The sequence below is a fragment of the Micromonospora sp. MW-13 genome, from assembly GCF_003434305.1.
Taxonomy (GTDB): Bacteria; Actinomycetota; Actinomycetes; order Mycobacteriales; family Micromonosporaceae; genus Micromonospora.
Window position 1 is genome coordinate 1 of sequence record NZ_QKKX01000032.1, and the last position, 57,671, is coordinate 57,671.

At 75.9% G+C, this 57,671-nt stretch carries 45 protein-coding genes and 1 riboswitch (1 of these 46 running past the window's edge); of the genes, 10 read left to right on the top strand and 35 right to left on the bottom strand.

What is annotated here, in order from left to right; translation table 11 throughout:
* The first annotated feature begins 102 nt into the window (after window positions 1-102).
* On the top strand, window positions 103-1,377 hold the full coding sequence (locus tag C5N14_RS17030; protein WP_117669156.1) for an ROK family transcriptional regulator: 1,275 nt from the start codon (window positions 103-105) through the stop codon (window positions 1,375-1,377).
* Between the two features lie 27 nt (window positions 1,378-1,404).
* Here the strand turns inward: C5N14_RS17030 and C5N14_RS17035 are convergent, their stop codons facing one another.
* From C5N14_RS17035 to C5N14_RS17045, 3 genes are all read right to left on the bottom strand, one after another.
* Window positions 1,405-1,986: a GerMN domain-containing protein gene (locus C5N14_RS17035; protein ID WP_117669157.1), complete on the bottom strand. Its 582-nt coding sequence runs from the start codon at window positions 1,984-1,986 to the stop codon at window positions 1,405-1,407.
* A 74-nt stretch (window positions 1,987-2,060) separates the two neighbouring features.
* The gene (locus tag C5N14_RS17040) at window positions 2,061-3,440 is read right to left on the bottom strand and encodes a HAMP domain-containing sensor histidine kinase (RefSeq protein WP_117669087.1); all 1,380 of its coding nucleotides are present in this window, start codon (window positions 3,438-3,440) and stop codon (window positions 2,061-2,063) included.
* Window positions 3,437-4,123, bottom strand: coding sequence for a response regulator transcription factor (locus C5N14_RS17045; protein WP_117669088.1), 687 nt, complete (start codon window positions 4,121-4,123; stop codon window positions 3,437-3,439). Before C5N14_RS17045 ends, C5N14_RS17040 begins: the two co-directional genes overlap by 4 nt.
* Window positions 4,124-4,275: 152 nt before the next feature.
* Here C5N14_RS17045 and C5N14_RS17050 point away from each other — a divergent pair, with 152 nt between their 5' ends.
* From C5N14_RS17050 to C5N14_RS17060, 3 genes are read left to right on the top strand one after another with little or no spacing between them, the layout of a single operon-like run.
* Entirely contained in the window at window positions 4,276-4,722 is a 447-nt protein-coding gene (locus tag C5N14_RS17050; RefSeq protein ID WP_243639692.1) for an STAS domain-containing protein, read from the top strand.
* Window positions 4,723-4,753: 31 nt separating this feature from the next.
* A complete protein-coding gene (locus C5N14_RS17055) occupies window positions 4,754-5,023 on the top strand; it encodes a GlsB/YeaQ/YmgE family stress response membrane protein (RefSeq protein ID WP_117669090.1) in 270 nt (89 codons plus the stop codon).
* 38 nt (window positions 5,024-5,061) lie between these two features.
* On the top strand, window positions 5,062-5,361 hold the full coding sequence (locus tag C5N14_RS17060; RefSeq protein ID WP_117669091.1) for a BON domain-containing protein: 300 nt from the start codon (window positions 5,062-5,064) through the stop codon (window positions 5,359-5,361).
* A gap of 126 nt (window positions 5,362-5,487) precedes the next feature.
* On the opposite strand, the gene C5N14_RS17065 is transcribed toward C5N14_RS17060, so the two are convergent.
* Both C5N14_RS17065 and C5N14_RS17070 read right to left on the bottom strand, forming a co-directional pair.
* Window positions 5,488-6,828, bottom strand: a complete 1,341-nt coding sequence (locus C5N14_RS17065) for an RNA polymerase sigma factor (protein ID WP_117669092.1) — start codon at window positions 6,826-6,828, stop codon at window positions 5,488-5,490.
* Window positions 6,825-7,160 (bottom strand): YciI family protein, encoded by a 336-nt coding sequence (locus C5N14_RS17070; RefSeq protein WP_117669093.1) that lies wholly within the window; start codon window positions 7,158-7,160, stop codon window positions 6,825-6,827. Before C5N14_RS17070 ends, C5N14_RS17065 begins: the two co-directional genes overlap by 4 nt.
* Before the next feature lie 478 nt (window positions 7,161-7,638).
* On the opposite strand from C5N14_RS17070, the gene C5N14_RS17075 reads away from it, so the two are divergent.
* From C5N14_RS17075 to C5N14_RS17100, 6 genes are read left to right on the top strand one after another with little or no spacing between them, the layout of a single operon-like run.
* Window positions 7,639-8,706: an ABC transporter substrate-binding protein gene (locus tag C5N14_RS17075; RefSeq protein WP_117669094.1), complete on the top strand. Its 1,068-nt coding sequence runs from the start codon at window positions 7,639-7,641 to the stop codon at window positions 8,704-8,706.
* Between the two features lies 1 nt (window position 8,707).
* On the top strand, window positions 8,708-9,748 hold the full coding sequence (locus C5N14_RS17080) for an ABC transporter substrate-binding protein (protein WP_117669095.1): 1,041 nt from the start codon (window positions 8,708-8,710) through the stop codon (window positions 9,746-9,748).
* A gap of 2 nt (window positions 9,749-9,750) precedes the next feature.
* The gene (locus C5N14_RS17085) at window positions 9,751-10,659 is read left to right on the top strand and encodes an ABC transporter permease (RefSeq protein WP_207892767.1); all 909 of its coding nucleotides are present in this window, start codon (window positions 9,751-9,753) and stop codon (window positions 10,657-10,659) included.
* On the top strand, window positions 10,656-11,441 hold the full coding sequence (locus tag C5N14_RS17090) for an ABC transporter ATP-binding protein (RefSeq protein ID WP_243639694.1): 786 nt from the start codon (window positions 10,656-10,658) through the stop codon (window positions 11,439-11,441). Before C5N14_RS17085 ends, C5N14_RS17090 begins: the two co-directional genes overlap by 4 nt.
* A 1-nt stretch (window position 11,442) precedes the next feature.
* Window positions 11,443-12,363 (top strand): ABC transporter substrate-binding protein, encoded by a 921-nt coding sequence (locus C5N14_RS17095; protein ID WP_117669096.1) that lies wholly within the window; start codon window positions 11,443-11,445, stop codon window positions 12,361-12,363.
* Window positions 12,360-13,451, top strand: coding sequence for an LLM class flavin-dependent oxidoreductase (locus C5N14_RS17100; RefSeq protein ID WP_117669097.1), 1,092 nt, complete (start codon window positions 12,360-12,362; stop codon window positions 13,449-13,451). The genes C5N14_RS17095 and C5N14_RS17100 overlap by 4 nt, the downstream gene beginning before the upstream one ends.
* A gap of 128 nt (window positions 13,452-13,579) precedes the next feature.
* Here the strand turns inward: C5N14_RS17100 and C5N14_RS17105 are convergent, their stop codons facing one another.
* The 30 genes from C5N14_RS17105 to C5N14_RS17240 all read right to left on the bottom strand — a co-directional run.
* Window positions 13,580-14,116, bottom strand: a complete 537-nt coding sequence (locus C5N14_RS17105; protein WP_117669098.1) for a flavin reductase family protein — start codon at window positions 14,114-14,116, stop codon at window positions 13,580-13,582.
* 705 nt (window positions 14,117-14,821) lie between these two features.
* On the bottom strand, window positions 14,822-15,061 hold the full coding sequence (locus C5N14_RS17110) for a hypothetical protein (RefSeq protein ID WP_117669099.1): 240 nt from the start codon (window positions 15,059-15,061) through the stop codon (window positions 14,822-14,824).
* Window positions 15,058-16,254 carry a helix-turn-helix domain-containing protein gene (locus C5N14_RS33980; RefSeq protein ID WP_117669100.1) on the bottom strand — a complete coding sequence of 399 codons (1,197 nt, stop codon included), beginning with the start codon at window positions 16,252-16,254 and terminating at the stop codon, window positions 15,058-15,060. Before C5N14_RS33980 ends, C5N14_RS17110 begins: the two co-directional genes overlap by 4 nt.
* The gene (locus tag C5N14_RS32225) at window positions 16,241-16,411 is read right to left on the bottom strand and encodes a hypothetical protein (protein ID WP_165878138.1); all 171 of its coding nucleotides are present in this window, start codon (window positions 16,409-16,411) and stop codon (window positions 16,241-16,243) included. Before C5N14_RS32225 ends, C5N14_RS33980 begins: the two co-directional genes overlap by 14 nt.
* A 191-nt stretch (window positions 16,412-16,602) precedes the next feature.
* Window positions 16,603-17,841 (bottom strand): helix-turn-helix domain-containing protein, encoded by a 1,239-nt coding sequence (locus tag C5N14_RS17120; RefSeq protein WP_117669101.1) that lies wholly within the window; start codon window positions 17,839-17,841, stop codon window positions 16,603-16,605.
* 327 nt (window positions 17,842-18,168) lie between these two features.
* Window positions 18,169-19,101: a diacylglycerol kinase family protein gene (locus C5N14_RS17125; protein ID WP_117669102.1), complete on the bottom strand. Its 933-nt coding sequence runs from the start codon at window positions 19,099-19,101 to the stop codon at window positions 18,169-18,171.
* Between the two features lie 97 nt (window positions 19,102-19,198).
* Window positions 19,199-22,549 (bottom strand): hypothetical protein, encoded by a 3,351-nt coding sequence (locus C5N14_RS17130; protein WP_117669103.1) that lies wholly within the window; start codon window positions 22,547-22,549, stop codon window positions 19,199-19,201.
* A 200-nt stretch (window positions 22,550-22,749) separates the two neighbouring features.
* The gene (locus tag C5N14_RS17135) at window positions 22,750-23,412 is read right to left on the bottom strand and encodes a transglycosylase family protein (RefSeq protein WP_117669104.1); all 663 of its coding nucleotides are present in this window, start codon (window positions 23,410-23,412) and stop codon (window positions 22,750-22,752) included.
* Window positions 23,410-23,583: riboswitch (cyclic di-AMP (ydaO/yuaA leader) on the bottom strand. It overlaps the preceding gene by 3 nt.
* A gap of 325 nt (window positions 23,584-23,908) precedes the next feature.
* The gene (gene htpG / locus C5N14_RS17140) at window positions 23,909-25,822 is read right to left on the bottom strand and encodes a molecular chaperone HtpG (protein ID WP_117669105.1); all 1,914 of its coding nucleotides are present in this window, start codon (window positions 25,820-25,822) and stop codon (window positions 23,909-23,911) included.
* Window positions 25,823-25,951: 129 nt separating this feature from the next.
* A complete protein-coding gene (locus C5N14_RS17145) occupies window positions 25,952-26,191 on the bottom strand; it encodes a hypothetical protein (RefSeq protein ID WP_117669106.1) in 240 nt (79 codons plus the stop codon).
* 2 nt (window positions 26,192-26,193) lie between these two features.
* Entirely contained in the window at window positions 26,194-27,393 is a 1,200-nt protein-coding gene (locus C5N14_RS17150; protein WP_243639696.1) for a helix-turn-helix domain-containing protein, read from the bottom strand.
* A complete protein-coding gene (locus C5N14_RS32230) occupies window positions 27,383-27,544 on the bottom strand; it encodes a hypothetical protein (protein ID WP_165878139.1) in 162 nt (53 codons plus the stop codon). Before C5N14_RS32230 ends, C5N14_RS17150 begins: the two co-directional genes overlap by 11 nt.
* Window positions 27,545-27,716: 172 nt before the next feature.
* Window positions 27,717-29,006, bottom strand: coding sequence for a helix-turn-helix transcriptional regulator (locus tag C5N14_RS17155; protein ID WP_165878140.1), 1,290 nt, complete (start codon window positions 29,004-29,006; stop codon window positions 27,717-27,719).
* A gap of 464 nt (window positions 29,007-29,470) precedes the next feature.
* Complete coding sequence (pip, locus tag C5N14_RS17160) at window positions 29,471-30,451, bottom strand: prolyl aminopeptidase (RefSeq protein WP_117669108.1); 981 nt, start codon at window positions 30,449-30,451, stop codon at window positions 29,471-29,473.
* A 133-nt stretch (window positions 30,452-30,584) separates the two neighbouring features.
* Window positions 30,585-31,757, bottom strand: coding sequence for a PLP-dependent aspartate aminotransferase family protein (locus C5N14_RS17165; RefSeq protein ID WP_117669109.1), 1,173 nt, complete (start codon window positions 31,755-31,757; stop codon window positions 30,585-30,587).
* 31 nt (window positions 31,758-31,788) lie between these two features.
* A complete protein-coding gene (locus C5N14_RS17170; protein WP_117669110.1) occupies window positions 31,789-31,986 on the bottom strand; it encodes a hypothetical protein in 198 nt (65 codons plus the stop codon).
* Window positions 31,983-32,312, bottom strand: a complete 330-nt coding sequence (locus tag C5N14_RS17175) for an AzlD domain-containing protein (protein WP_128763597.1) — start codon at window positions 32,310-32,312, stop codon at window positions 31,983-31,985. Before C5N14_RS17175 ends, C5N14_RS17170 begins: the two co-directional genes overlap by 4 nt.
* Window positions 32,313-32,317: 5 nt before the next feature.
* Entirely contained in the window at window positions 32,318-33,253 is a 936-nt protein-coding gene (locus C5N14_RS17180; protein WP_117669112.1) for an AzlC family ABC transporter permease, read from the bottom strand.
* Window positions 33,246-38,297, bottom strand: a complete 5,052-nt coding sequence (locus C5N14_RS17185; RefSeq protein ID WP_117669113.1) for a non-ribosomal peptide synthetase — start codon at window positions 38,295-38,297, stop codon at window positions 33,246-33,248. Before C5N14_RS17185 ends, C5N14_RS17180 begins: the two co-directional genes overlap by 8 nt.
* A 16-nt stretch (window positions 38,298-38,313) precedes the next feature.
* A complete protein-coding gene (locus C5N14_RS17190) occupies window positions 38,314-40,119 on the bottom strand; it encodes a condensation domain-containing protein (RefSeq protein WP_117669114.1) in 1,806 nt (601 codons plus the stop codon).
* Window positions 40,116-42,905 carry a non-ribosomal peptide synthetase gene (locus tag C5N14_RS17195; RefSeq protein ID WP_117669115.1) on the bottom strand — a complete coding sequence of 930 codons (2,790 nt, stop codon included), beginning with the start codon at window positions 42,903-42,905 and terminating at the stop codon, window positions 40,116-40,118. The genes C5N14_RS17190 and C5N14_RS17195 overlap by 4 nt, the downstream gene beginning before the upstream one ends.
* Complete coding sequence (locus tag C5N14_RS17200) at window positions 42,902-43,768, bottom strand: SDR family oxidoreductase (RefSeq protein ID WP_117669116.1); 867 nt, start codon at window positions 43,766-43,768, stop codon at window positions 42,902-42,904. The genes C5N14_RS17195 and C5N14_RS17200 overlap by 4 nt, the downstream gene beginning before the upstream one ends.
* On the bottom strand, window positions 43,765-44,466 hold the full coding sequence (locus C5N14_RS17205) for a thioesterase II family protein (RefSeq protein ID WP_117669117.1): 702 nt from the start codon (window positions 44,464-44,466) through the stop codon (window positions 43,765-43,767). The genes C5N14_RS17200 and C5N14_RS17205 overlap by 4 nt, the downstream gene beginning before the upstream one ends.
* On the bottom strand, window positions 44,463-45,218 hold the full coding sequence (locus C5N14_RS17210; protein ID WP_117669118.1) for a thioesterase II family protein: 756 nt from the start codon (window positions 45,216-45,218) through the stop codon (window positions 44,463-44,465). The genes C5N14_RS17205 and C5N14_RS17210 overlap by 4 nt, the downstream gene beginning before the upstream one ends.
* Window positions 45,211-50,550 (bottom strand): non-ribosomal peptide synthetase, encoded by a 5,340-nt coding sequence (locus tag C5N14_RS17215; RefSeq protein ID WP_165878141.1) that lies wholly within the window; start codon window positions 50,548-50,550, stop codon window positions 45,211-45,213. The genes C5N14_RS17210 and C5N14_RS17215 overlap by 8 nt, the downstream gene beginning before the upstream one ends.
* Window positions 50,547-51,566 carry a TauD/TfdA family dioxygenase gene (locus tag C5N14_RS17220; protein WP_117669120.1) on the bottom strand — a complete coding sequence of 340 codons (1,020 nt, stop codon included), beginning with the start codon at window positions 51,564-51,566 and terminating at the stop codon, window positions 50,547-50,549. Before C5N14_RS17220 ends, C5N14_RS17215 begins: the two co-directional genes overlap by 4 nt.
* Window positions 51,563-52,666: a TauD/TfdA family dioxygenase gene (locus tag C5N14_RS17225; protein ID WP_117669121.1), complete on the bottom strand. Its 1,104-nt coding sequence runs from the start codon at window positions 52,664-52,666 to the stop codon at window positions 51,563-51,565. The genes C5N14_RS17220 and C5N14_RS17225 overlap by 4 nt, the downstream gene beginning before the upstream one ends.
* On the bottom strand, window positions 52,663-56,001 hold the full coding sequence (locus C5N14_RS17230; protein WP_117669122.1) for a non-ribosomal peptide synthetase: 3,339 nt from the start codon (window positions 55,999-56,001) through the stop codon (window positions 52,663-52,665). The genes C5N14_RS17225 and C5N14_RS17230 overlap by 4 nt, the downstream gene beginning before the upstream one ends.
* 536 nt (window positions 56,002-56,537) lie before the next feature.
* Entirely contained in the window at window positions 56,538-57,113 is a 576-nt protein-coding gene (locus C5N14_RS17235) for a GNAT family N-acetyltransferase (RefSeq protein WP_117669161.1), read from the bottom strand.
* Between the two features lie 234 nt (window positions 57,114-57,347).
* On the bottom strand, window positions 57,348-57,671 hold the 3' portion of the coding sequence (locus C5N14_RS17240; RefSeq protein WP_117669123.1) for a type II toxin-antitoxin system Phd/YefM family antitoxin. It continues 90 nt past the right edge of the window; 324 of the gene's 414 nt are visible here — the last part of the coding sequence; its start codon lies off the right edge, out of view; its stop codon occupies window positions 57,348-57,350.

A 57,671-nucleotide genomic window follows, 5' to 3' on the forward strand; every position in this document is an offset into this window, starting at 1 on the left:
TAGCGAACAAACTGATCGACGGTGATCCGACCCACAAGGGAGCGGCGCCCGCCCCACCGGCGCGGCGCGGGGCGCTCCGGCGGGGCTCCGCGGTGCGCGATGATGGACGCGCGGACCGACCGGGATCGCACCGGCAGCGCAGGGAGCGGGCAGAAGTTGATCAGCGTGCAGAACGACCCGCAGCCGACCGACCTCGGCGACGTGCGGGTCGCCAACCGGGCCGTGGTGCTGCGGCACGTGCGGGTGCACGCTCCCTGCTCCCGGGCCGACATCGCGGCGCGCACCGGGCTCAACAAGGCCACCGTCTCCAGCCTGGTCACCGAGCTGATCGACCGCCGGCTGCTGCGCGAGACCGGCCTGACCGAGCACCGGGTCGGCCGGCCGGCAACCATGCTCGTGCTCGACGGCGAGCCGTACGCCGCCCTGGGTCTACAGATCGGCGCCGACGAACTGGTGGCGGTCGCGGTCGACCTCGGCGGCAACCGGCTGCTCACCTGGCGTCGCGCCTTCGCCGCCCCCCTGTCGCCGCCGGACGAGGCGGTCCGCGCCCTGGCCGCGCTGGCCCGCCGGGCCGTCGCCCGGATCACCGGCCAGGGGCGGGTCGTACTCGGCCTCACCGTCGGCGTGCCCGGCCTGGTCGACACGGCCGGCTGCGTGCCGCTGTCGCCCGCGCTCGGCTGGCGCGAGGTCCCCCTCGCCGCCGCGCTGCGCGCCGCGCTGCGCGACCCGGAGTTCGCCGTCACGGCGGACAACGAGGCGAACCTCGCCGCCCTGGCCGAGCAGCGGCACGGCGCCCACGCCGGGGCGGCCAACCTGGTCCACCTCACCGGCGGCGCCGGGATCGGCGCCGGAGTGATCGCCGACGGGCGACTGCTGCGCGGCGGGCGGGGCTTCGCCGGCGAGGTCGGGCACCTGACCCTCGACCCGGCCGGCCCCGCCTGCACCTGCGGGCAGGCCGGCTGCCTGGAGGCACTGACCGGGCTGCCCGCGGTGGTACGCCGGCTGCTGCCCGACACCGCCGGGGACGGGCCGGTCACCGACTTCCTGCCGGAGCTCGACCGGATCCGGGCGCTGGCCGGGCAGGACGACCCGACCGTGCGGGCCGGCCTGGCCGAGATCGGCCGCCACCTCGGGCACGGGGTGGCCCTGCTGGCCAACGTGGTCAACCCCGAGGCGGTGCTGGTCGGCGGCCACTACGCGGCGCTGGGGCCGTGGCTGCTGCCCGCGGCCCAGGTCGAACTCGCCGCCCGGACCCTCGCGCCGGAGGCCGGCGGGTGCCGGCTGGAGGCGTCCACCCTGGGCGGCGCGGCGGCGGCGCTCGGCGGCGCGACCGCCGCGCTGAGCACCGTCGAGAGTGGCCGGTTGCCCACCCACTGAGCAGGTCGAACCCGGACGGCCGGCCCGTCAGCGGACGGCGGTCAGGGAGAGGTAGTCGGCGGCCGTCAGCGGCTGGGCGGAGAGCGAGCCGTCCGCCCGGGGCACCCCGAGGGGTCGGCCGCCGCGCAGGAACGACACGGTGGTGACGTCGTCGCGGGCGGCGAGGGTGCAGACGATCTGCCCGAACGCCAGGACCTCGTCGCTGCGGCCGGTGTCGTCGCCGGTCTGGCCGACCGTCACCCGGGCCAGGCCGCCCACGACGTCCGCGACGGCGGCGCTCATCGCCCCCGGCAACGCGCTGGTCAGCCCGACGTCCCGCTCGACAGCGGTGGGGCCGGCGAGCAGGTCGCGCAGTTGGGCGTCGGCGCCGGGCGCGCGGTCGACGCGGCGGAGCACCGGCACCAGCCGGTCGTCCCGGACGAAGCACAGCGTCTGGGTGACCCGGCCGGTCGGGGCGGTACTGCCGGCGGTCGCCGGGGACGGGAACGGCCCGGGCGGGACCTCGACCGCCCGGGGCCGATCCTCGGCGGGCACCCCGCAGGCGGACGCCAGGACGAGCAGCCCGGCCAGGAGGGCCGGGACGACGCCACGCCGGGCGAGCCCCGGCAGCCCGGCGCGGCCGGTTCCCCCGCCCCGGTCGCCGCCCACGGCGGGCGCTCCGGCGCGGGCTCCGGCGAGGCGGGTCACGGCAGGCTCCCGGGCAGGGTGACGTGGAACCGGGCACCCCCGCCGGGGCGGTCACCCACGCCGGCCCGCCCGCCGTGGGCGGTGGCGTGCTGGGCGACCAGGGCCAGGCCGAGGCCGGTGCCGTCGCCGGTGCCTCGGGCGTGGGCGGCCCGGCCCCGGACGAAACGGTCGAAGATGGCCTCCCGATCCTCCATTCGCACCCCCGGGCCGTCGTCGTCCACCTCGATCACGCCGGCGTCGCCGTCGCGCGACAGCCGCAGCGCGACCGGACCGGCCCCGTAGCGGGCCGCGTTGTCGAGCAGGTTCACCAGCACCTGCGCGACGCGCCGCTGCTCCACCTGCCACGTCCGTGGCGTGCCCGCCGTCAGTCGCACCAGCGAGGCCGGCAGGTCCCGCTCGACGCAGGCCCGCCGGGCCAACTCCGCCACGTCGACCGGGGCACGGTGGGCGGGCTGGTCGCTACGGGCCAGGTCGATCAGGTCGTTGACCAGCCGCTGAAAGCGCTCGATCTCGTCGGCGACGAGACCGGCGGCGGTGGCGGTGCGCTCGTCGTGGTGCTCCCGCCGCCGTTGCAGGACGCTGGCCGCCGCGGCGAGGGTCTGCAACGGCGAGCGCAGTTCGTGGCTGACGTCGGCGGCGAACCGGCGGTCCCGGTCGATCCGGCGGGCCAACTGGTCGACCATGTGGTTGAACGAGGTGGACAGCCGGGTGAGGTCGGGGTCGGTGGCCGGGTCGAGGCGGGCGGTCAGCTCACCGGCGGCGATCTTCTCCGCGGCGTTGGCGACCGCGGTCAGCGGACGCAGGCCGTGCCGGGTGGCGTACCAGCCCAGCGCCGCGCCGGAGCCGGCCACCATGATGGCCACGGCGGTCAGGGTCAGGGCCAGCGCCTGGAACGTCCGTTCCAGCTCGCCCAGCGAGTTGACCTCGTAGTACGTCGCCGAGCCGGACAGCGGCACCCCGACCAGCAGGGCGGCCTGACCGTCGACGCGGACCCGCTGCACGGCCGGCTCCCCGGCGCCGACGAGCCGTTGCAGCGCCTCGGGGACGGCGGCGGTGAGCCCGACGTCGGCGGTGCGGGCGTGCCAGTCGCCGTCGAGGTTCAGCAGCGCCCGGCGGCTGCCGCCGGTGTCCAGCGAGCGCAGCACCTCCACCACGTCCGGCTCGTCGGTGTCCAGGCCGTTGCGCACCACGGCGGCGTCGAAGTACGCGGCCCGCACGGCGGTGTGCTCCCGTTCGTCCAGCAGGGACCGGCGGGTCAGCTCGTACGAGACCAGCGCCATCGAGGCGGCCAGCAGCAGGGCCCCGGCGGCGAACGCCGCGGTGACCCGGGCACGCAGGCCGAGGCGACGCCGCGCGGGCGGGCGGGGGCCGGTCATCGTTGCAGCTTGTAGCCGAGCCCGCGCAGGGTCACCAGGTGCTCGGGGTTGGCCGGGTCCGGTTCGATCTTCTGCCGCAGCCGGCCGACGTGCACGTCGACCAGCCGCTCGTCGCCGGTGTCGTACCCCCAGACCCGTTGCAGCAGTTGCTGGCGGGACAGCACCCGGCCGGCGTGCTCGGCCAGCTCGCACAACAGCCGGAACTCGGTGCGGGTCACCGGCACCCGGTGCCCGGCCCGGCGCACCTCCCCCGCCTCGGGGCTGACCTCCAGGTCGCCGAAGGTCAGCACCAGCACCGGTTCGGCCACCGCCGGGACGACGGCGCGGGCGCGCCGGCGCAGGGCGCGCAGCCGGGCGGTCAACTCCTTGATCGCCACGGGCTTGACGACGTAGTCGTCGGCGCCGGCCTCCAGGGCGGCCACGATGTCGTGGGTGTCGTCGCGGGCGCTGACCACCACGATCGGCACGTCGTCGTCGCGGCGCAGGTGGCGGATGCACTCGAAGCCGTCCAGGCCCGGCAGCATCAGGTCGACCAGGACGTAGTCGGCCGGGTCCCGGCGCTGGGCGCGCAACCCCTCCTCGGCCGTGGCCGCGCCGTGGGCGTCGTAGCCCTCGTCCTCCAACGCGAGCAGCAGCGCCAGCCGGATCCGGTCGTCGTCCTCGATCACCAGTACGGACGTCATACCGGAATCATCCCCAAGGCCGTACGCCGGCGGCCAACCGTGTCCTGCGGATGGCGGATTTGTCACGCAACTGTCACACGTCCGCGTGGTGCCCGCCAACCCCGGCCGGCACGGTGGTGGGCGTTCGGGTCCGCGACGGAAGGGGTACGGCCGTGACGACGCCGCTGGCACGCCGGGAGTGCACGATTCCCCTGGTCGAGGTGGCCGTGACCGAGTTCGACCTGGCCTGCCTGCCGGAGACCGGCGCCGTGTTCGACCGGCTGCTCGCCCTGCGCCCCGCCCAGGTCGTGGTCGACCTGTCCGGCTGCCGGCACATCGACGCCGCCGCGATCGGGCTGCTGCTCGACGTGCACCGGCGACTCACCCGCGCCGACGCGGTGCTCACCGTACGTGACCCGAACCCGCGCATCTGGCGCATCCTGCAGTCCGCCCGCCTGGACCAGGTCCTGCCGATCGTCGCCGGCCGCACGCCGGGCGCCGACCGGTCCGACGGGTCCCCCGCGCCGGGGCCCGACCGGGCGGGGTCGACGCCCGCCGGCCGGGCGGCCGTGCCGGTGCGGGGACTGCCCGGCGCGGCGTCGGCCGGAGGGCCGCGTTGAGCCACCGCACCCTCCACGCCCAGGAGCAACCGTGACCGTCACCGGGCTCGTCAGCGCCCTTCTCGTCGGACTCGTCGTCGGGGCCCTCGGCCGGCTCGTCGTCCCCGGACGGCAGACCGCGCCGTGCTGGCTCACCCTGGTCGTCGGCGTGGTCGCCGCCCTGCTCGGCACCATCCTCGCCCGCCTCGTCGGCGTGGCCGGGACCGGCTTCCGGTTCCAGGACCTGCTCGTGCAGGTCGGGCTGGCCGGGGTCGGCGTCGTCCTGGTGGCGGCCACCGCCGGCCGCTCCGGCTCCGCCTAGGCACCCCGACACCGCGCACCGAGAAGGGACCATCCCCCGTGGTCATTCCCTGGCCGTCCCCCGACGACCACTTCTGGACCGCCGACCCCGACGGGCCCGAGCCACCGCAGGAGGACACCCGGCTCGCCGCCGCCGTCGCCCGACGGCTCGGCGGCGACCCGGCCGTCCGCCACGAGCCGGTCACCGTCAGCGTGCAGAACCGGGTCGTCATCCTCACCGGGATCGTCGCCGATCCGCGGGCCCGCCGCATCGCCGGGGAGCTGGCCTGGACGGTCACCGACGTCGTCGACGTCTGCAACGCCCTGCGGCTGGCCGAGCCGCGTCGCCCACGCCGGTGACCACGAGCCCCCGCGCCGCCGCCCGCCCGACCGCGGCGGCCCGGCCGGGCGTCACACGCGGGGCCCGCAGCGCCGGCGCCAGCGCTGCGGGCCCCGCGGCGGCGGCGCGCCGCCGGGCCGGCCAGGTCAGCCGCCCGGGTGGGCCGCCGAGTCCGAACCGGCGCGGGGATCCGGCGGGTCGGGTGCCGGGTCCGACCGCCCGGGGACGCCGGCCGGTGTCCCCCGGCCGGGCGCAGGGGCCAGCGCCGTGGCGCGGTCGAGCAGGGCCCGGCGCTGGGGCCCGGGGCGGGACATCGCGGCGGCCCGCCGGAACAGGCCGGCGGCCCGGCCGGCGTCGCCACGCCGGGCGGTGAGGTCGGCCTCCGCGGCCACGGCGAGCGGGTGGTCGTCCAGCGCCCCGCCGGTGCGGGCCTCGACGAGCAGCGCCAGCCCGGCGGCCGGCCCGTGCGCGTAGCCGTGCGCGACGGCCCGGTTCAGCGCCACCACCGGCGAGGGGTGCAGGCCGGCGAGCCGGTCGTACGCCGCGGCGATCGCCGGCCAGTCGGTGGCCGCCGCGGACGCGGCGGTGGCGTGGCAGGCGGCGATGCGGGCCTGCGCCGCGTACGGGCCGTCCCCGTCGACCCGGGCCAGCACCGCGACCCCCTCGGCGATCGCCGCGTGGTCCCAGCGGCGGCGGTCCTGCTCGGCCAGGGGGACCAGGTTGCCGTCGACGTCCCGGCGGGCCTCGCGCCGGGAGTTCTGGAACAGGAACAGGGCCAGCAGGCCGGCGACCTCGCAGCGGCCGGGCATCAGCCGCTCCAGCAGCCGGGCCAGCCGGATCGCCTCGTCGGCGAAGGCGGGCTCGCCGTCGGCGTCGTACCCCCGGGTGAACAGCAGGTAGAGCACGGCCAGGACGCCCGGCAGCCGCTCGGCGAGGGCCGGCCCGGTCGGCACCCGGTACGGGATGCCGGCCGCGGCGATCCGGGCCTTGGCCCGGGTCAGCCGCCGGGTCATGGTCGACTCGCCGACCAGGAACGCCCGGGCGATGTCGGCGGTCGGCACCCCGCAGACCGTGCGCAGCGTCAACGCCACCCGCGCCTCGATCGCCAGCGCCGGGTGGCAGCAGGTGAACACCAGCCGCAGCCGGTCGTCCACGACCTCCTCCTCGCCGCCCGACCCGCCGGCCCGACCCTCGTCGGCGAGCTGGAGCAACGCCAGCTCGCGCAGCTTGCGGCGCTCGACGGCCGCGCGGCGCAGCACGTCGACCGCCCGGTTGCGGGCCACGGTCATCAGCCAGCCGCCCGGGTTGGCCGGCACCCCCTCGGCGGGCCAGCGGTGCAGGGCGAGCGCCAGCGCCTCCTGGGCGCAGTCCTCGGCCAGGGTCCAGTCGCCGGTGACCCGGATCAGCGCGGCGACGATCCGGGCGTACGAGTCGGCGCACGCGGCCGAGGCGGCCCGGGCCACCTCGGCCGGGTGCGCGTGGGTCACTGCTCGCCGTCGGCGAACGGCCGCAGCTCGATCCGCCCGGCGCGCGCCATCGGGTGGGTGCGGGCGACCTCGACCGCCTCGTCCAGGTCGGCGCAGTCGAGCAGGTCGTAACCCACGATCACCTCCTTGGTCTCGGCGAACGGGCCGTCGGAGAGCAGCAGCTCGCCGTTGCGGACCCGGACCGTGGTGGCCGCCGACGTCGGGGCCAGCACGTTGCCCCGCACCCGCCGGCCCCGGCCGTCGTTCTCGGCGACCCACGCGTCGATGTCGGGTTGGGCGGTCGGGTCGGTGTCGGGCTCGGCGTCGGTGCAGACGAACATCATGAACTTCACGGCTGTGCTCCTCGGTGTCGGGCTGTCACCAGGGTGACGAACGGCTGACCCGGATCCGGACCGGGACCCGCCCACGAATTATCGGGCCGCACCAGCCACGACGTGAGCTACCGCATGGTGGAAGCGTCTTGCCTTCCGGCCGCACCCGTGCCACGCTACTCCACAGGAATTCCTACAAGACACGTAGGGTTGATAGGGAAAGCCGGAAGGGGTGCCGCCGATGACATGTGAGCCGACGGCCACGGCCGCCGTCCCCGCCGCCCTGCGTGGGCCCGCGCTGACCGCCCGGCGGTACGTCGACCACGGGCTGTTCGGCAGCTGTCGCTGACGCCGGCACCCGCCCCGCCCGCACCACCCCCCGCGCGCACCCCGACCCGGCCCGCCGTCGGCCCGCGCGTTCCCGCCGCGCGCCCCGGCCGCCGACCGGTGGCCGCCCCGCGCCGGATCCCCGCCTGCCTGCCAGAACCGGAGAACAACCATGTCCACTGCCCCGGCCGCCGTCCGCCTCGACGAGCTGTGGTTCACCCGCTGCCCGGTGCCCACCGCCACCGGGATCGCCGCCGACCGGGGCACCCTCGGCGCCGAGTTCGCCGCCGACGGGATCCGGGTGCGTTCCTACCAGGACGGCCGCGGGAAGGGGCTCGACGAGCGGCACTTCACCCACGAGCACCGCACCCTGATCCGGGAGGGCGGCAACATCCCGGCGCTGTGGGCCCGCTCGCGCGGCGCGGACACCCGGCTGATCGGCCTGACCTGGATCGAGGAGCGCCAGGTGATCCTGGTCCGGCCCGGCGACGGTCCCCGCTCCCCCGCCGAGCTGCGCGGCCGGCGGCTCGCGGTGCCCCGGCACCCGATCGCCGTCGACTTCTGGGCGGCGATGGCGCTGCGCGGATTCGCCGGGATGCTCGGCGTCGCCGGGCTGCGGCTGGCCGACGCGCTCCCGGTGGACGTGCCGGCGGGCCCGGAGCACCCCGGCCAGTGGGAGGCGGAGCTGGCCGCGCTCGTCCGCGGCGACGTCGACGCCGTGTACGCCAAGGGGGCCCTCGCCGTCGAGTCGGCGCGCCGGTACGGCGTCGAGGTCGGCATCGAGCTGGACGACGAACCCGACCAGCGGAGCCGGATCAACAACGGCACGCCCCGGCCGGTCACCGTGGCCGGTTGGCTGCTGGAGCACCGCCCCGACGTGGTCGACCGGTTCCTCGCCGTGCTGGTCGAGGCCGCCGACTGGGCCGCCGTCCATCCCACCGACGTCGGCCGGATCCTGTCCGCCGAGACCGGCGCCGGCGCGGCGGGGGTGGCCGGGGCGTACCGCGCCGGTCAGCACCTCGGCCTGCACCTCGACCTGTCCGAGCAGCGGCTCGGCCTGCTCGCCGCGCAGGAGCGCTTCCTGCGCACACACGACTTCCTCGCCGCGCCCGTGGACGTGCGCGGCTGGGCCGATCCCGAACCGCTGCGACGCGCCCACGAGCTGGTCGCCCGTCGCCGGCAGAACCCCGCACCGACCGGGAGCGCCGCTCCCGCGCCGGCGGACCGCACAGGAGAATGAGATGAGCACAGCACCGACACCTCGCCGTACCCGCCCGCGCTTCCTGACCGTCGCCACCGCCGCCGGCCTGGTCGCCGCCCTGGTGGGCGTCGCCGGTTGCGGCACGTCCGGCGAGCCGGCCGACGCCGCCGGCGGACGCACGATCGAGGTGCGCATCCCCGATCCGGGCAACGCGGGCGTGCTCGCCCTGGGCAAGAAGGACGGCTCGCTCGACGCGGCGCTGCGCACGGCCGGCGCCCGGGTGGCGTGGACCGGCAGCTCCGGCCCGTTCGCCCCGGCGGCGCAGGCGATCAACGCCGACCAGCTCGACGTCGCCCTCGGGTCGATCACCTCGGCCGTCGGCGCGCTCGCCGGCAGCCCCGGCCTCACCCTGTTCGCCGCCGCCCAGCCCGACCCGGTCGGCGAGGGCATCCTGGTCAGGGGCGACTCCCCGATCCGCAGCGTGGCCGACCTCGCCGGGCGGAAGGTGGCCGTCAACCAGGGCGGCACCGGCGAATACCTGCTGCTGCGGGCGCTGGCCACCGCGAACGTGCCCGTCGACCGGGTGGAGCGGGTCTACCTGCGCCCCGACCAGTCCGCGCCGGCGTTCGAGTCGGGCCAGGTGGACGCCTGGGCGAGCTGGAGCACGTACGTGGTGTCCGCGCTCGCCGGCGGCGCCCGGTTGTTGGTCGACGGCCGCACGCTCGGCTCGGACAACGCCACCGTGTGGGCGGTGCGCAGCGCGTTCGCCACCGAGCACCCCGAGGTGGTCCGCGCGCTGTACACGTACCTGCGGGACAAGGGGGCCGCGTACCGGGCGGACCCGGCGCCGTTCGTGAACGTCTTCACCGCCGCCGGCCCACAGTCCGTCGGCGGCCGGGCCCGGGAGATCACCATCGACTTCGCCCGGCAGAGTTCGCCGGTCGAGCCGATCGGCGCCGACCTGCTGGCCCGCTTCGACACGGTGGCCCGGTTCTTCGTCGACGCCGGGGTGACCCCGAAGAAGGTGGACGTCGCCGCCCACGTGCTGGACGTGGCGAAGCTGCCGGCGGGCGGGGCGTGACCGTGACCACGGCACCCACCGCGCCCGGTCGGGCCGGCACCGGCCCAACCGGCGCCGCCCGGCCCCACCCCACCCGGGCCGACGCCACCGCCGCCGCCCGGGCGGCCGGGCTGGCCGAGCCGCCGGTGCGCCGTCGCCGCGAGCGACCCCGGTGGGCCGCCACCGCCCTGCGCGCGCTCGGCCCGGTCGCGCTGCTGCTCGCCTGGTACGCGGCCTCGGCGACCGGCCTGCTCAGGCCGTCGCTGCTCGCCTCCCCCGGTCAGGTGCTGCGGGCGGTCGGCGAGCTGTGGGGCAACGGCCAGCTCCCCGACGCGCTCACCACCTCGCTGACCCGCTCGGCGCTGGGGCTGGCCTGCGGCCTGGCCGCCGGGCTGGTGCTCGGCGTGACCACCGGACTGACCCGGCTCGGCGACGAGCTGATCGACTCGACCGTGCAGGTGCTGCGCACGGTGCCGTTCCTCGCCCTGGTGCCGCTGTTCATGGTCTGGTTCGGCATCACCGAGAGCGCCAAGATCATTCTGATCGCCGTCGCCACCACCTTCCCGATGTACGTCAACGCGTCCAGCGGGGTACGCACCGTGGACCCGAAGACGGTCGAGGCGATGCGGTCGTTCGGGATGGGCCGGTGGCGGCTGGTCCGGGAGGTCGTCCTCCCCGGCGCCCTGCCCGCGCTGCTCGTCGGCCTGCGGCTGTCGATGACCCTCAGCGTCATCGCGCTGATCGCCGCCGAGGAGATCAACGCCACCGCCGGCATCGGGTACCTGATGACCCAGGCGCAGAACTACGCCCGCACCGACATCCTGGCGCTCTGCATCATCATCTACGGCCTGCTGGGGCTCGCCGCCGACGCGGCGGTGCGCGCCCTGGAGTGGCTGCTGATGCCGTGGCGGCGGGCGGGGCGGACCCGGTGAGCGCCGGCGTGGCCGCACCGGCCGGCGCGGCGACCGGCATCGGGCCGGCCCCGGCGATCCACGTCCGCGGACTGCGGCGGGTCTTCGGCGACCGGGCCGTCCTCGACGGCCTCGACCTGGACGTGCCCCGGGGCGAGTTCTTCGCGCTGCTCGGCGCGAGCGGCACCGGCAAGACCACCCTGCTGCGTATCCTCGGCGCGCTGGACCGCCCCGACGCCGGCACCGTGCTGGTGCCTCGGCGGCGGACCATCGTGTTCCAGGAGCCCCGGCTGGTGCCCAACAAGCGGGTGCTGGCCAACGTCACCGTCGCCATGCCGCGCGGCGGGGCCGCCCGCGCGGTCGGCCTGCGGGCCCTGGCCGAGGTCGGCCTCGCCGGCCACGCCCGGGCCTGGCCGGCGACGCTGTCCGGGGGCGAGGCGCAGCGGGTGGCGCTGGCCCGGGCGCTGGTCCGCGAGCCGGAGCTGCTGCTGCTGGACGAGCCCTTCGCCGCCCTCGACGCGCTGACCCGGCTGCGCATGCAGGACCTGGTCGGTGAGCTGTGCGCCGCGCACCGCCCGGCCGTACTGCTGGTCACCCACGACGTCGACGAGGCGATCCGGCTCGCCGACCGGGTCGCGGTCCTGCGCGGCGGCGTGCTGGTCCGCGACGAGCGGGTCACCGTGCCCCGCCCCCGCGACGCCGCCGACCCGGCCTTCCGCGCCCTGCGCGACCGGCTCCTCGTCGACCTGGGCGTCCGCCGCCTTGGCACGGAGACCGACCCGACCGATCCCGAGGAGAACTGACATGAGCATCACCATCGGAGTGCACCGCAGCAACCCGTCGCTGTACCACCTGTCCCGGCTCGGCCTGGCCGAGCAGGCGCTCGCGCCGCTGGGCGAGACGGTGGCCTGGCACCGGTACACCGACGGCACGAACACCGCCCGGCTGCTCGCCGACGGCCTCATCGACCTCGGCGGCACCGGCTCCACACCGCCGCTGACCGGGCAGGCCCAGGGCCACGACATCGTGTACGTCGCGGTGTCCGCCCCGCGCCCCGAGCACGGCGCGCTGCTGGTCGCCGCCGACGGTCCGGTCCGGACGGTGGCCGACCTCGCCGGCCGGACCGTGGTGTTCGGGGTCGGGTCGTGGCAGACGCACCTGCTGGCCAAGGCGCTGCACGACGCCGGACTGTCCTACTCCGACATCGTGGCGCGGCGGCCCACCGACGACCCGACCCCGCCGGCGGAACGCCTGGCGGCCGGGGAGATCGCCGGCTGGGTCGCCCAGGAGGCCGAGCTGGCCGCGGCCCGGCGCGCCGGGGGCGTACGCGTCCTGGTGGCGACCGGGTCGGTGATCTCCGACCGGTCGGTCTTCTTCACCCGGCGGGACCTCGCGCGGCGGCGACCGGAGGTGGTCGCGGCGCTCGTCGGCGCGCTGCAACGGGCCGACGACTGGGTGGCCGCCCACCTCGACGAGGCCGCCGCCCACGCCGCCGCCGAGCTGGGCGGCGAGGCGGCCGACTGGCACACCGCCCTGGCCGGGCTGCCCTGGCGGTTGGAGAGCGTCCCCGACGCCTTCGTCGCCGAGCAGCAGGAGGCGGCGGACATCTTCGTCGAGGCGGGGTACCTCGACCGGCCGATCACCGTGGCCGACGCCCGGGTGCCGGCGCTCGCCCCGCTGGTCGACGCGGCGCTCGCCGCGGTGGCCGCGGCGGGTGCGCGATGAGCGGCGCGGGCACCGAGGTCCTGTGGTACGTCATCCCCCGGGAGGGCCGTTACCCGTGGGAGCCGGCCGGGCGGCGGCCGGTCGACCTGGGCTACCTGCAACACCTGGCCGCGGCCGTGGACCGGCTCGGCTACACCGGGGCGCTGCTGGCCACCGACCAGTACGACGTGTGGCCACTGGGCAGCGCCCTGGCGGCGGCGACCAGCCCGGCCTTCAAGCCGCTGCTGGCGGTGCACCCCGGGCTGATCTCCCCGACCCTGCTGGCGAAGTCCGCGCTCACCTTCGACCACCTGTTCGGCCCGCGCCTGCGGTTCAACGTGGTCAACGGCTCCACCGACACGCTGCGCCGCTACGGCCTGCACCTGGAGCACGACGAGCGCTACCGGCTCAGCGCCGAGTACTGGCAGGTCGTCCGGCGGCTCACCGCCGGGGAGGTCTTCGACCACAAGGGCGAGTTCTACGACCTGCCGGGCGCCGGCGCGGACCTGCGGGACCTGCCGCCGGTGCAGAAGGGTGGCATCCCGCTGTGGTTCGGCGGCTCGTCGCCGGCCGGCATCGAGCTGGCCGCCGAGCACGTGGACGTGTACCTGACCTGGGGCGAGTCGCCCGCCCAGCTCGCCGAGAAGCTGGGCCGGGTCCGCGAGCGGGCCTTCGCGCACGGGCGCACCCTGCGGCTGGGGCTGCGGCTGCACCTGATCGTCCGGGACACCGAGGACGAGGCGTGGGCCGCCGCCGACCACCTGCTCGACGTCACCAGCCGCGAGACGTACGCCCGGCAGCTCGCCGCGCACGGCGACGACGACGGGGTGGGCTGGCAGCGGCAGTTCCGCCAGCACGGCGGGCGGGTGCCGGCGAAGGCCCGGGAGCTGGAGACGTACCCCAACCTGTGGCCGGGAATGGGGCTGTTCCGGCCCGGCCCGGGCACCGCCGTGGTGGGCAGCACCCGGCAGGTGGTCGAGCGGCTGGAGGAGTTCCGGTCCCTCGGCGTGGACACCTTCATCCTCTCCGGCAACCCGCTGCTGGAGGAGGCGTACCGGGTGGCGGAGACCGTGCTGCCCGCGCTGGGGATCCGACCTGACCGGTCGTGAACCGGGGCGGCGCCGCCCGGCCGGCGGCCACCCCGGCGACCGGGCGGCGGCAGAGCCGGACAGGGGTGCCGGTCAGCCCGGCCCGGACCCCGATCACCGGGCGGCGTCGGACCGCAACCGCAGCCGACTCAGGCCACGATGGCCCGGTCGGCCGCCGGGTCCAGGCCGGCGTAGCCGCCCCGGTGGTACAGCAGCGGCGTGCCCACGTCGGCGTGCCGCAGCAGCTCGGGCTCGGCGAGCACGATCGCGTGGTCACCGACGGTCACCCGGTCCACCACCCGGCAGAGCAGCCACGCCAGGACGCCGTCGAGGATCGGCACCGTCTGCGGCCCCGGACGCCACCGCGTCGGCTCGGCGAACCGGTCGACGCCGCTCGTGGCGAACGTCCGGGCCAACTCCCGCTGGTGGTGGGCGAGCAGGTGCACGGCGACGTGACGGGACCGGGACACCGTGGGCCAGCTCGACGAGGCGAGGCTGAGGCAGAACGACACGATCGGCGGCTCCAGTGACACCGAGGTGAACGACGTCGCGGTGAAGCCGACCGGCGGGGAGCCCGGAGCCGTCACCACGGTCACGGTGCTGGCCTGGTGACGCAGGATCGCGCGCAGCGAGGCGCTGTCCGCGTCGCCGGGCGGCTCCGGTTGCGCAGGGGTGGACGGGGGCATGTGCTCCTCCCGGGTGGTCGCTCTCTCGGGACGGTACCGGCGGTCGCCGGGCGGCGCCGACCGGGGCTCGGCGGGGGTCGGCTCACCCGAGGCCGGGGCGCCCGGCGGGCGATACGGCGATCGGAAGGCGGTTCCGCGCGGGCGGCAGCGGGCGGACGACGAGGTCGACGGTCATCGCGGACTCCCAGTTTCAGACGGTGGAGCACGGGACGGCCCGCCCGGGGACGCGGGTCGGGCGCGCGGCCCCGATGTACCCGACGCTAGCCCACCGCACCCCTTACCCGCAATCCCTACCTGAAATATAGGGAATGGCTCGACCCCACCACCTCGGAGCAGCCCCGGCACCGGTCGGGCCGGGGCAGGCCGGCCGACCCCGGTCGGTGCGCCGACACGACCCGGACCGGACCGACCCCGGGTGGCCGGATGGGCGTACGGCGCGGCGGGCCGGCGTCGAGTGGCGCCACGCGACGACCGGCCGCTCCACATGACTCCTGGCGGACGCGTGGAACGCCGCGCCGTCCGGGCCGGACAACGCGGCCTCGCCGGAGGGGTGCGGCGGTCCGCACGGTGATCACGAAGGCCGCGCCCCGGGCGGGGTGCCGTCGTCCGTTGGCGGCAGCCTGGGTGGGCGATACCGGGGACACAACCGGGTGCTGCTTCGGTGTGAACTCTCGGCGAGGCGGTCGGATCGGGTGTCGTCCGAGGTCATCCGGCCTTCTGAGGGTCGTCGCGGTCGGGTGTGGTCGGCTGGGTTGCGGTACTCCGCTGCTGTGGGTCGTCGGCCGCGTGAAGGACGTTGCGGGCGGCGGTCGCCACCGGGCAGTCCGGTGTCCGGCAGATCGGGCAGCGGCCGTCGGGCCCGTTCCCGTGGTCGCGGAGGATCGCTCGGGCGGTGAGGATCAGCCGGTTGCGGATCTGCGCCAGGGACAGGAACGGTGCGGTCATCGGGTGAGGCCGATCGCCGTCGCCAGGTGCGCCACACCGGCCGGCACCGGGCCGCCCCGGGCCACCTCGGCGATCACCATACGCGCCAACGGCCGCAACCGGACCTCGGCCGGCGCGATGCGGTCCGCCTCAGTCAGGACCCGGCCCGCCCCCAGCAGGTCACCGACCTGGAGGTACGCCCGCGCGGCGTCGACCAGGTGCGCCGCCCGGTGCTCGACCGACAGCCGCCGCCACCCGTCCATCCTGACGGCCTCCTCGTGCCGGGCGACCGCCTCCCCGCCGTCGCCGAGCCCGACCGCCGCCGCCACCCGCGCCACCTGCACCGCTGCCGGCCCGAACCCGCTGCGGTGCCGGTCCTGGCCGCCGTCGACCCGCTCGGCGACCTCGGCGGCCCGACCGATCCACTCCGCCACGCTGTGCGCGTCACCACAGGAGGCGGCGGCAAGAGCCGCCTCGACCCACAGCATCCCGCACAGGGACAGATCCTCCTGTGAGGCGTCGTAACCCACCACCCGGGCGATCCGGTGCGCGGCGGCGACAGTGGCCGCCATCGCCAGCCGACCCCGCCCCGCCCCGCGCAACGCCTGCCCGAGCGGCACCGCCGCCACCGCCGCCCACACCGGATCACCGGCGGCCAACGTCACCGCCCGGTCGGCCGCCAGCCACGCCACGTCCGGCTCGCCCAGCTTCACCAACACCGACGCCGTGACCCGGTACACCCGCACCAACAGACCCGCCACCTCGTCCCCGGCGGCGGCGTGTGCGGATCGGGCGTCGCCGAGCAGATCGGGCACCAGCCGCACCAACTGCGGATAACACGCGTGCTGGTACGCCAACCACGCGTGCTCCACCCGCCGGCCCAACTCACCCACCGGCACCACCGGCCGCCAGCCCCGCCCGGCCGGGGACAAGTCGTAGCAGGCGAGCGCCGCCCACACGCCGTCCACGCCCTCGACGCCGGTGCTCGTCGCCGGCCGCGCGTCCCTACCCAGCAGGGCCGCCGTATCCACACCCAGCACCTCGGCGAGATCCTGAATGACCGAGAACCTGTCCAGCGCACGCACGCCGCGTTCGACCTTGTCCACCCAACTCTTGGACTTGCCCAACCGGTCGGCGAGCATCTGCTGCGTCATCCGCCGCCGCGCCCGCCACTGCGCCACCCGCCGACCTATCGGCAGCTCACCGCTGTCCACGACGCCACCGCCGGTCCGGCACCGCCCGCGTCGTCTCCTCGACCGGTATCCGATCCGCCTCGGCCTGCGCGAGAAGCCGCTGCCTCGCCGCCTCCCGCTCGGCGGCCTCGATCTGCTCGGCCCGGCTCACTGTCGGCTCGTCGTCGCGTTCCTGCATCCCCACCTCCGTTGGTAGGGGCGCGGCGGCAAGCTCTTGGAAGGACCGTCACCGCCGCGCCCGGCGTCGGTAACCGGCGTTAACAGCAGGTCACCGCACCGCCACAGACTGGCGTGACCCGGGGTGAGTACACAGGTGCGGATGGTGCGATCCGAAGATCGCGTCTCAACGACTCGGACGCGCCGTACCAGTCAGCGCGCGCACCCCATCAGCTCGGCCAGTTGCACCAGTTCTTCCGTCATCGCTCGACGGCGACCCGTGGCGATGGAGTCCACGATGTCCCGCGCGTACCGCTGCTGCCGCAGCCACGTAGGCGCTGTGCCGCGCAACTGCGTCAGCACCGCCGTCGCCTTCCCGTACCGCCGCAACTCCGCATACGCCCACGCCAGATCCAGCCGATGCCGCCGCCACGCCGACTTGCTGATGGTGGGCACAGGCGGAACCAACGCGGACAGCTCCAACACCCGGCCCGCGTCCCCGGCCACGGCCGCCGCCTCTGCCCGCTGCATCTGCACCTTGGCGGTATCGAACCCGCCCACCAACATCAGGTGATCCGACGCCGGCACGCGCTCACCGATCCGAACCGCAGCCGCAGCGGCGACGCCGACAAGGTCGGCCACCTCATCAGGCCGATTGTCCCTGGCCTGCGCTGCGGCGGCACTCAGCAATAGCCAACCCCACGCGGCAAGGTCCGCCGGAGTCGCCCGGGATAGTCGCGGCTCGACGTCGTCAGCGGTGACCACCGCCAACTCGGCCGCCTCACCAATTCGCCCTTGGCGCATCAGCAGCCAACACATCGTCCGGATGACGGTGGCCGCCACGACCCGATCCCCGGACCGCTGCGCGGCGTCGAGGGCTCCCGAGAGCGCGGTCTGTGCCAGATCGTCAGCCCGCAGTTGAATCAGCAGACCGCCCGCCAAGTGCTGGGCGCGGGCGAGCAGGTCGTACGCCTCAGTCTGCCGCTCATCACCGGCAAGACCGACGGCAGCGCGCACGTTCAGCAGCAACGGCGGCACGACCCGCAACGCAACGGCGTAGTCACCAGCGTTGTAGACCCGATCAGCGGCGTGCAGATTCCCCCGCAACGTGTCGAGGCCCGGCGGCTCACCCACCGGCACCACGAGCGGGGCACCATCGATCCCCCGCACCGGGGCGACCACCCGGCGGATCTCCGCCAACGACAACTGCCGGTGACCCGACTCCCCACGCGCAGCCGCTTGCGACGCATCACCCAGCAGCGCTGACGTCGACACCTCCAGGGCACGAGCGAGCGCGTGCAGGGTATCGAGGCGAGCCGCACCCCGGCTGCCCTGCTCCAGCTTCCGGATCACCTCGACGCTGACACCGGACCGCTCGGCAAGCTGCTCCTGCGTCAGCCTGGACTCACGGCGGATCTCCGCAAGACGATCACCGACGGTGGGCTTGGTCATGCCATCTCCCGCTAGCGCAACGAGCGACCGCCCGCCGGTCCTGCCCCGACGGGCTGCCACTTCGGACGGTACACCCAACCCCAATCGCAGGCAGTATCCCGACGCCCACACTCAGCGGCCATCCCGCTGGCTTAAGGCGCCCTCGCTTGAAAGTTCTGGGCGCTCCGCCTGCCTGCGTCCGGGCACGGTCCGGTGGTGATCGTGGCCGTCGCCTACCCGGGCCGCCATGCCGGCAGCCTCACCGATGGATCGGCCGGGCGACGAGTGGGGCGGGTCGCCGAACAGTTGGGGTTCCTTGTCGACCGGGCCGGCTGCTCCGGTCCGGGATCAGCAGCGCTCGGCCGGGCAGCACACGGTCAGCGCGCCGGGCACGACCCGCACCTTCAACCGGGTCACCCGCTCGCGCGCCCCGCCGTCCAGCTCGTACGTCTTCGGCGCGGCGAACCGTACCCTGATCCTGCGGCCCCGGGTGATCCGCACGAACGGGGACTCCTCCGACCGGCCGGCCGCCATCCGACCCAGGGTGCGTGCCCAGTCCACCGCCCCGCTGGCGGTGGCCACCCCGACCTCCAGGGCCCCGTCGTCGGGCCGGGCGTCGTCGAAGGCGGGGATGCCGCCGGTGATCGTGCCGACGTTGCCGAACAGCACGCAGCTCGCCTCGCCGTCGAACCAGTCCGACCCGTCGACCCGGATCCGGGTGCGCACCAGCTCGCCGCGCACGTGCCGCAGCCCCGTCCACACGTACGCCAGGCGGCCCAGCCGGCCCTTGAGCCTGCGGTCGGCCTCGCCGATCAGGTCGCCGTCGAAGCCCGCGCCGGCCATCACCGCGAAGTGCTCCCCGTTGATCCGGCCCAGGTCGAGGCGGCGGCGCGGGCCGCGCAGGCCGGTCCGCACAGCCTTCGACAGGTCGGTCGGGATGCCGAGGTTGGTGGCGAACAGGTTCGCCGTCCCGGCGGGCAGGATCGCCATCGGCACGCCGGTGCCGGCGAGGACGTCGGCGCAGCGCTGCACCATGCCGTCGCCGCCCCACACGAAGACCAGCTCCGCGCCCCGGTCGAGCGCCCGGCGGACCCGCTTCGGCGCCTTGCGGCTCTTCGGCACCTCGTACCAGAGCAGGTCGCCGATGCCGGCGCCGGCCAGCGTGGCGCGCAGTTCGTCCAGGCCGCCGCCGAACGTCTTCTTCCGGTGCGCGACGACGGCGACGGTGCCGACCCGCGCCGGGGCCGCCTCGTCGGGGCGGGCCAGCGTGCTCGTGCTCATGACCCCGGGTGTTACCCCGACGCGACGCCCGCCACGCCTGCCGCCGGGCGGCCGGGTCCGCACCACCCCGACCCCGGGCCGGCACCGGCGGCCCGGGTCACCCCGACATGGGCAGGTCGAGGGCGGCGTCGCGGACGTCGGCGACCGGGTGCCCGCGCAGCGTCCGCAGCAGGTCCCGCCACGGCGTCGACCAGCCGTACGTCGCGCCGGCCCGGGTCAGCGCCAACGCGAGGTGCCCGGCCGCGTCGCCGCGGGCGGCCAGCTCCCGGGCCGCCGCCAGCAGCAGCCCGGCGTCCACGGTGGCGGCGTCGCGGCGCACCCGGTCGGCGAGGGCGTCGGCCAGCCGGGCGGCCAGCGCCGGGCGGCCGTCGGCCAGCTCCACCAGCTCGGTCAGCTCGGCGACGAGCTGCGCCGGGGTGCGCCCGTCGAGGCGCACCAGGGCGGTCAGCAGCCCGGCCGCCCCGGCCACGAACCCCGGGTGCCGGGCCAGGTCACGGGCGGCGTCCCGGGCCGGGTCGCGGTCGGCGTCGACGCCGGCGCGCTGCGCCCACACCCGCACGACCCGCAGGATCGCGCCGATCCGGCGGCGGGCCGGCCGGTCCCGCTGCGGCCCACCCGGGTCGTCGTCGGCCGCGTCGAGGGCCACCAGCCGGCGCAGGGCGGCGTCGAGCGCGTCCCGCTCCGGGCGGTGCGGCAGGTCCAGCAGCGCACGCAGCAGCATCGACCGGGCCGGCCAGCCCGCGTGCGCGCCGAGGTCGGTCAGCGCGTCGACGACCAGGTCGGTGATGTCGGGCGCCCAGCGGACCCACTGCGCCAGCCGGGTCAGCGCCGCCTGGGTGACCACCTCGTCGCCGCTGCGGCAGGCGGTGACGACCAGGCCCGCGTACCGGGGGCGGTGCGGCTCGGGCACCTCGTGCGGCCCGGTCGCCAGCACGGCCAGGGTGTCCTCCCGGCCGCCGCCGACGGCCAGGTCGAGCACCGTCCAGCTCTGCGGCGTGTGCAGCCGCTGCCGGGCGGCGGAGGTGATTGCGGCCCGGACGTCGCGGTGCTGGTCGGGCTGCTGCCACACCTGCCGCAGCAGCGGCACCGCCTCCGGCGGCCCGTACCGGCCGAGCAGCCGGACGGCCTCCTTGCGGCTGGTCACCCTGCCCCGGCCGAGGGCGACGCCGGCGAGCCGGGCCAGCAGCGCGGACGGGGTGGTGAACCGGGCGGCCCGGCCGGCGGCGTACATCGCCACCCGGGCCCGGTCGTCGTCGGCGTGCGCGAGCAGCGTGGTCAGGGCCTCCTCGGGCCGGTCGGTCCAGGGCAGCGCGCCGAGGGCCGCCTCGGCGAGGGTGACGTTCGCGGAGTCGACGTACCGCAGCACCAGGTCACGGCCGGCGTCGGGGACCCGCGCCGCGCGGGCGAGCGCGGCGGCCCGGGAGTGCAGCGGCTGGCCCGCGTCGCGGGCCACCCGGGCCTGGAGGTCGACGTACGCCCGCCGGTGCCGGGGCAGCCAGCGGTCGACGTGCCACGGATGCCCGGGCACCCAGCGCGGCCCGGTGGGCAGGAACGCGCCGGCCGGCGGCGGGCCGAGCAGCACCCGGTCGAGCAGGTCGGTGCGCCGCCCGCAGACCGTCCGCCACACCACCTCGAAGGTGATCACCGACGGGTCGGCGGCGAGCAGGAGGGCGACCCGCTCGCCGCGCGGCGCCGGGTCCGCCAGCCACAGGTCGGCGGCGGTACGGACCACCGGGGAGACGTTGCCCGAACCGGTGGCCCGGTGCAGCAGCTCCTGGAGGGCGGGCAACCGCCACGCCCGGCGTCCCAGCGCGCGGGTGACGGCGAACAGGGCGGTGAACTCGCCGCGCGCCATCCCGGCGGTGATCCAGGGCAGGAGCCGGTCGAGGACGGCCTGTTCCTGCCCCCGGCGCAGGCCGTGGTCGAGCCGGCCCAGCGGGGGCAGGTGGTGCCCGCCGAAGAGTGCGTCGAGGGTGTCCAACGCCCAGCCCAGCAGCTCCGGTTCGTCGACGTGGTGGCGCAGTACCCCGCAGGCCAGGTCGCCCAGCGCGGACAGCGTCCGGGTGGACGCGTCCCGGGCGTGGGTGGCGTCGGTGACCAGCGCGGCCAGCACCGGCCGCGAGTCGGCGCGCAGCGGCCGGGCCATGGTCGCCAGGGTGGCCAGCGCCGCCGACCGGACCGGATCCTGCTCGTTGCGCAGCCCGGCGAGCCGGGCCACGGCCTCGGCCACCGCCGCCGGGTCGTCGCTGCGCCGCGCGGCGGTGAGCAGCAGCTCGTACGCGCTCGCCCGGTCGTGGGCGTCGGCGGCGCGCAGGGCCGGCGTCAGCACGGCGGACGCCTCCGGCCAGGGCAGCTCGGCACTCCAGGCGCGCACGGCGGCCTCGTCGGCGCGGACCCGGTCCAGGGTGAGCACCCGCCGGGCCTCCCGTTCCCGCCAGCGCCGGGGCAGCACCGCCATGACCGCCGGGGACGGGATCGTGGCGGCCGTCTCGACGTCGGCGAGCGCGGCGTCGTACAGGGCGCCGCGTGCCGCCGGGGGCAGCGCGTCCAGCAGCGCCGCGAGGCGCGTGTCGTCGGCGCGCTGCCGCCGGGCGAGCGTGACCAGTTCCGCCGGCGGCAGCGCGCCGAGGCGGCGCAGCAGCGCCGGGGGCAGGGCGGTCCGGGCCAGCCAGCCGGCCCGGGCGGGGGCGGTCAGCAGCGCGAGCACCCGGTGCGGGAACGCCGCGGCGAGCACGCCGTAGCCGGTGAGATCGCCGGGGAGCCCGTCGGCCGGGGCGTGGCGTTCGAGCAGGGTGAGCACCCGCTCCGGGCGGTCGACCGCCGTGCCGAGCAGCGCGCCCGCGCGGGCCGCCCACCAGCGGGAGCGTTCCGGGCCGTCGAGGCCGGGCAGCGTCGCCTCGGCGTGGTCGAGCAGGATCCCGGCGTGCCGGCCGGCCAGGGCCGCCCCGCTGCCGAGCGCGTGGTCGAGCAGGGGCAGCAGCCGGCGTACCGTGTCGGGGCCGCAGGCGGGCAGCAGCGCGACCGCCTCGGCATCGCCGAACCGGTCCCGGACGGCGTCGACGAGCCGGTCGGCGACCTCCGGGCGGCGCGGCGACCGCAGCGACCGGTACACCAGCCGGCGCAGGTCGGCGGGCGCGTCGGCGAGCAGGGGGCGCAGGTCGTCGGCGGTGAGCCAGCCGGCGCGCAGGCAGGCGCGGACCGCGACGGCCCGGATCGCCCCGTGCGGGTCGTCGAGTGCGGCGGTCACCCCGGCCCGGTCGCCGACCACCTGCGCCGCGGTCACGGCGAGGAACCGGTGGTACGCGGATCCGGCGCGCAGGTCCGCGAGCACCCCGGCCAGCCGGCCGGCGGCGGCGAGGTCCCGGGCCCGGGCGGCGAGGGTGCTCGTCCGCTCCCGGTACGGCAGGTCGTCGAGGTCGTCGAGCAGGGCGGTGATACGGCGCGGCATCGCGCCATTGTGCCCAGAACCGGGTTCGGCGGCCGACCCGTTTTGCGGGGCGGCGACGTCACGTGGAAGGTGCCTCCGCCGCGGTCCGGGTGCCACCCGGCGACGACGCGGAAGCGCCCGGCCGGAGGAACCGGCCGGGCGCTTCGCCGCTGGGTGCCCCGGGACCGGGGCGCCAGGTCGTACCGACCCGGCCGGGCGCGTCAGAGGCTGAGCCGCTGGCCCGGGAAGATCAGGTTCGGGTGCTCGCCCACGACCCGCTCGTTCTTCTCCCACAGGGCGCGCCAGCCGCCCCGCACGCCCTGCGCCGTGGCGATCTCGGAGAGGGTGTCGCCCGATCGGACCAGGTAGGTCCGCACGCCGTCGGACGGGGCGCTCTTCGGTGCGCTTCTCGTGGTGTCCCGCTTGCCGCGCGAGGCCGGCTTCTCGGTACGCGGGGACCGCTCCTTCGGGGCGGCCTTCGACTCGGACCTCCGCTCCGACTTCGGGCTGGCCTTCGTCGAGCCGCCCTTCTTGCCGCAGGTCGGCCACGCCCCGATGCCCTGGCCGTCGAGCACCTTCTCGGCGATGCGGATCTGCTCGCTCCGGGTCGCCAGGTCGGCTCGGGCGGCGTACCTCTTGCCGCCGTAGCCGGCCCAGGTGCCCTGCGAGAACTGGAGGCCGCCGTAGTAGCCGTTGCCGGTGTTGATGTGCCAGTTTCCGCCGGACTCGCACCTGGCGACGGCGTCCCAGTTGACCGCGGCCTGGGCCGGTGCGGCCGGGCCGGCCAGGGCGACGGCCCCGGCGAGTGCGCCGGCCGCGAGAGTGCCGACGGTGACGCGGCGAGCGGTCACCCGATGGTGGCGGGCGGTGTATTGAGTTGCCATGTGATTCCTCCACGCCGGCGAGGTGAGCTGTCGGGTTCGGGCCGAGGAGCCCGGCCGCCGAAGGCGGCTTCACCCCGAGGTGCGATGCACCGAGGAACGTGTGGGTCCCCCGCTCCTGCCTGACTGACAAGGGAACCGACGGCCGGCGGCAGGACTAGGCGTTACCGACCGTGGTGGCCGCGTTTGCGGACTCGACCGACGTTAGACACGGTTCGTGACGACCGCCCACCTCTTGTGAAGTTCTTCACCCGCTCGGGCGAACCCGCCAACCGTCGAGTTGCGATACTGCGTAGGGCATGCAGGGGAGGGCGTGGGGCCGAGTCCGATCAGGTCGGACCGGCTTCGGGCCACCTCGGCCCGTGACGCTCAGTCATGTCGGTCCGATTGCGCCCACCCGGACGTCGAACACGCCGAGTAATCCCCGAAACGGCGCGCGCCGGGCGTCCACGGTCGACACGTGTCGACCGGGAGCCCGGCGCGCGGTGCGGCTCGGCGGCTACAGGGTACGGGCCAAGCGGTCGGCGAGGACACGGGTGAACCGGGACGGGTCGGCCAGCTCGCCGCCCTCGGCCAGCAGCGCCATCCCGTACAGCAGCTCGGCGGTGTCGCCGACCGCGTCGGATCCGGCGTCCTGCTCGTGGGCCTTGCGCAGCCCCTCGACCAGCGGGTGCCCCGGGTTCAGCTCCAGGATCCGCTTGACCTGCGGCACCTCGTGCCCCATCGCCCGGTACATCTTCTCCAGGGTCGGGGTGATGTCGTGGGCGTCGCCCACCACGCAGGCCGGCGAGGTGGTCAGCCGGGTGGAGAGCCGGACCTCCTTGACGTTGTCGGAGAGCCGGCCAGTCATCCAGGTCAGCAGGTCGGCGTACTCCTGGCGCTGCTGCTCCCGGGCGGACTCGGCTTCCTTCTTCTCCTCCTCGGTGTCCAGGTCGACCTGGCCCTTGGCGATGGAGCGCAGCGGCTTGCCGTCGAACTGGCCGACCCGCTCGACCCACACCTCGTCCACCGGGTCGGTGAGGATCAGCACCTCGTAGCCCTTGGCCCGGAACGCCTCCATGTGCGGCGAGTTCTCGATCATCGACCGGGACTCGCCGGTCATGTAGTAGATGTCGCCCTGGCCGTCCTTCATCCGCTCGACGTAGTCGCGCAGGCCGGTCAGCTCGGCCGGATCGTGGGTGGAGGCGACGGAGACGATGTCGAGGATGGCCTCGGTGTTGTCCGGGTCGTCGAGCAGGCCCTCCTTGACGGCCGGGCCGAACTCCGACCAGAAGGTGCGGTACTTCTCGGCCTCGTTGGCCTTCATCTCCTTGACGGTGGCGAGGATCTTCTTCACCAGCCGGCGGCGGACCACCTGGATCTGGCGGTCCTGCTGGAGGATCTCCCGGGAGATGTTCAGCGACAGGTCGTGCGCGTCGACGACGCCCTTGACGAAGCGCAGGTAGTTGGGCATCAGCGCGTCGCAGTCGTCCATGATGAACACGCGCTTGACGTAGAGCTGCACGCCCCGGCGGGCCTGCGGGGCGAACAGGTCGACCGGGGCGTGCGACGGCAGGAACAGCAGCGCCTCGTACTCGAAGGTCCCCTCCCCCCGCATGTGGATGGTTTCGAGGGGGTCGGCCCAGTCGTGGCTGACGTGCTTGTAGAACTCCTTGTACTCGGCCTCGTCGACCTCGCTGCGCGGGCGGGCCCAGAGCGCCTTCATCGAGTTGAGGGTCTGCACGTCGCGGGTGGTCTCGTCGCCCTCGCCCTTGCGCTCGACCGTCATCCGGATCGGCCAGGCGATGAAGTCGGAGTACCGCTTGACGATCTCGCGGATCTTCCACTCGGCCGTGTAGTCGTACAGGTGGTCGTCGCTGTCCTCCGGCTTGAGGTGGACGGTGACGGAGGTGCCCTGCGGCGCGTCGTCGACGGTCTCGACGACGTACGTGCCCTCGCCGGTGGACTCCCAGCGGGTGCCCTCGTCCTGCCCGGCTCGGCGGGTGACCAGGGTGACCTTGTCGGCGACCATGAAAGTGGCGTAGAACCCGACGCCGAACTGGCCGATCAGGTCGGCGGACCCGGCCGAGTCCTTCGAATCGCGCAGCTTGGCCAGCAGCTCGGCGGTGCCGGACTTGGCGATGGTGCCGATCAGGCGGACCACGTCGTCGCGGGACATGCCGATGCCGTTGTCCCGGACGGTCAGGGTCCGGGCGTCGCGGTCGACCTCGATCTCGATGTGCAGGTCCGAGACGTCGGCCGCGAGATCCTTGTCGACCATGGACTCCAGGCGCAGCTTGTCCAGCGCGTCGGAGGCGTTGGAGACCAGCTCGCGCAGGAAGACGTCCTTGTTCGAGTAGATCGAATGGACCATCAGCTGGAGCAGCTGGCGCGCCTCCGCCTGGAACTCCAGCGTCTCGATCCGGTTACTCACACCGACCCCCTTCTGTGACTGACGAACCTCCGCGCACAGGATACGAGCCGTCGCTGCCCGTCGCGTCACCCGCCCGACCCGGGAGCACACCCCTCCATGCGGACGGGTCGGATCAGGTGTCGTCCGGGGTCATCCGGCCTGCTGCGGCTCGTCCCGGTCGGGTGCCGTCGGCGGGGTTGCTGTCCTTCGCTGCTGCACTTTCTCGGCGGCGTCGATGACGTTGCGGGCTGCGGTCGCCACCGGGCAGTGCGTGGTCCGGCAGATCGGGCAGCGGCCGTCCGACAGGGGTTGGTGGTCGCGGAGGACAGCTCTGGCGGTGAGGATCAGCCGGTTTCGGATCTGGGCCAGGGACAGGAACGGCGCGGTCATCCTCAGGTCACCCCGAGGGTAGCAGCGAGCTGGATGAGCATGGCCGGTGCATGCGGGTCTCGGACCACCCTGGCGACGACTTCCCGGGCGGCCGGACGGTGGCGCAGCTCGGCCGGTGCCGTACGGTCGGCGTCGATCAGGACCCGGCCGGCGTTGATCGGGTCGTCGGCTTGAAGGTAGGCGCGGGCGGCGTCGAACAGGTGCGCCGCGCGGTGCTCGGGCGGCAGCCATCGCCAGGCGTCCCGCTGGGTCGTCTTCTCGTGCCAGGCCACAGCGTCACGGGCTTCGCCCAGGTCGACGGCTGCCGCGACCCGGGCCAGGTCGACGGCTGTCGGCCCGAACCCGGTGCGGTGGTGGTCGTGGCCCTCGCCCACCCGGCCGGCCATGCCGGCGGCCTCGCCGATCAGGTCGGCGGTGGCACGGTCGTCACCGGCGCGGGCCGCCGCCAGGGCGGCCTGGACGAGCAGCGTCCCGCACAACGACAGCTCAGGGGGTGAGCCGATGTCGGGGTCGAATGGGGCGATCCGGTACGCGGCGGCCAGCGTCGTCGACTTCGCCGCCCTGACCCGCCCCGATGCGCGGAGCACCTGGCCGAGCTGCACCGCTGCGGCAGCTACCAGCACTCGATCACCGGTGGCGGCAGCCATGGCCCGGTCGACGGCCAACCAGCCCAGATCCGCCTCGCCGAGCTTCACCAGCAGCGACGCGGTCACCCGGTACGCCTCCACCAGCGGCACCCGCCCCTCCCCCGGGCCACGGGCGTGGGCGCGCTGCGCGTCGGCCAGCAACTCCGGCACCAGGTCGATCACCTGCGGATAGCGGGCGTGCTGGAAGGTGGTCCACGCGTGCGCGACCTGCCGGGCCAGCCGATCGGCGGGCAGGACCGGGCCGCGGATCACAGGCCGCGCCAACGCGATCTCGTACGCCGACAGCGCCGCCCGGATCCGCTCGACGCCCTCGCCCCGCTCGGGCACGCCGACGGGCTGGGCGTCCCGGCCGAGCAGCACCGCCGTGTCGATCCGCAGGACAGCGGCGATGTCCCGCAGGGTGGAGACCCTGTCGAGCGACCGGACACCACGCTCGACCTTGTCGACCCAACTCTTCGACTTGCCGAGCCGGTCGGCGAACACCTGCTGCGACAGCTTCCGCCGCCCCCGCCAGTACGCCACCCGGCGACCGATGGGCAGCCGATCACTGTCCACGACGCCACCGCCGGTCCGGCACCGCCCGCGTAGTCTCCTCCACCGGTATTCGCTCCGCCTCGGCCTGGGCGAGAAGCCGTTGCTTCGCGGCTTCTCGTTCCGCCGCCTGGATCCGCTCGCCTCTGTCCTCGACCGCACCGGCGTCGCTCATCCCCACCTCCGCTGGTAGAGGCGCGGCGGCGTGCTCTTGGAAGGACCGACACCGCCGCGCCCGGCTGAAGGACGCGGCTCGCAGCCGAACCGGTAATGACGGGTCCACACCCGTCGCGCCCCGATCACAGCCTGTGATGATTCGGCTGCGTGATCCAGGCGGAGGCCGTCCGCTACTGTCCGCCGGGGCGTACCGAACCGATGGCGGACAGGTCAGCGGAGCTGTCCAGGAATTCACGTACCGTCACCGAGCTCGGAGCAGCCTCGACCAGGCGCCGGCGCACCTCAGCCACCCGCCGGGCAGCCCGGTGCGACTGTGCCCGCCGAGCCATGTCCAGTGCCCGCCCCGCCGCGTCTGCCGCCCGCTCGACCTCCCCCGCCTGAAGCAGACCCTCGGCGAGCCACGTGAGGTACAGCGATGACTCCCGGGGCACCTCCGGGCCATAGCCGGTGATCACCCGTTCCAGGATCGGTACCGCACGCAGCGGCCGGCGCAGTTCCGTCCACACCCGGCCCGCCATGATCTCCACCTCGTCCGAGGTCAGCCAGTACGCCCACGGCGGCGCGGCGCTTGGGTCGCAAGTCGGGTACATCTCCTCCACCGCGCCCAGCGCCCGTTCGGCCAGGCTCGCCTCACCAGCGCGAGCATGCGCCCACGCGACCCGTTCCAGCAGCAGCACCCGGCCGGTCGTCTCGGTCGCCTGCCGGCCCCCGGTGTACGCAGACCTGGCCAGGGTGACCGCCTCGCGTCGGTCCCCGATGCTCGCCTCCAGGTAGCTCAACGTGCTGAGGCAGTTGGCCGCGCCGGCAACGTCCCCGGCCGCGTGTGCGGCCCGCATCCCAGTTAGGTAGTACCGGCGCGCGTCGACGATCCGGCCGGCGTCCTCGGCTACGAATCCGGCAAGCTGGCACAGGTCCGCTGCTGCGGCAAGCAGCCGTCGGCCGACCACCTCGGAGTGAATGCCCTCACGGAACAGGCCGGCGGTGGCGTCCAACTCGGCGACCACCATCGAGTACGTCTGAGCCCCGCCGACATGGTCGTCCAGACGACGGAGCTGCCGCACCCGGCGCTCGACGCGCTCCACGGTCTCGATTCCCACCCGCCGGCCGGCGCTCAGCTCATAGCGCTGCGGAGGATCAGCGATCAGCCACTGGTGCGCCAACTCGGCAGCGTTGTTCGCGGCCGGGACTGTGGTGACGAGCAGATCGGCGAGTTGCTCGGCGTCGCAGCGCCGCCAGTGCGTGCCGCAGTCGATCGTCCATCGTCCGCCGTCAAGGATGCCCGCAAGGGCGGCCAGCTCGCCGCCAGCATCCAGGGCGGCGTCCAGCCGCTCGGCCGTCTCCGGCGTCGGCGGCTTGCGGCCATGCGCAAGGTCATGGAGATAGCTCTTGCCGTAGTAGGTGCGGGCGGCGAGTACGCGGTAGCTGACACCTCGATCCCTGAGCAACTCTCGTAGACGCACGGCAAACCGCGACGATGCAGACATCGCAAAAGCTCCAGCAGAGGTCTGGGCGGCAGCATCGCCGCCTCTACATGGGCGAGTCACCACATCGGACGATACACCGACAGTCACACCATGTAACGCAGCGTTGATGCGCTAGCTGCGGGTTAGCCGCTTCGTCGAGCACGGGTCGGGCATGCCCTCGGGACTACGCGTCCCACTCGATCTGATGCCGTCGCTGTCCGGACTTCCATCCGAGCGCCGCCAAACGGCTGACCAATCGACTGACAGTCAGCGCGAACACCGCCCCCATCCTTGGGGACGACCCGGATGCCGCCGCGCGACGAGAACCCGTCCACACCCATCAACCAGCCCCACTGATCTTGCCGTCCCGGCTGCCGTCGACCCGCCCTCCTCGGGGTCGAGCCGCCGCCCGGCAGATCACCATCACCACCCCCGCCCACCCCGACCGACCGAGGCGCGGCTCAGCGGGCGGCGAACCGGTCCAGCGCGGCGCGCAGGTGACCGCGCAGGGCGTCGCTGCCGGTGTGCCCGGAGTCGGCGACCACGATCAGCTCGGCGTCGGGCCAGGCGCGGGCCAGCGACCACGGCGTCTCCAACGGCGAGCCGAGGTCGAGGCGGCCGTGCACGAGGACCCCGGGAATCCCGGCCAGCCGGCCGGCGTCGCGCAACAGGGCATCGTCGTCCAGCCACGCCCCGTGGGAGAAGTAGTGCGCGCAGATCCGGACGAACGCCAGCCGGGCGTCCGACGGCCGGTCGCTGTACACCCCGGGCCTGCCCTGGGGCTCCAGCGAGACGACGGCATCCTCCCAGGCCAGCCAGGCGTTCGCCGCCCGGTGCCGCACCCGCGCGTCCGGGTGCTCCAGCAGGCGCGCGTACGCGGCGAGCAGGTCGCCGGCCGGCCCCTGGCCCGGTTCGACCGTCGGGCGGTCGGCCGCCGGCACGGCGTCGACGAACCGCCGCCACTGCTCGGGGAAGAACCGGCCGACGCCCCGGTACAGCCAGTCGATCTCCGACCGGCGGCTCATGGTGACCCCGACGAAAACGATCGCGCTGACCCGCTCCGGGTGCCGCTGCGCGTACGCCAGGCCCAGGGTCGAGCCCCACGAGTCGCCGAACAGCAGCCAGCGGTCGATGCCCAGGTACGCGCGCAGCCGCTCCATGTCGGCCAGCAGGTGGGCAGTGGTGTTGTGCCGCATGTCGGTGGCCGGGTCGGCGGCGTGCGGGGTGCTGCGCCCGCAGCCCCGCTGGTCGAACTGGACGATCCGGTACCGGGCCGGGTCGAACAGCCGGCGGACGCCCGCGCCGGAACCGGCCCCGGGCCCGCCGTGCACGACGAGCGCCGGCGTGCCGCCCGGATTGCCGGACACCTCCCAGTGCACGAGGTTCCCGTCGCCCACGTCCAGCATGCCGTGTTCGTACGCCTCCCCGAGCCCGTACCCCATCTCCACGCTGCCCCCTCCCGAGCCTCTGGTGCGCGCAAATACACGGAATGTGCGGCCTCCGAGCCCGTAATAGCCACGAATTCCGTGAATTTGCGGCGACGGATCTGGCGGTGGCGGATGCGGCGGTGGTGGGTCAGCCGGCGACGATGTCCAGGGCGCGGGTGAAGTCGGCGAGCAGGTCCGGCGTCTCCTCGATGCCGGTGGAGACCCGCACCAGGCCCTCGCCGATGCCGGTTTCGGCGAGCTGGGCGGCGTCGACGATCCCCGCCCACATCGAGCGTGGGTGCACCACCAGGGTGCTCACACTGCCCAGGCTGGCCGCGCGTTTGGCCAGCCGCAGTTCCGCCAGCAGGGTGGCCGCCGCCGGCCGGCCGCCGGCCAGGTCGAGGCTGAACACGCCGCCGTACCCGCTCATCTGCTTGCGGGCCAGGTCGTGCTGGGGATGGCTGGGCAGGCCGGGGTAGCGGACCCGGGCGACGGCCGGGTGTTCCTCCAGCGTCCGGGCCAGCGCGAGGGCGTTGTCGTTGTGCCGGGCCATCCGCAGCGGCAGCGTCCGGATGCCGCGCAGCAGCAGCCAGGCGTCGATCGGGCCGAGCGTCGCCCCGGTGACGATGGCGGTCTGCCACACCCGGTCGACCAGTTCGGCGGAGCCGACCACGACCCCGGCGGAGACGTCGGAGTGGCCGCCGAGGAACTTCGTGGCGCTGTGCCAGACCAGGTCCGCGCCGAAGGTCGCCGGACGCTGGTTGACCGGGGTGGCGAAGGTGTTGTCCACGACGGCGTACGCGCCGTGGGCGTGCGCCAGCTCGACCACGGCGGACAGGTCGGTCAGCTCCAACAGCGGGTTGCTGGGGGTCTCCACCAGCACCAGCCGGGTCCGCGGGGTCAGCGCCCGGGCGAACGCGTCGACGTCGGTCTGGTCGACCTGGGTGCAGCTCACCCCGAACCGGGTGAGCAGCCCGGTGGTCAGCGAGGTGGTGCCGCCGTAGGTGCTGCGCTGCACGATCACATGGTCGCCGACGGTCAGCAGGGCCAGGGCGATCGTGGTGATCGCCCCCATCCCGGAGGCGGTGACCAGGCCCGTCTCCACGCCCTCCAACTCGGCCACCACGGCGGCGACCTGGGCGTGATTGGGGTTGCCGTAGCGGGTGTAGAAGGCGTCGCCGCGCGTCTGCGTGGCGATCTCGGTGAACCGCTCGTCGGTCTCGGCGCTGAAGGTGGCGCTCTGCACGATCGGGGGCGACACCGCGCCCGCGGGGCTCAGCCCGTCGTCGCCGTGGACAGCGGTCGTGCCGATGCCGGTCACCGGTGCTCCTTCGGTTGTCTGCTGCGAACGGTCAGGGTACGACGACGACCGGCGCCGGGGCGGCCCGGTCGACGACCATCCGCTGGCTGTCACGCTGGTGCCACAGCCGGGCGTCGTCGAGGTCGGCGACGGCCAGGCCGGCGGTGGTCCCGGCGTCGGCCAACGGCTCGATCTGCGCCGCCGCCACCCGCAGCGGCTGCCGCATCGGGGTGTCGCCCGTCGTCGTCACATCGCCCCCAGCCACCAGCGCAGCCCGAAGAAGACCGCCAGCCCCACCGTCCAGACGATCATGAACCGTTCGACGAAGAGCCCGGTCACCAGGGTCACCACCCCGGCCACCAGGTACGGGATCGTGACCACGGTGATCTCCACCCGGTTGTCGACCGGGGCGAGCACCGACGGCACCGCGATCGCGGCGAGCAGCGCGGGCGGCAGGTAGCCGAGGAACGTCTTCACGTCGGCCGGCAGTTCCCGGTCGCGGAAGACCAGCAGCGGCACGTACCGGGGGGCGAAGGTGGCCAGCCCCATCCCGAGGATGAGCAGCAGCATCGACATCGCGGTCACCTTCCGTCCACGTCGGCGGCGGCGTCGGCCGCCCGGTCCCCGGCCGCCCGGTCCCCGGCCCGCACGGGCTCACCGGGCCGCACGTGCTCACCGGGCCGCACGTGCGGCACGGCCCCCGGCGGCGGCCCGTCCGCGCCCGCCGTCACCTCCGGCTCCGGCGGGTCCGGGTCGGCCGCCGGCTCGTCGGGCTCCGGCGGGAACCAGCGGCGTTCGATCCGTTCGCAGGCCATGCCGACACAGGCGCCGCCGAGCGCCGCCAGGATCAGCCCCAGGTTGTACGGCAGGCCGATGGTCAGCATGGCCAGCGCGCCGGCCGAGACGGCGGTGGTCCAGATCTTCCAGCCGGCGAGCGCCCCGGCGAGCACGACCAGGAAGACCGCGGTCATCGGGAAGTCCAGGCCGTCGCGCAGCCGCTGCGGCAGCAGGTGCCCGGCGACCATGCCGACGACCGTGGCGATCGCCCAGTTGACGTACATGATGGCGGAGGCGCCGAAGTAGTACATGCTCTTGCGGCGGGCCGGCTCGTCGCCCTTGATCCGGTCGAACGCGACGAAGAAGACCGCGTCGATCAGCCCGAAGCCGAGCAGCAGCCGCCACCGCTGCGGCAACTCCCGTACGTGCGGGGCGAGCAGCGTCGAGTAGATCAGCATGCGCAGGCTGAGGATCAGCGTGGTCAGCACGATCACCGGCCATGCCGCGCCCTCGGAGATCAGCTTGAAGCCGATGAACTGGGCGGTGCCCGAGTTGACCACCATGGCCAGCCCGAACGTCTCCAGATAGGACAGCCCGCTGGCCAGGCCGAGCGTCCCGCCGATCACCCCGAGGGGAAACGCGGAGAGCAGGAACGGCACCATCGAGCGGGCCCCGGCGACGAACTCGCCGCGCGGCGTCGCGGGCCGCTCGGGGGCGCGGGTGGGCGTGCGGTCAGACATGGTCCTCCCCGGGGCGGCGGGCGCGCGGCGCGGCCGGGCCGGCGGCGCCGACGAGGGCGGCCACCTCCCCGGCGCGGGTACGGCAGAAGTAGTGTCCCCCACCGTCGATCTCTTCGAGGGTCACGTCGGCGGCGATTCGCCGCCACGCGGCGTGCTCGTCGGCCGAGCCGGCGGTGAGCGGGTCGTCGGCGGCGAGCACCACCGTCACCGGCACCGTCAGCGGCCGGTCGGCCAGCGGGGCGAGCCGGTCCCGCAGGTACGCGTGCGAGCCGAGCGCGTCGTGCCGGAACGCGGCGACCAGCGCCGAGGTGTGGTCGGCGTCGAGGCCGTCGAGGTCGGTGAAGCCGGTCTGCCCGACCAGCCAGTCCACCACCCCGGCCTCGTCGAGGGCGCGCACCTCGGCGATGCTGGCGTCGATCTCGGCCGCGTCGCGCAGCAGCTTGCCGCCGAGGAAGAGCCGCACCGGCGGGGCCCCGGCGGCGGCGAGCAGCCGGGTCACCTCGATCGCCAGCGCCGCGCCGACGCAGTGCCCCCAGAGCAGCACCTCGCCCCGGACGTGGGCGCGGATCTCGTCGGCCACCCGCCGGGCCACCTCGTCGAGGTCGACCAGCGGCTCGCGGCGGCCGAGGTCGTGACCGGGCAGGGCCACCGCCTGCACGGCCACGCCGTGCCCGGCGAGCGCCTCGGCGAGGGGGCGGAAGGCCAGCGGGTTGCCGGCCGCGTACGGGAAGCAGAGCAGGACCCGGTCGGCGGCGGTGCCGGACGGCGACAGCGGCTGGAGCAGCGAGTCGTCGCCGGCCCGGGCGGCCCCGGCCCCGACCGCCGCGCCGGACCCGGTGCCGGAGCCGGCGGCGGACTGGGCGGGCTGGGCGGACTGGGCGGACTCGGCGACCCGGGCCAGCGGGCCCAGATCGGAGTGGGTCATGAGCTGCCGCAGGGTGACCAGCGGGCGCAGCGCGGCGACGACCCGCATCGCGGCGAGGGAGTTCCCGCCGAGGTCGAAGAAGTTGTCCTCCTCGGCGATGTCGGCCGGCGGCACGTCCAGGGTCGCGGCCCAGACCTCGGCGATGCGCCGGGCCACGTCGGTGGCGGGCGGGGTGCGCCCGGCGGGGCCGGCGGCCGGGGCGGGCGCGGTCCGGCCGAAGGTCCGCCGCGCGGGGACGACCCGGGCCGGCGGCAGGCCGGCGGCGTACCCGCCGTGCGGGGCGTCCGGGGTGTCGGCCAACGCGGCGAGGGCGCGCCGGTACGCCTCGCCGATCCCGGCGGCCTGCTGCGGGGTGAACTCCGCCGAGTGGTAGTGCAGGCTCAGCCGGACCTGGTCGGTGAAGAAGTCGCGCATGAACTCGGCGCGCAGGGCGAACTCGGTCTCGGTGCTGACCCGCACGTCGAGCAGGTCGAAGCCGGGCCGCTCCCGCAACTGCTTGAGCAGGTAGAAGTGGGTGTAGTTGAACACCGTCTCGAACAGCGGGTCGGTGGTGGCCGCGTCGGCCTTCATCTGCGCCATCGGGTAGCGCCGGTGCGGCAGCAGGTCCGCCTCGGCGCGGTAGACCCGGCCGACGAGGTCGACCCAGCTTCCGTCGCCGAGGTCGACGCGCAGCGGCACGGTGTTGAGGAACAGTCCCATCGCGGCCGTGGCACCCTCGGACTCGGGCCGGCCGCTCTGCTCGTACCCGGTGACGACGGCCGCGGCGGCGGCGAGCGCGCCGATGACCTTGACGTGCGCGGCGAGCAGCAGGGTCTTCAGCGGCACGGCGAGCCGGTCGGCCAGCCGCAGCAGCCGCTCGGACAGTCCGGCGGAGACGTCCACCTCGTGGAAGACCACCGGGCGCTGTGCCTCGGCGGTCGGCGGCTCCCAGCGGGGCAGCTCGGTGACCCCGCCGTCGGTCAGCACGTCCCGCCAGAAGTCCCGGTCGGCGGCCGAGGCGACGGCCCGGCGCTCCAGGCCGATGTAGTCGCGGAAGTGGTTGCCGGCCGGCGGCTCGGGCAGCGGCCGGCCGTCGCGCAGCCGGTGGTACGTGTCGAACAGCCGGGTGTGCAGCAGGGTGATGCTCCACCCGTCCAGGGCCGAGTTGTGCTGGCTGAGGCTGTACCGGTACAGGTCGTCGGCGAACAGGTGCACGTGGACGCGGACCAGCCCCGGCTCCCGCCAGACGAACCGGTACGCCTGCTCCCGGTCGTGCCAGTCGGCGTACCGGCGCTCCTGCTCGGCCGGGTCGAGGCCGCGCAGGTCGGTCACCCACAGCGGGGTCGGCGCGTCGGCGTGCACGAGCTGGAGGTACTCGCCGTACCCGGTGAGGTGGTAGCTGGTGCGGAAGATCGGGTTGTCGGCGACCAGCCGCCGCATCGCGGCCGTGAACGTGGCCTCGTCGAACGGCGCGTTGATCAGGAAGCTGATGATGTCGTGGTACTGGGCCGCGCCCCGGGCCAACTCGTTCTGGAAGATCAGCCCGGCCTGGAGCTGCCCCAGCGGGTACGCGTCGACCACCCCGTCGGGCAGCAGCGCCCGGTCGGCCGGGGACACCAGGTCGAACGGCGCGTACGTGGGGGGCCGCTCGCCGGTCGCCGGGGCGGCGGCGAGGGCGGCGATGGTGGGGTGGCGGAAGAGCTGCTGGAAGGTGAGGTCGAGCCCGGCGGCGTGCGCCCGGGCCAGCACGGTGACGAAGTGGATGGAGTTGCCGCCGAGGGCGAACAGGTTGTCCTCCACCCCCATCCGGTCCACCCCGAGCACGTCGGCCCACACCTCGGCGAGGATCCGCTCGGCGTCGGTGCGCGGCGGCACGTACGGGCGGTCGTCGGCGGGCGGGTCGGGCAGCGCCCGCCGGTCGAGCTTGCCGCTGCCGGACAGCGGGAACTCGGCCAGCTCCACCACCCGGGCCGGGACGAGGTACCGGGGCAGCAGGCCGGACAGGTGCGCGGTGAGCGCCCGCTCGGCCACCGGGGAGTGGGTCAGCACGTACCCGAGGAGGTTGCCGTCGCGGGCCACCACCACGGCGTCCTTCACGGCCGGGTGGCCGCGCAGCGCCTCCTCCACCTCGCCCAGCTCGACCCGGTGGCCGCGCACCTTGACCTGGTGGTCGAGGCGGCCCAGGTAGTCGATGGTGCCGTCGGGCAGCACCCGGGCCAGGTCGCCGGTGCGGTAGACCCGCTCCTCCCCCGCGTCCGGGGCGGCCACGAACCGGTCCCGGGTCAGCTCGGGGCGGTTGAGGTAGCCCCGGGCGAGCTGCACCCCGGCGATGCACAGCTCGCCGGGCACTCCGACGGGCTGGACCCGCAGCCGCTCGTCGAGGACGTGCAGCCGGGTGTTGTCGACCGGCCGGCCGATCGGCACCCGGTCGGCGCCGGGCACGCAGCGGTGGTGGGTGACGTCGACGGTGGCCTCGGTCGGGCCGTACAGGTTGACGAGGGTGACGTGCGGCAGCAGCGCGGCGAGCCGGTCGACGTGGTGCGGGCCGAGCGCCTCGCCGCTGGCGAAGACCCGCCGCAGCCCGGCCAGCGGCGCGGTGTCGGCGGTGGCCAGCCAGTCGAGGAACGCCCCCAGCATGGACGGGACGAAGTGCAGGGTGGTCACGCCGTGCGCGGCGACCGCCGCGACGATGGCCTGCGGGTCACGTTCCGCGCCGGGCGGCAGCAGGCACACCGACGCCCCCTCGCGGGCCCACCAGAACAGCTCCCACACCGACACGTCGAAGGTGGTCGGGGTCTTGTGCAGGATCACGTCGTCCGGGCCGATCGGGTGCAGCCGCTGCATCCAGGCGAGCCGGTTGGCCAGCGACCGGTGCTCGATCATCGCCCCCTTCGGGGCGCCGGTGGAGCCGGAGGTGTAGATGACGTACGCCAGATCCCGCCCGTCGGCCTGCGCCGGTGGCGCGGCCTCCGCCGGCGGCGCGGACACCGCCTCCTCGGGCAGCGCGTCGGCCGGCGGCAGCGGGAGCACCGGGACTCCCTCGGGGACGGCCGCCGGGTCGGCGGCCAGCACGAGTGCCGCGCCGCTGTCGGCCAGCAGGTAGCCGATCCGGGCCGGCGGGTAGCCGGGGTCGACCGGCAGGTAGGCCGCGCCGGCCCGGTGCACGGCGAGGATCGCCGCGAGCTGCGCGGGCGACCGCTCGGCGAGCACGCCGACGACGGTCTCCGGGCCCGCGCCGGCCGCCCGCACGGTCGCGGCGAGGGCGGCCACCCGCCGGTCCAGCTCCGCCCACGTCCAGGTGACCTCGTCGGTACGCACGGCGACGGCGTCGGGCGTCTCGGCGGCCCGGCGGGCCACCCAGGCGTCGGGGCGCAGGGCGTCACCGGGGTCCGCGGCGGTGTCGTTCATCGCGTCGAGCACCGCCCGGTCGGCCGGGGTGACCAGGGCGACGTCGTCGACCGGGGCGTCCGGGGCGGCGAGCGCGGCGGTCAGCAGGAGCAGCAGGTGCCCGGCGATCCGGTCGGCCGTGGCCGGGTCGTGGCGGGCCGCGTCGTGGTGCACGGTCAGCTCGGCGGCGGACACCGCCACGGTGACGCCGATCCGGGGGTCGGGGGCGGCGTCGGTGGTGTGCACGGCGACGTCGAGAAAGGGGTGCCGGTCGGCCTCCGCGTGCGGGGCGAGGTCCTCGGCGAGCAGCTCGACGGGGTAGTCCGCGTACCGCTGCGCCTCGGGCAGCGCCGCGCGGAGCTGCCCGACCAGGTCCCGGTAGCTGACGTCGGGGCCGCAGGCCACCGGCAGGGGCAGCAGGCCGGCCAGCGCGTCGCCGTCGGCCGGGCGGCCGACCAGCAGCGCCGTCGCGCCGGTCCAGCGGCGCAGCAGCGCCGCCACGGCGGCGGCCACCAGCACGTACCGGGCGGGTTCGGCGCCCCGGCTGGCGGCGGCGAGCCGGTCGGCCAGCGCGGCGCCGAGGGGCACGGTGACGGCCTGCGGGCGGGCCGGGGCACCGGGGACGGGGGTGCGGTCGGCGGGGAAGCCGACCCGGTCCGCTCCGGCGGCGAGCGCGTCGCGCCAGTGCCGGGCGTGGTCGGGCCGCCGCGCCGCGGCGATCCTGAGCTGGCCCCGGGTCATCAGAGACTGCATGATCTCGCTCTCCGGCTCACAGGTCGATGTCGATGGTGGAGACGGCCGGGACGGCGGCGGCCCGCGCGCCGGTCAGCGCGCCGACCGGTCGGCCCGGGTCGGCCAGCACGGCGTCGAGGAGTTCCAGGTACAGGTCGGCGAAGGCGCGCACCGTCGCCGGCAGGAACAGCCCGGCGTGGTACGCCCAGTGCACGCGCAGCGAGTCCGCCCGCTCGTAGACCTGCATGTCCAGGTCGAACATGGCCTGCCCGGTGGGGGCGATGGCCAGCTCCACCGGCCGGCCGAGGAAGTCGACCCGGGCCACCTCGGCGTGCTGCATCGCGAAGAGGGTGTCGAACAGCGGGTGCCGGTGCGGGTCACGGACCGGCAGCACCGCCTCGACCAGGTTGTCGAACGGGAACTCCTGGTGGGCGAAGGCGTCCACCACGTCCCGGGCCACCTCGTCGAGCAGCTCCCGGAACGGCGTGTCGGGGCGGACCCGGTGGCGCAGGCAGACGGTGTTGACGAACATCCCCATCGCGGCGTCCAGGCCCGGCGCGCCCCGCCCGGCGACCGGGGTGCCGACGGTGACGTCCACGCCGCCGGAGCCCGGATCGCCGGTAGCCGCCGCGAGGAAGGTCGCGTAGACGGCGAGCAGCAGTTGGAACAGGGTCACCCCCTCGCGCCGGGCCAGGGCGCGCAGCGCGGCGGTACGGGCGGCGTCCACGGTGAACTCGACGACCCCGCTGCCGGCGGTCGCGGCCGGCCCGTCGCCCGCCGGCCGGTCGGCGTCGGTGGGCAGCCGGGGCGGGGCGGGCGGGTCGGCGAACCGGGCCAGCCACCAGTCGCGCCCCGGCGGCTCCCGCCCGTCGACCCAGGCCGCGTAGTCGGCGTACTGGGCGGGGACGGGCGGCAGGTCCCGGCCGGCGTAGCGGGCGTCGACCTCGCCCAGCAGCAGGGCCAGGGAGAGCCCGTCGGTGACGATGTGGTGCAGTTCCAGGGCCAGCTCCGGCCCGGCCGGGGTACGCCGCAGCTCGGCGCGCAGCAGCGGCGGGGCGGCCAGGTCGAACGGGCTGACCGGCACCGGGGCGTCGGCCGGGGCGGCCACCTCGGGCAGCTCGAACGTCACCCCCGCCAGCACCCGCTGCACCGGCCGGCCCGCCTCGGTGCCGAACGCGGTGCGCAGGACGTCGTGCCGGGCGATGACGTGCCGGAACGCCCCGGCCAGCCGGCCGGCGTCCACGTCGGCCGGCAGCGGCAGCACCAGCGGCAGGTGGTAGGCCACCGACGCCGGGTCGCGGGACTGGGCCAGGTACACCCGCCGCTGCTGCGGCGACAGCGGGTGCGCCACGCCGGCGGCGGCCCGGGGCAGCGGCGCGGCGGCCCGGGACCGGCGGATCTCGTCGGCGAGGGCGGCCACGGTCGGGTGACGCAGGACGGCGGCCAGCGACACCGCCACCCCGAACACCCGCTGGGCCTCCACGGCCAGCCCGGCGGCGGCCAGCGAGTCCCCGCCCGCGGCGTAGAAGTCGTCGAGGACGCCGAGCTTCGGCACCCCGAGCACCCGCTCCCAGACGCGCACCAGCACCCGCTCGGAGTCGTCCCGGGGCGGCAGGTACGCCCCGTACCGGTCGTCGGGGGCGACCAGGTCGGCCGGGTCGAGCGAGTCGACCTGGACGACGTGCCGGGGCAGTTCCTCGTCGGTCAGCTCCGCGGCGAGCTGACCGCGCAGCACCAGCGGGTCGAGGTAGTCCTCGGCGACGACGTACACGCAGCCGTCCTTGACGGCCACCCGGTCGACCTGCGGCCAGAGCCGGGCGAGGGTGTCCACGTGGGGGGTCATCGGGCGGCTCCGATCGCCTCGGCCAGCCCGCGCACGGTCTGGTGCAGGTAGAGGTGGCGGGGGGTGAGGTCGGCCAGGCCCTGGTCGCGCAGCTCGTTGAGCAGCCGCAGGGCCAGCAGCGAGTTGCCGCCGAGGTCGAAGAAGTTGTCCTCCGGCCCCACCTCGGCGCCGAGTACCCGCTGCCAGATCACCCGGATCCGCTCGTCCAGCCCCGCGTCGTCGGCCGGGGTGGGGGCCTGGTCCGCGGCGGGGATCGCGGGGGCGGGCAGCCGGGCCGCGTCGAGCTTGCCGTTGGCGGTCAGCGGCAGCGCGGGCAGCGCGGTGATCGTCGCCGGGACCATGTAGTCGGGCAGCAGCCGGGCCGCCCGGCGGCGCAGCTCGGCCACCGAGCCCGCGGCGTCGGCGAGCACCACGTACGCGTGCAGCCGGGTGTCGGCGGCCTCCGCGCCGGTCTCGACCACCACCGCCACGGCGAGCGCGGCCGGGTCGTCCAGCAGCACCTGGCGGATCTCGTCCAGCTCGATGCGGTAGCCGCGCACCTTCACCTGGTTGTCGAGGCGACCCAGGTGCTCCAGCCGGCCGTCGGGCAGCAGCCGGCCCCGGTCGCCGCTGCGGTACATCCGCCCGCCGGAGAACGGGTCGGGCCGGAACCGCTCGGCGGTCAGCTCCGGGCGGTGCAGGTAGCCGTCGGCCACCCCGGCCCCGCCGACGTGGATCTCTCCCGCCGCGCCGGGGGGCAGCAGCCGGCCGGCCGGGTCGAGCACGTACACCCGCCAGCCGGGCAGGGCCCGGCCCACCGACCGGCTGCCGGCCAGTGCGAGCCCCCGGTCGAGGGTCTGCGCGGTGACGTGCACCGTGGTCTCGGTGATGCCGAACATGTTCACCACCCGGCAGTCGGTCTCCGGGTGGCGGTCGTACCAGCCGGTGAGCATCCGGGCGTCCAGCGGTTCGCCGCCGAAGACGACCAGCCGCACGGCGAGCGGGACGGCGGCCCGCCGGTCGACGTCGAGTAGCTGCGCGAACGCCGACGGGGTCTGGTTGAGCACGGTCACCCGCTCGGCGGCGAGCAGGTCGTGGAACTCGCCCGGGGAGCGCACCACCAGGTGTGGGACGACGACCAGGTGCCCGCCGGTGAGCAGGCAGCCCCAGATCTCCCAGACGGAGAAGTCGAAGGCGCTGGAGTGGAACATCGTCCAGGTGTCGTGCTGGCCGAGCCCGAAGTCGGCGGCGGTGGCGTCGACCAGCGCCAGGACGTTGCGGTGCGGGACCCGCACGCCCTTGGGCCGGCCGGTGGAGCCGGAGGTGTAGATGACGTACGCCGGGTCGTCCGGCCCGCCGACGGGCGGCTGCGCAGGGCGGGATCCCTCGGCGGGTGGCCCGTCGCCGAGCCGATCGGCGGGCGGCCCGTCGCCGGTCAGCCCGGCGGCGTCGACGCCCCCGGCGCCGATCAGCAGGGCGACGCCGGAGTCCTCGACGGTGTAGCGGACCCGGTCGACCGGGTAGGCCGGGTCGACCGGCACGTACGCGGCTCCGGCGCGGAGCACGCCGAGCAGCACCGCGATCAGGTCGACGCTGCGGTCCAGGCAGACCCCGACCAGGTCGCCGGGGGCGATCCCGCGCGCCGCGAGGCCCCGGGCCACCCGGCGGGCGCGGTCGTCCAGTTCGCCGTACGTCAGCCGCTCGCCGGCGCAGGAGACGGCCGGCGCGTCCGGGTGGGTCGCGGCGTGCCGGGCGATCCGGTCGTGGATGGTGTCCTTCGCGGCGGGCAGCTCACCGGGACCCCGGCCCAGGGCGACGATCGCGGCCCGCTCGGCGTCGCCGAGCGGGTCGCAGTCGTCCAGCGGGCGGTCCGGCTCGGCGAGGACCTGCCCGAGGACCCGGACGACCTGGCGGGCGAACGCCTCGACCAGGTCGGCCGCCCACGCGGCGGTGCGGTGGTGGCAGGCGAGGGTGGTGCCGGCCAGCGCCAGGGTGAGCGGCCACACCGGCGCCAGGCAGGGCCGGTACGCGTCGGCGGTGCTGTCCGCGTCGAGCACGCCCACCTCGACGTCGAGCAGCCCGGCCGGCGCCTGGATCCCGGGGGCCGGCCAGGGCGACCCGGGCCCCGCCGTGGCGAGCAGGTCGCGGGCACCGCCGTCCACCGGTACCGCGACGACGGTCAGCCGCTCGCCGACGACCGCGCCGACCCGGGGCCGGCGCACCCCCCGGTACCGGGCCAGCACCGCGCCGACGGCGGCGACCAGGGCGGTCAGGTCGGTGCCGGCCGGCACGGCGACGGCGTGCACGGCGGTCCGGTCCACCCCGGGGTCGCCGCGCAGCCACCCTGCGTCGCCCGCGTCGTCGCCGGCCGACGGCTCCACGGCCGACAGCTCCACGGCCGACGGCCCCACGGCCGACGGCTCTACCGCCGACAGCTCCACGGCGATGGTGGGCTCGGTGAGCTGGGTGAGTTCGGTGAGCAGGGCGCCGAGGCGGTGCCGGCCGAGGGCGGGCCGGCGGGCGACCAGCACCAGGTCGGCGCCGTCGTCGTGGCGCAGCAGCACCGCCCGCAGGTCGGGGCCGCCGGCCGGCAGGGGCCGGGCCAGCTCGGCGTCCCGGCGGGTCGCCGCGAGTCCCGCCAGGACCCGCTCGACCCACAGCCGTCCCGCGGCCAGCCGGTGCCGGCGGGTGACGGCGGCGAACCGGTCGGCCAGCCGGTCCGGGTCGGCGTCGGCGGCCAGCCGGACGGCCGCCGCGTGGCACAGCCGCGCCGGGTCTGGGTGCTGGGCGCTGTGCTGGGCGTTCATCGGGCGGTGAACCCCCCGTCGACGGTGATGACGGCGCCGGTGACCTGCGCCGACTCGTCGGAGGCGAGCCAGAGGGCGGCCTGCGCCACCGACCCGGGCTCGATCAGCGCGTTCATCGGCTGGGCCTGCACGAAGGTCTCCTCGTGCTCGGCGACCGGGACCTCCAGCGACCGGGCGATCTCGGCGAGCATCCGGCCCTCCACGTGCGGGTCGTCGCGGACCGAGCCGGGGCACAGCGCGTTGACCCGCACCTTCAGCGGGGCGTAGTCGAGCGCGGCGGCCCGGGTCAGCCCGACCAGGCCGTGCTTGGCGGCGACGTAGCCGGCGAAGTGCCGGTAGCCGACCAGGCCGGCGGTGGAGGCGACGTTGACGATGCTGCCGGCGCGCTGCCGGCACATCACCTCGCCGACCGCGCTGATCATCCGCCACGGCCCGGACAGGTCGACGTCCAGCATGAGCTGCCACTCGGCCTCGGTGATCTCGTGGGTCGGCTTGCCCGACGGCGCGGCGATGCCGGCGTTGTTGACCAGCACGTCCACCCGGCCGAACCGGTCCAGGCACAGCGCGACGGCGGCCCGGACGGCGGCGGAGTCCCGCACGTCGGCCCGCACCGGGTACGCGGCCACCCCGTACCCGGCGCACAGGTCGGCGGTGTGCGCGAGCTGGCTGGCCGAGCCGAGCGGGTACGGCACCCCAGGCAGGTCGGCGGCCAGGTCGACGAGGACCACGTCGGCGCCCTGCGCGGCGAACGCGACCGCGCAGGAGCGGCCCAGTCCCCGGGCGGCGCCGGTGACGATGGCGGTCTTGCCGGCCAGCCGGTCGCCGGTGACCACCGGAGCGGGCCGGGTCAGCGCCTCGGTCATTGCGCCAGCTCCCGCCCGACCAGGTCGAGCAGGGCAGCCGGGGAGTCGGCCAGGTACATGTGGCCGCCGGGCAGCCGCCGGGTGGCGAAGCCTGCCGAGGTGACCCGCTCCCAGCCGACCAGCGCCGCGTCGGCGACGAGGGCGTCGTCGGCGCCGCGCAGCGCGGTGACCGGCACCTCGATCCGCTTGTCGGACGCCGGCCGGTACGTCTCGTGCAACTCCACGTCGGCGCGCAGCCCGGGCAACAGCAGCTCCCGCATGTCCGGGTCCTCCAGGGCCGGGTGGGTGTAGCCGGCGAACTCCTCCACCCGGGCGACGAACTCGGCGTCGGGCAGGTCGGCGGCGGTGCGGTCCCGGCCCGACCAGGGGTCGGGCGAGCCGCTGACGAACAGGTGCGCCACGGTCACCCCGGCCGCCCCGGTCAGCCGGCGGGTCATCTCGTACGCCAGGACCGCGCCCATGCTGTGCCCGAACAGGGCCACCCGGTCCGCCCCGGCGGCCAGTTCCAGCACCTCGTCGAGCAGCCCGTCGACGGCCTGCTCCATCCGGCGGTAGGGCTCCTCGACGAACCGCTTCTCCCGCCCGGGCAGCGACACCGGGGCGACCTCCAGCTCGGGCGGGGCGAGGCGACGCCACGGTTGGTACACCGACGCGCCCGCGCCGGCGTACGGGAAGCAGAGCAGTGTCGTGCGGGTCAAGACGGCTCCTTGCCGACGAGGGCGGACCGGACGGCGCGCAGCAGTCCGGCGTCTGCCCGGGCGAGCAGGTCGTGCCCGCCGGGCACGGTCAACGTGGTGCAGCCGGCGATGGTCAGGTCGGCCCAGGCCGCCGCCTGCGTCGCCGGCACGTGCGGGTCGGCGTCGCCGACGATCGCGGTGACCGGGACGCCCACCGGGTCCGGGTCGCGCAGCCGGTAGCTGCGGCCCAGCTCGAAGTCGGCGCGAGCCGCCGGCAGCGCCGCCGCGGCCAGCTCCGGGTGCCCGGCGACCGCCGGTGGCATGGTGCCCAGCGCCACCAGCTCGGCGAGGAACGCGGCGTCGTCCACGGCGGACCAGTCCGGCTCGACGCCGGCGAGGTGCGGGGGCACCGCCGAGGAGACCACCAGCAGGTCGGCGGGGCGGTGGCCGCGCCGGACCAGCCGCCGGACCAGCTCGAACGCCACGTACGCGCCGAGGCAGTCGCCGTAGACCGCGTACGGGCGGTCCAGGTGGGGGGCGAGGGCCGCCTCCAGGGCCTGCACCAGCGGGGTCATCCGGCGGGGCGCGGGCTCGTCGGCCCGTTCCCGCCGGCCCGGGTACTGCACGGCGTTGACCTCGACGGACCGGGGCAGCCCGGCCCGCCAGGTCTCGAACGCCCCCGCGTTGCCGCCCGCGTACGGCAGGCAGAACAGCCGCAGCGCGGGGCGGGGCACCGGCGCGCGGACCACCAGCCAGGGGGTGTGCTCAGCCATGCCGGGCCACCCGGTCGACGAGCGCCCCGAAGTCGTCCAGGGCGACGAACTCGGCCAGGGTCAGGTCGCTGCCGTAGCGCTGCCGCAGCCCGGCGACCAGCCGCAGGGCGCGCAGCGAGTCCCCGCCGGCCGCGACGAACCCGGTGTCGTCGGAGCGCGGCGCCACCCCGACGACCTCCCGCCACAGCCCGGCGACCCGGGCGGACCAGCGGGACCGGGCGTCGGTGGGCAGCGCCCCGGCCGACCCGACCGGCGGCAGCGGCGCGGTCGGGTCCGCGGCCAGCAGCCGGGTGAACGTCCCGGCGAGCCGGTCGGCCCAGTCGTCGTCGAAGCGCCGGCCGTCGTACTGGAGGGTGAGGGCGAGCCGGCCGGTGTCCGGGGCCACCTCGACGTCGACGGCGAGGCTGAACGCGACGTCGACGGTGATCCCCCGGCTGGCCACGATCCGGGGGCCGGCGGCGTCGGCGGCGGCGTGGAAGTGGGTGTAGTTGAAGAAGCTGTCGAAGCGGGGGCCGGTGCCGCCGGCCCGGACGATCTCGGCGAGCGGGAACCGGTGGTGCCCCATCAGGGACCGCTCGACGTGCCACGCGTCGCCGGCCAGCTCGGCCAGCGGCCGGTCGCGCAGGGTCGCGGTGACCGGCAGGGTGTTGAGGAACAGCCCGAGGGTGGCGTCGCTGCCCTCGCCCTCGGGCCGGCCGCCGACCACCAGGCCGGAGACCACCTCGTCCCGGCCGGTCGTCTCGCCGAGCGCCCGCAGGTGCACCGCCAGCAGGTACGCCTTCACCGGCACCCCGGCCGCGCGGGCGGCCCCGGTGACCCGGTCGGTGACGGCCGCCTCCAGCGGCACCCGCCGGGTGACGGTGATCCGAGGGGCCGGGCCGCCGAGCAGCAGCGGCGGTGCCGACCCGGCGCCGTCCAGCCAGTACCGGCGGGCGGCCGGGTCGGCGAGGGCGGCCCGCTCGGCGGCCACGTAGGCGCGGAACGGCAACGCCGCCGGGGCCGGCGCGGACCGGCCGGCGCGGCGACGCTCGTGGTCGGCCAGCAGGGCGCGGACGAACGCCTCCAGGCTCCAGCCGTCGAGGACGGCGTGGTGCTCGGCGACGACCAGGGTGAACCCGTCGGCGCCCTCGTCGAGGGCGTACAGCCGGACCAGCGGCGGGCGGGCCACGTCGAACGGGCGGGTCCGCTCGGCCTCGACCAGGGCGTCGATTCGGGCCCGCCGGGTCTCCTCGTCGGCCCCGGCCAGGTCGTGCACCGGCACCTCGACCGGCACGTCGGCGTGCACCAGTTGCAGCGGCTCGGCGTACCCGCCGGGGGCGAAGCCGGTGCGCAGCACCGGGTGCGCGGCCACCAGGGCGGCGAACGCGGCCCGCAGCGCGTCGGCGTCGAGCGGCGCGTCGACCCGGTGCGCGGTGACGTTGTGGTACGTCGCCGGGTCGCCGGTCAGCTCGCAGTGGTAGAGCATGCCCTGTTGCAGCGCCGTCATCGGGTACGCGTCGACCACCCCGGCCGGCAGCCGGTCCCGGTCGGCGGCGGCCAGCAGCGCGAACGCGCCGGTGTCGGGCTGCTCCCGGGCGGGCTGGCCGGCGGCGTCGGCCGCCCCGGCGTCCGGGTCGGCGAGGCTGATCTCGCCGTGCGTGACCAACTCCCGGATCGACTGGTGGACGAAGATGTCCCGCAGCCGGAACGACAGGCCCCGCCGGTTGGCCGCGACCTGCATCTGGATGCTGCGGATCGAGTCGCCGCCGAGGGCGAAGAAGCTCTCGGTCACCCCGACCGTCGGCACGCCGAGCACCTCCCGCCACGCCTCGACGAGGATCTCCTCGGCCCGGTTGGCGGGGGCCACCTGCGGGCCGGTGGGCCGGCGGCCCGGCTCGGGGGCCGGTAGGGCTGCCCGGTCGAGCTTGCCGTTGCCGGTCAGCGGCAGCGCGTCGAGGACCACCACGGCGGCCGGGACCAGGTGCGCCGGCAGCCGGTCGGCCAGCCACCCGGCGAGCCGGTCCGCCAGCGGCTCGCCGCCGGCCGGTTCGGGGGCGGTGACCACCGGGCGGGGGTCGTCGGCGTACTCGGGACGCACGGCGTGCAGGGTGTACCGGTCGGTGCCGACGAGCAGGTCGTCCTGGCGGGTGACCACGTCGAAGCCGCGCTCCTCGAAGAAGGCGATCAGCTCGTCGAGGCGGCCCTCGGTGGCGGTGCCGACGCCGTCGTGCACCTCCATCGCGACCTGGGCGACCAGCGGCCAGTGCCGCTCGTGCAGGCCGGCGAGCACGTCCGCCTCGGCCCGCTGCACGTCGATCTTCAGCAGGTCGATGCGCTCGGGGGCCACCTCGTCGATCACGTCGGACAGCGGCCGGACGTCCACCGTCAGCGTGTCCCCGGCGAACCGCTCCTGGAGCAGCTCGTCGACCCGGTCGAGCAGGGCGTCCCGGTCGGCCTCGCCCCGGTCCCGCTCGTTGGTCAGGAACCGCTTGATGACGGCCCGCTCGGCGTCCGGGTCGGCGTACTCGGCGTGGCCGGACATCATGGCGTAGCCCGGGTAGTAGGTGAAGCTCACCTGCCCGGGGCCGGCGGCGAGCCCGTACGGGTGCACGCTGGCCGGGACGCCGAAGGCGGCCACGTTGCGGCGCAGCGCGTCGGCCACCGACGGCACCGGCTCGAACGCGTGGATGGTGGCGTCCGGGCAGACGGCGTGCACGAACAGGGAGAACATGCCGATGTTCGCGCCGACGTCGAAGACCGTGGCGCCGTGGCGCAGCACCACCCCGTCGCGCAGGTACACCTGCTGGACGAAGATCTCGTCGTACAGGTAGCGGGTCTCGTGCGGGTTGATCCCGACGACCCGGTCCACGTCGACCGTCGCGCCCGCGTCGGCCGGGGTGACGTAGCCGACCAGCCGGGCGCCGTGCCCGTCGTCGTCGCGGGCCACCACGGCGGCGTCGGCGACCCCGGGGTGCCGGCGCAGTGCGGCGGCGACCTCCCCCGGTTCGATCCGGAAACCGTTGACCTTGACCTGGTCGTCGAGCCGGCCCAGGTACGCCAGCCGCCCGTCGGCGTCGAAGCGCACCCGGTCGCCGGTGCGGTAGACCCGCTCGGCGCGACCCGACGGCAGGGGCACCGTGCCGAACCGGCGGGTGGTGGCCTCCGGGTCGCCGAGGTAGCCGTCGGCGAGCTGGGGGCCGGTGAGGCACAGCTCGCCGGCCACCCCGGGCGGCACCGGGCGGAGCTGCCCGTCGAGCACCCACGCCCCCACCCCGGGCAGCGGCCGGCCGATGGTCGGCGCGACGCCGGTGGTGATCTCGGCGGCGGTGGCGTCCACGGTGCACTCGGTCGGGCCGTACAGGTTGACCGCGCGCACCCCGGGCAGCCCGGCGAGGGCGTCCCACAGGTCGGGTGCGATCGCCTCGCCGCCGAGCAGCAGCAGCCCCGGCAGCCGGGTCCGGCCGGTGGCCACCCCGTCGGCGGCGAGCAGGATGCGAAGCTGCGACGGGGTCAGGTCGAGCACGTCGACCCGGTTCTCCGCGAGCACGGCGGCCAGCTCGGCGCCGTCGCGGCGGGCCTCCTCCGGCACCAGGTACAGGGTTCGGCCGTGGCCGAGCTGGACGAGCTGCTTGATCGAGGCGTCGAAGGTCAGCGGGGCGTTCACCGCGACCCGCGCCCCGGCCGGGGTGCCGGCGTGCACGGTGCGTTCCAGGGCGTGCGCCAGGTGGGCGGCGGCGCCGTGCGAGACCTGCACCGGGCGCGGGGCCCCGGTGGAGCCGGAGGTGAAGATGACGTACGCGGGGTCGGCCGGCCGGGGGGCGGGCACGGCGGCGGTGGCGGCGGTGGCCGCCAGCTCGGCGACGCCCACGGCCGGCACGTCCCCGACGGCCCGGTCGCCGAGCACGAGGCCGGCGTCGACCGCGCGGACCAGGCCGGCGAGCCGCCGCGCCGGGGCGGCCGGGTCCAGCGGCACGTACACCGCGCCGGCCCGCAGCACGCCGAGGAACGCGACCACGGTGTCCCGGGACCGGGTGGCCAGCACGCCGACCCGCCGGCCGCCGTGCAGGCCGCGCTCGACCAGGCCGGCGGCGACCCCGGCGGACAGTTCGCGCAGCTCCCCGAAGGTGTACGCCCCGTCGGCGGCGACCACCGCCTCGGCGTCCGGGTCGGCGGCGGCGAGCCCGTCGTCGAGCAGCTCGGCGAGGGTGCGGGTGGGCGCGTCGGACGCGCTGCCGGCGGCCTCGACCAGCCAGCCCGCCTCGGCCGCGCCGAGCAGGGCCAGCGGGGCGCCGTCGGTCAGCGCCCCGGGCAGCGTGCCGAGGACGGCGAGCAGCCCGTCGCGCAGCGCCCGGCCGCCGGTCACCCGCAGGGTCACCGCGTCCGGGCCGCACACGGCGGTCAGGTGCGGGCCGGCGGGCGGCGGTGGGACGGCGACGTCCACGGCGGTGGCGCCGAGGCCGGCCAGGGTCGACGGGTCAACGGCCGGCACGGCGGCGAAGCAGGCCACCGCGTCGGAGTCGACGCCGATCGGCTCCAGCAGGTGGAACGTCTCCTCGGCCGGGCGCTCCGCGCCGCGTACCTCGTCGAGGAGCTGCTTGGGCGCGGCCGGCAGGGGCAGGCCGAGCCGGACCGGCGCGTAGCCGCCCAGCGGCCCGACCACGGCGGCGGTCCCGTCGGCGTGCCGGCCGTCGGTCCACCGGGCGAGCACCAGCTCGGCGTCGTCGGCCCCGGCGGGCGGCTCGGCCCGGCGGGACAGGGTCAGCGCCCACGCGGCGAGCAGCAGGCTGGGCACCCCCACCCCGGCGGCCTCGGCGGCGGCGGCCAGCGGGGCGAGCGGCACATCCGTCTCCGTCGGCCCGTCGTCGGCGTCGCCGTGCGGGGCGACCAGCCGGGCGGCCGGCGCGGCGGGCGGCGCCGAGGGCTGCGCCTCCTGGCGTTCGCCGAGCTGCCACTCGGAGACGTCGAGGAACTGCAACCCGTCCGGGTCGTCGGCGCGGGGCTGCCCGGCGTACGCGGCGGCCAGGTCGGCCAGCACCAGCCGCAGGCTCGCCGGGTCGGCGAGCAGCGGGGTGGCTGCCAGCTCAAGGGTGTCGTCGGTGAGGGTCACCGACAGCTCGCCGGCCGCGCCGACGGTGACCGACCGGGCGTCGTCGACGTCCTGCAACGGCACCCGCAGGCCGGGGTGGTGCACCAGGGTCAGCCGCAGCGCCTCGTGCCGGGCGACCACCGCGTCCACGGCGGCCTGTAGGCGCGCGGCGTCCAGCGGCCGGTCCAGGCGGACCCGGGCCCGGACCAGCTCCCGCGCGCCGGTGTAGGCGAGCCGCTGGACCGGGGAGAGTCGGTAACCGTTCACACCACGCTCCGGTTGACGTAGAGGTCGGACATGGCGACCAGGATCTGCCGGTCGCCGGAGAAGGGCTCCCGGCCGTGGGTGGCGAGGAAGTTGTCCACCACCAGGACGTCGCCGCGCTGCCACGGGACGGAGACGGCGTGCTCGCGGTACAGGTCGCGGATGCCGGCGACCACCTCGTCGTCGATCGGGCTGCCGTCGCCGTGGTACGCGTTGCGGGGCAGCCCCTCCGGGCCGTACTCGCGCAGCAGGGCGGCGGCGACCTCGGCCGGCAGGTTCGAGGAGTGGAACAGGTGGGCGTGGTTGAACCACACCGTCTCGCCGGTGCGCGGGTGGGTGGCGGTGGCCTGCCGGCGGGCTCGGGTGCGCAGCCCGTCGTCGCCGAGCCAGGTGAACTCGGTCGCCGACGCGGCGCAGTACGCCTCGACCTCGGCCCGGTCGGTGGTCTGGAACGCCTCCTGCCAGGGCAGGTCCAGGTGCGGGCCGTAGTTGCGCACGTAGCACAGGCCGTCGCGGCCGAACCGCTCGCGCACCTGCGCCGGGATCCGGGGGGTCACCACCCGCTCGCTGGCCAGCGGGGTGGCCCCGCCGTCACCGGTGGCCGGCTGGGCACACCAGAAGTACAGGTGGGTGGGCCAGTTGTGCGAGTACGACATCTCGTGGTGCAGCGGGATCCACTGCTCGGCGTTGAACTCGGTGGAGGTGAACACCCGGTCGGCGACCTCGTGGCGGGGGGCGGCCCGCTCCAGGTAGCCGAGCAGGTCCGGGGTGACGGCGCGGGCGGCGCGGCTGAAGTCGTCGGCGGTGCCCACCTCGAAGCCACGGAAGAAGACCGCGCCGTACGAGTCGAGGTCGCGCAGCAGCTCGTCGCGGCGACCGGCGAGCCAGCCGGCGAGGTCGAGGTCCGGAACGGTGGCCTCGACCAGCAGCACGAACGTGTCGTCGACCAGCACCCGGCGGGTGACCGGCGCGGTGGCTGCGGAGGTCGCGCCGCGGCGGCGCGGTCCCGGCCCACTCACGACCGGTCCCCGGTCGGCGCCGCGCCCGCCGGGACGGACGCTGCCCCGGGGGCGGACGTGGCCCCGGGGGCCGACGCGGCCTCGGGGGCGGCGAACGGGTCGGACATCGCGGTGAGGATCCGCCGGGGCGGCGTGAACGGCTCCCGGCCGTGCGCGGCGAGCATGTTCTCCACCAGCAGCACGTCCCCGCGCCGCCACGGGAACGACCGGGTCTCCGCCGCGTAGGCGGCGCGCAGCTCGGCGAGCACGTCGTCGCCGATCGGGGTGCCGTCGCCGTACGCGGTCTGGTACGGCAGGTCCTCCTCGGCCAGCGCCCGGCGCAGCCCGGCGCTGACCTCCTCGGGCAGCGAGGTGACGTGGAAGAACAACGCGTGGTTGAACCAGGTGCGCTCCCCGGTGACCGGGTGCTCGCGCACCGCCGGGCGGACCTGCCGGGTGCGTAGCTGCTCGTCGCCGACCCACCGCACCTCGATCGCCGACCGGGCGCAGTACGCCTCGACCTCGGCGCGGCTGTCGGTCTGGAACGCGGTCTGCCAGGACAGGCTGATCCCGGGCAGGTAGTTGCGCTGGTAGCTGACCCCGCCCCGGCGCTCGAACTCGGCGACGGTGGCCGGGCGCAGCCGGGCCAGCACCCGCCGGCTGTCCGCCAGCGGGGTGCGCCCGCCCGCGGCCGGCTCGGTCTCGCAGAAGAACACGATCCGCAGCGGCCAGTTCAGCGTGTACGACTGCTCGTTGTGCAGCACGATCGGCTGGTCGGCGGGGTGCTCGGTGGAGGTGTAGACGCCCTCGGTCACCTCGCTGCGCGGCGAGGAGCGTTCGCCGTAGCTGAGCACGTCGCCGGAGAGGGCGGCCATCGCGGCGCGGAAGTCGGCGGCGTCGGCCACGGCGAAGCCCCGCAACAGCACGGCGGCGTGCCGGCGGGCCAGCTCGTCGACGGTGGCCCGGTTGTCGGCCAGCCAGGTCGCCAGGTCCAGGTCGGGCAGGTTGGCCTGGACGAGGACCGGCAGCGGGCCGCCGGGCCAGTCGGGACGCACGTCGACCAGGGCTCGTTCCCGGTTGCGGCGCGGGATCACCGGCGCCGACCGGAGCTGCTCAGTCATCTCTCGTTCCCCCAGGGGTCGTCGACACACTCGGCGAGGCGGCGCTGCGGGTCGGTGGCCGCCCGGCGCAGCACCTCGGTGAAGCGGCGGTGCCACGCGGTGACGCGCCCGCCGTCGAACAGGTCGGTGCGGTAGGTCCAGAGCGCTTCCAGGCCGCCCCGCCGCTCGTCCAGCCAGAGGGTCAGGTCCAGCCGGGCGGCGTCCGGCGCGAGTTCCACGCCGGCGAAGTCCAGCCCCCAGGATCCGGTCCAGGTCGCCGCCGGGGCGTTCTGCACGCCGAAGGCGACCTGGACGAGGGGGTTGCGGCGCGGGTGGCGGGCCGGGCGCAGCCGTTCCACCACGGCGTCGAACGGCACGTCCTGGCGGGCGGCGGCGGCCAGGGCGGCGTCGCGGGCCTCGGCGAGCAGGTCGGCGAAGGACCGGCCCGGCGCGGGGCGCAGCCGCAACGGCATGGTGTTGACGAAGCAGCCGATGCTCTCCTCGGCCGGCACGCTGGTCCGGCCGGCGAAGGCGGTGCCGACGAGCAGGTCGGTGCGCCCGGTCCCCACGCCGAGCAGGGTGGCGAAGGCGGCCAGGCCGACCATGTAGAGGCTGGCCCGGTGCGCCCGGGCGAGCCGCCGGACGGCGTCGGCGGTGGCGGGGTCGACCGGGACGCGCAGGCTGGCGCCGTCGGGCCGGTCCAGGGCCCCCGCGCCCCGCCCTGCGGTCGGCTGCCCGGCGTCGGGGGTGGCCGGGCCGGCCGCGAGGGCGAGCAGGGTGGGCGCGCCGCGCAGCCCGGCGACGACCTCGTCGAGGGCCCGGCGGCCGGCCGGACCGGCCAGCCAGTCCCGCTGGGCCAGCGCGAAGCCGGCCGGGCCGGGCGCGGGGTGGGCCGGCCACGGGGGCCGGGGCCGGGTGACCCGCACGGCCGCCTCGCGCTCGCTGTCGTAGCAGCGGCCGAGGTCACGGACCAGGACGCTGAACGACCAGTCGTCGCAGACGATGTGGTGGGCGACCAGCAGCAGCGCGAAGCGCCGCCGCCCGTCGCCGACCAGGTGGGCGCGCAGCAGCGGCCCGGCGGCCAGGTCCATCGGGATGCGGGCGCTGGTCGCGGCGATCCGGGCGACCCGCTCGGCCAGCGGCATGCCCGGCTGGGGCACCTCGATGACCAGCTCCACCTGCGGGTCGTCGTGCACCCGCTGGACCGGGCCGGCGGCGGAGCCGGGGAAGACGGTACGCAGCGCGGGGTGCCGGGCGACCACCCGGCGCAGGGCCCGGGCCAGCGCCGCCCGGTCGACGGGCCCGCGCAGCTCGACCACGTAGGACACCAGGTACGAGGTGTCGGTGGGGTCGAGCTGGTGCAGGAACCACAGCCGGCGCTGCGCCGCCGACAGCGGGGCGTCCGTGTCCCCCGTCGGCCCGGCGGCCGGCCCGTCCCCGGCGGCGGCGGCCGATCCGGCGGCGGCCCGGCCGGCGGCTGTGGTGGGGCCGGTCGCCGGTCCGTCCCCCGCCGGCCGGGCCCTCGTGGACACCGGCCGCTCCCCCGCGTCGGCGGGGCGGCGGGAGGCCGGCGGCCGGGCCGCGAGATGGGCGGCGAGGGCGGCCACCGTGGGGTGGTCGAAGAGCGCGGCCGGCGGCACCGGCACGCCGGTGACGGCGGTGAGCCGGGCCGCGCACCGCACCGCCAGCAGGGAGTCGCCGCCCAGGTCGAAGAAGTCGGCGGCCGACCCGGTGACCGGCACGCCGAGCACGTCGCGCCACACGGCGGCCACCTCGCCGGTCCGGGCACCGGCGGGATCGCGGCCGGGAGAGGGCGGGGCCACGTCGGGATCGGCCCAGGCCGGCGCGGGCAGCGCCGCCCGGTCGGTCTTGCCGCTCGGCGTGGTGGGCATCCGGTCCAGCCAGACCACCGCGGTCGGCACCATGGGGGCGGGCAGCCGCTCGCGCAGCCGGGCCGGCACGTCGTCGCGGCGCCGGCCGACCAGGTAGCCGACCAGCACCGGGTCGCCGCTCGGCCCGGTGCGCACCGCGGCGGCGGCCTCGCGTACGCCGGGCAGGGCGGCGAGGGCCGCGCCGACCTCGCCCAGCTCGATCCGGTGCCCGCGCAGCTTCACCTGGTCGTCGAGGCGGCCGAGGAACTCCAGTTGCCCGTCGGGGCGCAGCCGCACCCGGTCCCCGGTGCGGTACATCCGGTCGCCCGGGCGGAACGGGTCGTCGAGGAAGCGGGCCGCGGTCTCCTCGGGGCGGCCGAGGTAGCCCCGGGCCAGGCCGGCGCCGGCCAGGTACAACTCGCCGGGGGCGCCGGACGGCACGGGCACGCCGCCGGCGTCGAGCACGTACGTCCGGGTGTGCGGCAGCGGCCGGCCGATCGGCGGCGCTGTCCCGTCGGCGGTGATCTCCGCCCAGGTCGAGTAGGTGGTGTCCTCGGACGGGCCGTACAGGTTGAGCAGCCGGCGTACCCCGGGGCGGGCCAGGACCCGGGCGGCGAGGGCGGCGGTCAGCGGCTCGCCGGCCAGGCAGACGGTGCGCACGCCGGCCGGCAGGGCGTCGGCGGCGAGCAGTTCGCTCATCGCCGACGGGACGGTGTTGACCAGGGTGACCGGCAGCCGGGCGGCGTCCGGCGCGGCGAGCGCGAGGACGGTGTCGACCAGCACGACCCGCCCGCCCCAGCAGAGCGGCCCGAAGATCTCGAAGATCGACAGGTCGAAGCAGACGCTGGTGGCGGCGAGCATGCCGCCGAGTTCCTCGTCGGCGAAGGCGGACCGGGCCCAGTGCATGAGCACCGACGCGGAGCGGTGCTCGACGGCCACGCCCTTGGGGCGGCCGGTGGAGCCGGAGGTGTAGATCACGTAGGCCAGGTCGGACGGGTCGGCCGCGGCGTCGGGGCGGCCGGCGGGCTGGTCGGCGAGGTCGATGGCGTCCAGCGGCAGCGCCGCGTCGCCGAACCGGTCGGCGAGGCCGGAGCGGGTGAGCACCACCCGGGCGCCGGAGTCCTCGGTCATGAACGCCACCCGGGCCGGCGGGTACGCCGGGTCGAGCGGGACGTACGCCGCGCCGGCCTTGAGCACGGCGAGCAGCGCGACGACCAGGTCGACGTCGCGGGTGAGGCAGACCCCGACCCGGTCCTGCCCGGCGACGCCGCGGGCGAGCAGGGCCCGGGCCAGCCGGTTGGCCGCCTCGTCCAGTTGACGGTAGGTCAGCGAGCGGTCGCCGTGGCGCACCGCCTCCGCGTCGGGGGTCCGTTCCACCTGGGACTCGACCATCCGGTGCAGGCAGTCGACGATGACCGGAGTGCCGGAGGCGCGGGGGGTGGTGGACCGACGGACCGGTCCGGTGGGCCGGACGGAGGTGGTCACTCCCGCCCGCGATTCGTCGTACGCATGCAGCCAGACACCGAACGCCCCCCAAGGATCGTGACGGTACGTGTGCTCCGGATGACCCCTCGGCAGGTCAGCGCCTCGAGCCCTTCACGCTCTGCTACCTAAAGCGATCAATCGATCGCTCTCCGCTGAGAGATTCCACGAGCATCGACGGCACTGCCAAGAGCCCTCCCGAAATACGGGACGGTGGTGGCGAAACCCGGAACGAGCGTGCTCAGCCGCGCGCTCGGGCCGCCGGTCGCCCCCGACGCGTCCACCAGCGCCGATGCCCGCCCGCACGGCCTCCCGCCCGTCGCCGGCCGGTCCGGTCCTGTCGGGAAGACGCCATCGGCCCTGGGACCGCAATCACACCGGGCGGCGACGCCCCCAGGGCCGACGACCTGCGGGGAGGCACTGCGGGAGGCATACGACATGACGGATACGCCGCCGGGCGTGACCCGCGCCGGCCGTCCTCGCGGGACGGCGGGAACCGGCGGCGCGACGGTCGGATACCTGTCCGGGTCCGATGCCCGTCAGGTCGCCGCCGGAGGCGCGACGGCGGTGGACCGGCTGCGCCACTCGTCGGCCAGCACCGACCAGACCTCGAGGTCGACACGCCGGGCGGGCCCCGCGTACATCTGCCGCAGGGTGCCGTCGTGGCGCATGCCGAGCCGGCGCGCGACGGCAAGGCTGCGGACGTTGTCGGCGTTGGTGCGCCACTCCACCCGGTGCACGCCCCGCCGCCCCACCGCCCAGTCGACGACGACGCCGACTGCCCGGGTGACCAGGCCGCGCCCCTCCGCGGCCGGCTCCAGCCAGCAGCCCACCTCGCACACCCCCAGCACGGCGTCGAACGTCACGAACATCACCCCGCCGACCAGCACCCCGTCGAGCCAGATCCCCCAGATGCCCCCGGCGTCGCGGGCCCACAGGTCGGCGTAGCGTTGCAGCACCGCCCGGGCCGACGGCAGGTCGGTGGCCACGAAGGACGCGCCCACCCACGGCGCGATGTGCTCCCGGGCCCGGTCCAGGTTGCGCAGGAACTCCTCGGCCCGCCACGGCTCCAGCGGGCGCAGCTCGGCGTCGGCGGTCAGGGCGCGGGCGAACACCGGGCCTCCCGGGGTGGCGGACGTCAGGGGACCCGGGTAGCAGACCACAGACTGATCGCAATCGGCCACCCCGCCTCAGGTTCGACGGAACACCGACGTCGCCCTTCCCGGCAGGCGGCGGAACCGACCGGCCCGGGGCCGAGGTGCCGGCCGCCCGGACCGGGGGCGGCCCGGACGCCGACCCGCACCCGGCCGGGGCTGACCGGCCGGTCGGCGGGGCCGCGGGCGGACGGCTCAGTCGCGCAGCAGGTCGGCGTGGGCGGCGCGGAGCCGGGCCAGGGCCGGGTCGCTGCCGGGGACGACCCGGCGGTCGAGCTCGGCCCAGACCTCGGCGAGCGCCTCCGTGAGGGTCCGCAGCTCGGCTTCGTGCCGCCGGCTGCTCTGCCGGTGCAGCTCGTCGAGGCGGCGGGCCCACCCGGCGGTCACCGTGGCGAGCCGGTCGGCGTCGGCCCGGGCCTGCGCCGCCGTGCGGGCGGCGCAGGCGGGCACGATCGCGGCGATCGGGCGAGGGTCGCCGTCGCGGGTGACCAGCGTGACGGTGTCGGTCAGCTCGGCCAT

What these genes read in the sequence shown, in the direction of transcription:
- C5N14_RS17030 (WP_117669156.1), top strand. Translation starts at nt 103, where the DNA reads ATGGACGCGCGGACCGACCGGGATCGCACCGGCAGCGCAGGGAGCGGG.
- C5N14_RS17040 (WP_117669087.1), bottom strand. Translation starts at nt 3,440, where the DNA reads ATGACCGGCCCCCGCCCGCCCGCGCGGCGTCGCCTCGGCCTGCGTGCC.
- C5N14_RS17045 (WP_117669088.1), bottom strand. Translation starts at nt 4,123, where the DNA reads ATGACGTCCGTACTGGTGATCGAGGACGACGACCGGATCCGGCTGGCG.
- C5N14_RS17075 (WP_117669094.1), top strand. Translation starts at nt 7,639, where the DNA reads ATGTCCACTGCCCCGGCCGCCGTCCGCCTCGACGAGCTGTGGTTCACC.
- C5N14_RS17080 (WP_117669095.1), top strand. Translation starts at nt 8,708, where the DNA reads ATGAGCACAGCACCGACACCTCGCCGTACCCGCCCGCGCTTCCTGACC.
- C5N14_RS17095 (WP_117669096.1), top strand. Translation starts at nt 11,443, where the DNA reads ATGAGCATCACCATCGGAGTGCACCGCAGCAACCCGTCGCTGTACCAC.
- C5N14_RS17100 (WP_117669097.1), top strand. Translation starts at nt 12,360, where the DNA reads ATGAGCGGCGCGGGCACCGAGGTCCTGTGGTACGTCATCCCCCGGGAG.
- C5N14_RS17105 (WP_117669098.1), bottom strand. Translation starts at nt 14,116, where the DNA reads ATGCCCCCGTCCACCCCTGCGCAACCGGAGCCGCCCGGCGACGCGGAC.
- C5N14_RS17110 (WP_117669099.1), bottom strand. Translation starts at nt 15,061, where the DNA reads ATGACCGCACCGTTCCTGTCCCTGGCGCAGATCCGCAACCGGCTGATC.
- C5N14_RS32225 (WP_165878138.1), bottom strand. Translation starts at nt 16,411, where the DNA reads ATGCAGGAACGCGACGACGAGCCGACAGTGAGCCGGGCCGAGCAGATC.
- C5N14_RS17120 (WP_117669101.1), bottom strand. Translation starts at nt 17,841, where the DNA reads ATGACCAAGCCCACCGTCGGTGATCGTCTTGCGGAGATCCGCCGTGAG.
- C5N14_RS17125 (WP_117669102.1), bottom strand. Translation starts at nt 19,101, where the DNA reads ATGAGCACGAGCACGCTGGCCCGCCCCGACGAGGCGGCCCCGGCGCGG.
- C5N14_RS17130 (WP_117669103.1), bottom strand. Translation starts at nt 22,549, where the DNA reads ATGCCGCGCCGTATCACCGCCCTGCTCGACGACCTCGACGACCTGCCG.
- C5N14_RS17135 (WP_117669104.1), bottom strand. Translation starts at nt 23,412, where the DNA reads ATGGCAACTCAATACACCGCCCGCCACCATCGGGTGACCGCTCGCCGC.
- C5N14_RS17145 (WP_117669106.1), bottom strand. Translation starts at nt 26,191, where the DNA reads ATGACCGCGCCGTTCCTGTCCCTGGCCCAGATCCGAAACCGGCTGATC.
- C5N14_RS32230 (WP_165878139.1), bottom strand. Translation starts at nt 27,544, where the DNA reads ATGAGCGACGCCGGTGCGGTCGAGGACAGAGGCGAGCGGATCCAGGCG.
- pip (WP_117669108.1), bottom strand. Translation starts at nt 30,451, where the DNA reads ATGGGGTACGGGCTCGGGGAGGCGTACGAACACGGCATGCTGGACGTG.
- C5N14_RS17175 (WP_128763597.1), bottom strand. Translation starts at nt 32,312, where the DNA reads ATGTCGATGCTGCTGCTCATCCTCGGGATGGGGCTGGCCACCTTCGCC.
- C5N14_RS17180 (WP_117669112.1), bottom strand. Translation starts at nt 33,253, where the DNA reads ATGTCTGACCGCACGCCCACCCGCGCCCCCGAGCGGCCCGCGACGCCG.
- C5N14_RS17185 (WP_117669113.1), bottom strand. Translation starts at nt 38,297, where the DNA reads ATGCAGTCTCTGATGACCCGGGGCCAGCTCAGGATCGCCGCGGCGCGG.
- C5N14_RS17190 (WP_117669114.1), bottom strand. Translation starts at nt 40,119, where the DNA reads ATGACCCCCCACGTGGACACCCTCGCCCGGCTCTGGCCGCAGGTCGAC.
- C5N14_RS17195 (WP_117669115.1), bottom strand. Translation starts at nt 42,905, where the DNA reads ATGAACGCCCAGCACAGCGCCCAGCACCCAGACCCGGCGCGGCTGTGC.
- C5N14_RS17200 (WP_117669116.1), bottom strand. Translation starts at nt 43,768, where the DNA reads ATGACCGAGGCGCTGACCCGGCCCGCTCCGGTGGTCACCGGCGACCGG.
- C5N14_RS17210 (WP_117669118.1), bottom strand. Translation starts at nt 45,218, where the DNA reads ATGGCTGAGCACACCCCCTGGCTGGTGGTCCGCGCGCCGGTGCCCCGC.
- C5N14_RS17225 (WP_117669121.1), bottom strand. Translation starts at nt 52,666, where the DNA reads ATGACTGAGCAGCTCCGGTCGGCGCCGGTGATCCCGCGCCGCAACCGG.